Consider the following 57,671-nt stretch of genomic DNA (forward strand, 5'->3'; position numbering starts at 1 on the left):
CATCCCCCCCGAATATGAGGTTCTGGATTCGCCTCAGGTGCACTTCAAATTTCGCTGCGTATACATCTCCCAATCCATTATTGTTGTTGGGGTTATGGTATTTTCCTGCTGCATCAGACCAACTATTCGTAGGCGTCTTGTATTTCAAGATAGTTTTCAGCGCCACATCACCATTGCTTGTCGGTTCGCCAAGCGTTTCTACCGAATCAACCTCATGCCTTCCAACCCAATACCAATTCACTTGAAATAGACCGACATCAAAATTTTCTATACCCATAGCCAATAGAGAGTTTGCATGAGCAATCATTTCTTCATATGTCAGAAAGTAAGTAGCCTTACCTTTACGGTTGATAACAAAAGGCCAAGGTAATGCAGACCCATCATTCATTTTGGTGTTTGTTTCAGTCAAAGCTAAACTAAAGACAACAGAACTAGGTACACCATATTTTTGTGCTAGCTGATGGTAATAAGGCGGGATCTGAAAATCAGAACCGCTTGCTAATGCGGCCTTACTAAACAAAATAAAAATGCTTAGCAAAATTGTTCTCATAGATTTCTGTCTCAGCTTTTTTCGTTAATTACTTTATGCCCCGACAGAAGGTATTTTTTTCAGGTTTTATGGTGCGCTTTCTGGCTTTAAAACTGCTCGGTACGATTTTCAATAAGGCATGAAAACTGATTGATAAAAAGACCGCATTTTCTCGCACAAAAGAGATGAAGTTTTATGCCGACAAGAGATTGTTTTAATCCTTCTTGAATTGCCTCTTCCACTCTCACTTTTTCATAAAAAGTTAGGTGTTGAGTTTTACGATGGTTTAACCTCGACATTTTTTCGATTTCGGAGTCACTTGGCTTGAACTCTTTGTAGAGAGTACGTTTTAGGCGCAATTGCTCTACGATTTTTGCTTGAATGTAGAATTCATGTTTCTTTCGGATCTCCGTGGTCTTTTTCACATTACCAAGTAATAACGGATGATGTTTTTTCAACAACTCATTGTTTGCTCTCAATGCAATTGCATCAAGAACCATTGAAAATTCGTCGAACTTGATCGATAGAGCTTTCTCAAACCCCTCTAAAGCACTTGGGCTTTTAAAAATACTGTTATCAGATGTCTGATGTATCGCACTGAGAGCTTCAGGAATTACATCTTCACTTCGTGGGTCAAAAAGTATTTCTGCGGTTTGTTCACTAAAACCCATTGCAACATACCCAGCCACAGAGGTACCTATTAGTTTTAATCTATCGATTTCAACAAAATCAACCGACACTTTTCTATCGAGATGGTTTTGGAAATTGAAAAAAGCAATCCTTTTCATGCGACCCTAACTCCATTCCTAGATTCAAATTGAACTTGATTCATTTCTTTGTGGATTTCTTGTAGAGCTGATGTCGCGTTTCCATTCTTGTGCAGCGATTCAGTTATTTTATAAAGATGCTCAAAGTCAAATGGTAAGCACGATAGATCAATATTTCGCTTTCTTACTTGAATTGACTGCAAACGGATTAGAGAGATCTCTGTCAAGTTTGCGTTAGACGGTAGATTAACCAAAACATGCCTCCATTTTTTATAACTACTTCGCGCACTAGATTTTGGTTGAGATTATTCCCTTTGGCTTGATTTATAAACCCCACAAATTGCATTACATCTATGTTGTCACATTTTTATGAGAACATTTTTACATGTATCGTCACACATTGTGTCTGAAACAAAAAAAACCGCTCTTTCGAGCGGCTATCTATTCGGTAAGGTGCTTAAGCAAGACCTTTTTCTTTCTTGTAGAGTGAGCTGAATAATTGGCGACGTTTTCGAATATCAAGTAAACCTTGCGCTTCATATTTTAATTTTGTGTTGTGCCCATAGTGTGGTTGTACATCTACGATTAGTAACACATCTTCACGATCTATCGTTTCTCGAACGCATTTTAGAGCAGCACGTAGTTTGTGATTTACGTAGGTTACGTTTTCTTTGTTCTCGCCATTTCTACCAAGTGAAGCGTGATTTGTGAATCGCCCGTCTTTACGAGCAATCGCGAAGTCCTTGTCGTAAATAATACCTTGGATTGAATTCAAGGGACGACCGATCAGCCATCCACGTTCAATATTATGTGGTAGTGTAAGTAAATCAGCCAATGCTTTTCGCGTAGGTAAGAACGTCTCACCAAGTTTATTGACCTTAATGCTTGATGCAATGGACTTCTGATCGATAGGGTAAATCTGATAAGGTTGCGAGCCTGATTCAATGAAGTCGCGGTACCATTGTAGCGATTCTGTACTTGCAAGTTGCGCTCGAGATAAAAGGAAGTAAAGCATCCCCATTGCTGTAAGAACTTGGAAAGTTGCCGTAAATTCGCTTCCTAAATTGAGCTCATCCTGTACCAACGCACGAGTTAGATCTTGAGAAACCTCTAAAGTCACACCTTGAGTAATTGGTCCACCCTTACATTGGAAAACATTTAAAAATTTATGGGATACAGCGGAATTCAAGGCAAAAAGTTCAGCGACAGTTAAGGCTTCATTTTCGTGCATCTGATGATAGTCATTGTAAGAGAATGATACATCGACCTGAATAACCTCCTCGATAGGAGAGCCAATTGGCTGAGTTTTTTCCAGTTCGATTTGGTCTGCTTGAGCTTTTACGAAAACCGGAATCGTGAAGAACCCTTCTTTGTGTTCAATTAGATCTTGTGAAGTATAAGAACGAACGATATTAGCCATATTTTCCCCCTGTAGTTGATTAAAGATTTGGCTTGAGTGTTACTCTACACCGAATTTCTATCCCCGCAAGTCTGAAAACAGTTTTTTGGCTTATTTTTAGGGCTCAAATTAACTATAAATAAAAAATCCTCGCAAGTGCGAGGATTTTTTTTTAAGAAGATTTAAGCAAGTTCTTCCCAACGCTGGATATGTTCTGGAAATGCGTCAATTCCAAGAGCTTTCCATGCGTCGTTCCAATCTACTCCACTCTCACCTTCAGGTATTTCTAAAGGAGGAAGAACTATGTAGACATTAACTCTTTCTGAGTCTAATCTCTCAGCGAGTTCAATCGCTTTTTCTTCACCCTTTTTGCTACGATCTTTGTCTGCAAAGATAATCACGGTATACGTCCCTAGACGACAGTCGTATTCACCCAAACCATTTGCGTCGATTGTACTATGCACTGGCATATCTAATGCTGTTCTAATCGTCAATGTCGTTTCTGGACCTTCAGCCACACCAATAACAGGTGCACCAACAGGGCCAAATAAACAAGCAGATCCAGTTGCCGAGTTTAAAGGGTCTGCCGACATACGCTTTTTGATTGGTAAATCGAACTGGGGGTCGAAGTCTAGTTTTCTACCATCATGAGTAATATAAATACGTTGTAAGGTTTTAGGTGAGTAATCCGAAGGACTACGCATCATAAACAACAAACAAGGATGATTACCCAAATCAAACCAGATGGTCTCATCATCTCGTTTAATCTCCCTTACGAAATAAGGGTGAGTTCGCAGGTAATTGCAAGTGTCATAGAAAAGTTGAGGGTTCTTCGCACTTTTTACAATGGTCGTTGAATACCGTACATTTGGATTCAAACGGACATTATCTGCAAGGTTGTGGTAATTGAAAATCCCACGGCCTTCAAAGTATAAGCGACCAGGTAAGCCCACCTCATGTTCAAGTGGAAATGCATTTCGCCAGAGATCATTGTTGGCTTTACGCACTCTATCACTTTCAGCCTTTTCTTGTTGTTTCTCTTCATCAGATTTTTCACGCTTCAAGTTGTATGTAGGTTTCACTACTTCAACTTTTCGAGATTTATCCTTGTAATGAACAACATCACTTCCTTCATAAATCCAAGGATGATCATCTCCATAAATCAGATCTTTAATACGCTTTACCGTACCAGAGAAATCTTCATTATTGTTGAACATTCCGATGACTTCAAAACCGTCCCAGTGCTCTCCACAGTTGTAACAGACGCAATGACCAGTTTCACTCCATCTTTTACCAAGTCGAAAGTCAGTGTTCTTTTTATGGCTAACCTTTGGGCATATATCACCATTGGTTGAGCCTGTTGACTTTAGCTTTGTTACCGCAGTAGTCAATGGTGTTAATGCACCAAGTACATTCTCCCAACCATAATTGACTATATCTTTTTTTAGTAACTCCAATTCTTTCTTGAAGTCTCTTTTTTTCATGTTTCTCATTATTTTTCCCCTATAACTAAGTAGTATGACGGCTAGGCCGTGGTGTTGCTTTCATAAAAATATCTTTATCGAAATATTTTTATGAAAGCCTCTCTACCATATGGTAGAGAGCACTTTTTACTTGGTTATAATATTGTTAGCTAAGTTAAGGATTTCAACAGGTAAATCTTCAAATGTTGGAACATGGATGTAGTCATCGCCATATTGAGTTTGCATAAACCGCTTATCAACGCCGGACCCAATTCCAATTCCTATCACTCTTATATCTTTCTGTTTCAATTCACTTATTTTAGTTTTACACGCATCTAAGTTGTCTGGTGCCCCGTCAGTAAGAACAATCAAGATTTTTTCTTTCTTAGGAGGACTAAACATAAAGCTACGTTCAGCACCTTCTAGTGCTGGATACAATGGAGTGCTGTGACCATTAGCAGAACACGCTTGTATACGCCCCGCTGCCAGTTTTACTGGCTCGTACCAATCTTTAACAATGGTAACTCCTGAGTGAGTACCTTGGTTAAAGCCTTTGGCAAGAACGGACCCAAACACATACCCCGAAGTGTCAACGCCTTGAATACCATTTAAGACATCAAACAACGTCCACGCCGAACGCTGAACATGACATAAGTTACTTCCAATTGAACCAGAGTCATCAATAAGAATGCATACTGAAGCTTGTGGTTTAAGCTTTGGTTGCGTCTTATTTATCATGACTGACAAGTTACCTCGAGGTACCTGCGTCATGTAACGTTTTGGAGAAATCTTTCTACCTTTTCGACCAATGTTTTTTTTGCATTGTGTTAAAGAGGCAATAATCGATTCAATCTTACGTTTTAAGCCACCAGTAGCAATTGCCGATTCACTGATCAGTTCTGCGGGGTCTACATCCGGTTGCACAGTAACTTCTGGTTCAAGAACGCATTCGTTCTTGTGCTGTAACTCAGACACCTTATCAATTGCATCTTTAGCCTGTAGAAATTTTTTGATGATGTCGCCTAGCTCACCTGAAGGTACGCTTTCATCGGTTTCGTCATCCAAATTCAAAATTTCCTCAATAGCTTTTTGGGTCTTCTCTTTTCTTGAGTTAACTGGTTGTTCAGATTCAGAATGCTCTTCATCATCATTACCGTTATTATCACTTTCAGACTTGGAGCCTGACCCTGCATTTGATTCGGTTCCCCCATCTTGCGAGCTTTTACCCGAGGTTCCCTCATCAGATCCGTCACCATCCTGAGACTCTGAGGAATCTTTCGCTGAGCCTGTTGAAGCCCCGCTAGCTTTAGTTTCCTCATTTTGCGAACTCTTACCCGAGGTTCCCTCATCAGTTTCGTCACCATCCTGAGACTCTGAGGCATCTGTCGCTGAGCCTGTTGAAGTAACGCTTGATTCAGTTTCCTCACCTTGCGAACTCTTACCCGAGGTTCCCTCATCAGATTCTCCGTCTTTGTTTTCTGGATCAGGACTGGAATCGTTGTCTGAGGGGTGTTCATTATTTTCACTTCTAGGTTGTTGCTCAAGATCGATCTTCTCAGCACCTAGAAACTCCAATAATTCTTCAGAAAGGTCGAAGATTTCCTTAGATGAATCGCAGACGTTTGCTTTATCTAGTATTTCATTCAACTTTTGAACAAACTCTGAATCCAATGTTTCTGAATACTTCCAGCACTCTTCTACCTTTTCGCGCATAGCACGATAGTTACTCAAGTGTCCACGTACGTAGAAGTAAATATAACCATCAAGGGTTGTGATTGAGAGGCCGTTCTTATCGATGCTGTTCTTTACAAGAAACTTAGCTACTTCTTCGAAGTAAGCTCTGGTTCCTGAGAAATCGCAAAGAAATAGGCGTTCAATTCGTACATCTTCTAAGACGTTCCAGATCCATTTTGCAAAAGTTGGGTTTCGCCATTTTTTACAAAATCCCTCAATCGCTTTGAAGTTCGTTCTTTTGATATGAGATGACTCATGGCATAAGAAGCCAAGCGACAAATCGTAGAACTCCACGGTAGGATATGGCATGTAGATGAGCGAGCCATCTGTATAGATTCTATCTCCACCAAAGCGTAACTTAACACCAATAGAACTGGCGAAATGATTAGCTTTTATTGGAAATTGTTTAAGATCGAGCATAGCACCCATAATATTTTTCCCCTGTAATTAATTAATTCATTACCTTAGTAATATGTTTAAGATAGCATGTTGACAGATAATAAAAAACCACAAAGCAATACACTCTGTGGTTTTTGTTGGCATAGTTAGAATTTATCTAGGATGCTCAACGCATCAATACCTTTAGGTTTACTCGAATGACCTTCATTGTCGATTGGCTTACTAAATAAACCAAGCTCCAATGGGTTTTCCTTAGCGTATTGCTCGGCAGAATCAAGAAGTGTTGAACTGTCTTGTAGCATAGCTAACAAACCAATTAACTGCGACTTAGTCTGTGGACTCCAATGAGGAGTACGCGCCTTGGCATTTTTCAGTTTGATATTGTGAGTAAACTGATCAATCAAGACTTCCACATATTCTGCTCGCTTGTCAATTAAGGATACAGTGCTTACTCGCTCCCTGATAATTGAAAGCCGCTCTCGACCTTTATTGTCAGTGATAGCACGTAACGGGTTCTCAGCAATTGAATCACTCCATTCTTTTGCTTCGACTGCCACACGTTCAAGTGTGGACATTCGCGTCACGTCTCTAAAGTCACAATCAAATTCAACATTAAACTTCAGTTGGCCTTGAAGGTAATCTTTAGAGAAGCATTGTTTCTTCAAGCTTCCTGCAAAATCCTTAAGATGTTGAGTCATCTTTGGGTGGTTTTTGCAGTATTCCATGAACTCTTCAATCAGAGCGTCGTAGTTATCAAGCACAAACTTTTTATTGTGTTCAAATTCCTGCGACAGATTCTCAGCTAGCTCTCGAACATTATATTTTTCAATAAGGTTTTTATCGCATAGCCAATAAACATCCCCCAATCGAAAACCAACTTTCTCTAGCACACGAAGAAACCGTTGTATTGGCCCTCTAAACTTTGAGATTGTTGTTGAATCGATTAGTCGTTTTGACCCTGGTACAATTATGCCGTTGTCGTTAATTGACAGAATTTCTTGAGCCAACTTGCCATCAGTATTTGACAGTTTTTTAGTAAATGTCGACTTGTGCAACTCTGCTTTAACTAATACAAATCCGGCAGGTACCATCGAATGTACCTTATCATCGAAGGACTTCTTCATAATTTTTCACCTATAATCATTTGATAAAATCCGCTTCATGAAGAAGCGGATAAGTTTTTCTGTTTGTCGATCAAGAGAATGAAAATTTCTTTTCATGCTTGGTTGAGTAGAACTCAATCAAAGTCCTCTCAAATTCGACAGGTTGACCGTTAATGAAGTCAATTTTCAACGTTTCCAAAGCACTTTCATAGAAGGTGCGAACAACACTACTAGCATCACTGGATTTATTTTCATTTTGAAGCGTAAAAATGCCCCAATAGATCTCGGTAATGGCCGATTCTAACCATGAAATCAGTTTTCGGGTTGAGATAGAGAATGGCAAGCCGCCGGAACTATCCCCACCAGTTTCAGACTTCATATGCGACTCACGGATGTCATGTGCATAGTCAAGGATTGATGGAATAAGGGTGTTTTGAAAAGTATCAATTGGACCTTTTACTCCAATATATTGACAGTGTTCTTTCATGACATCTATTAGGATACGTTCTTCTTCCTCTCGGGCTAAATAGTCCATTTTTACGAAAAAGAAACGGTCCCCTACCGATGAGTCACCAGCAGCCAAGTTGCCATAACTACCTGAGTGATCTCCACAGTTATTTGTGTTTGCCGTAACAACTAAACGAAAGTCTTTATGTGCCTTTAGCGGTGTGCCGCATGGAAGAGTAATTGTATCGTTCTCCCAAAGGTCATTCAGACGTTTCTGCTCTAGAGCTGGCATAAGGTCGAACTCATTGATTAAGACCCAATGACCTTTGCGCATAGCTTCAACTAAGATAGCTTCTGTGTGCTCAAGACCATTTTTACCAGCAACAACACGAACAAGCCAATCATTGGCTTCCATCTGTTCTCCGGCATATTCCTCACGTAGATGTCTACCTAGTCGCGCTGCTATTTGCTTAACGAGGCTAGTTTTACCAGTTCCCTTATGACCATAAATAAAGGGCTTTTGACCTTTACCGTGTTGTAAGTAGTAAAGTACCTTACGAAAACCAATGTCATAATGAAATACGTGCTTAGGGTCGATCTTTGGCACTGTAATCGGTCTTACATTGTAAGTTCTTACAGGCATTTCATCTAACAGCGGAGTGCCTTTAAAGCCATTAAAAATCTCAGAAACTTGTTTCTTTGTTTCATAAGTTTTTATTACTTTTTTTTCTGAACGCGAATCAGTCATGGAATTTATCCCCTATAGTCAATTGAATTAAAACGTCGTAGACGATTTGATATGATTAAATCACATTTTATTGGTTATTGCACAGTAAAATGCTCTTCCAATGAGTGGATGTGTGAGTTGTCTGAGATAAAAAAGGAACCAATAACCGGTTCCTTTTATGTCATGTTTCTATAGCTTACAAGGAGCTACAGTGTGAATTTTAGTTCCATGTCGATGACAAAGAACGCCAAGACTTTGCGAAAAGAACAAAGTTGTCTTTTGATTTCCTGTTTTGACGCAGTTTTGTGCAAGAGTCTTAAGCAGAGGAAGTAAAAATGCTGTATGAATAGGACCTTTCACTTCCGATAGTTCCACTTCTACAACGGCTTCTTTTCCGCCCTCTTTGATGATCACTTTTAATACATCCCCCTCAACTAGTAGCTCCGCCTTTTGTGTAGTAAGTTGCGTAAATGCGTCTAACTGGGCCAGTGCATCATTGAAGTCAATGGTATTAAATGTAATCGAATCCCTAAAAACTTGGGAGTTAAGAACAACTCGAAAGTCAGGAAACTTTGAGCTATCTAGTACCTTAGTTATCATGCACTCCCCTCCATAGTAGAACTCTACCTTGGTATGAGTAAGTTTCACGCGAACAGGTACACCAGTGCGAAGGTTTTGAATCAAATGGCCTACGGCATGACGTGATGGAATCACAGCGCTCCCATTCCCCTTGAAGTCAGCAAGTTCAAGTTTTGTAGAGAGACATTGGCGAGATTCGAGCGCCGTTACATACAAATGTTTTGTCTCTTCATCAACTAAGAGCTGTACTCCATTAAGACAATGGTTTGGGTTGTTAGTAGGAGCAACCTTCTGTGCATCGGATAACATTGATGCAAGTTCCCCCCCATCCATCGAGAACTCAGCTAGATCGTCTGATGGTAAATGAGCAATCTTCACCGGTATTTCTTTTGGATCTTTCATATCGATTGCAAATTTTGATCGCCCTGCCTTCAAATGAACCTGTGAGTTCACTTTCGGGTCGTAAGTAATCTTTACTTCTTTGCTTTTGATAGCAGAAATGATTTTAAGGAAGTGAGCCAGTTCTAAACCAATAGTACCTTCACACTTCACTTCAACCGTTTCTGGCTCCGTGGCAATTTCAATGGTTCCATTAGCGGCATTTACAACTAATGAATTTGCACTTTTGTTTGATGTTAATACGATATACTTATTTGTGTTATCACAAGCACTATTAACTTTACGAAGTTTATGCGCGATTTTTCGCGGATCGCAGATAATCTCGAACATATTTGTCCCCTATAATCAATTGAATTAACTTTTGAGATTTCTCAAAGTAAGGTAATCTTAAGTCCTCAAATCTCGTTTTTCAATTACTATCCGCATAAATTGCAGCATCCAACAAAGCTTTTCTTCAGTTCTTCTACAGTTAGTTTTTTGCCACATACGCAATAACCAAAGGTACCTTCCTTGATTTTTGTTTTCGCTTGCTCAAGTTCTGACAAGTAAGAGGACCAGTTTTTTAAGTCGTCACTTTTTGCTTCGGGTGTTTCATATTCGTGTTCGCCATCCACGATCTGTGCAATATTAAGCGTAGCTGACGCGATAAGTGAATTTATGGTTTGGGTTTGCACTTCAGTATTCATCTCATAATCCTTTCATTGGCAACCGGAATGTATCACCATGAAACCTGTTTGTTTTATCTATGATGTCTCAAATTTTGCTTTTACTCTGCTTCTAGCACGAAATAAAATCCCCGCAGATGTTGCGGGGATTTTGTAGAGGTGGATGTTAGTGCGTCATTTGCAATCCGCTTAGATTCTTGAATGAATCCGCAATAAACTGCGCATTAGCATCATATCCAGCCCGTTCCTTATCAGCAAAATATACCCGAGTTGATTGTTTGCCTACTTTATAGAAGGTCGATTCAAGACTTTTCACTTTATCTTCACCAAGTTCAGCTATCGCCATTGCTTTGTAGTCAACTTGTGTTCTACAGCTACGGCTAACAATTAGATTGTTTAGTTGATACTTAACAAAACCTTCAGTTTCTTCTTCAAATCGTTTAGTTATCTCTTCTTTTTGAGCATTCAATTCTTTCATTCGAGCTGTAAGCTGCATTAGCTCAGTAGTAATGACATGCAACTGATTTGCGTCACGTTGCCAGTCTTCATCACTGTCTACTTCTACAACAAATGTATCTAAGTCCAGATCCATTTCAGGTTCTTCGCAATTAACTACCATTGCCCAAAATTCATCAATAAGAGCTAAAAGCTCAATGATCATTTTTTCGTCCCGTTCTACTTTGAAAATCTTCATTTCAGGTTTACTAGAGTCTTGGTTGTAAAAAGCTAAGTATCCATATGGTGCATTGGTTAAAGCAATTTGATATTGGACTTGCCATTGATAGTAAAGATAGTCTTCCGAATTCCTTAAGTTGTTAAGAACATCGTCAAAACCATTTCTACATGGGCATTTGATTTCAAATGGTACGTAGTAGTAACCGTCGAAACCAAATCCATCCAAAGATACGCGACGGTGTGGGTTATCTATGTCTTCGAAGCAAACTGGAAGTATCTCTGTATTGAACTTGTGAGCTAATATATTTCTAGCGACAGGCTCTAAGAGGTTCCCTTTCTTGACATGAGGTAAATGAGAAATTGAAACAGGTCTTTCTAACCCCTTCTTCTCAGCCCATAACCGACGACGTGACTTTTTGAACTTTTTCCCCAGTCCTTTAACAATAGGCGCTTCTGAACCACCTATGCCATTGGACCGCCAACTATGCCACTCTTTAGAACCTTGAACTAATCCCAGTTGCCTAACACTTAACTCCATTTTGGCACCCCCCAACCTTTACTCTGAGGTGGAATATAAACAAACTGATCATTTTCAAGTTTGTCCAATTCGCGGTCCCACAAGCATACTTGTTCGGGTTTACATACATTACCTATATGACAAACTTCTGTCGAAACACCAAGTCTGCAAGCTATATGAGCATAAAGGTGATGCATTTTTGTGCTATCAATTTGTTCTTTTACTGGGCTCTCGCCGTCAGACAAATTGACTCCTTCGTAAACACTTAAGCGTTTTAATCGAAGGTGAAGTCTTTCGCGCTCCTGTCGCATTTTTCTATTAACAGGGATGGCTCTCGGCATACGGTTTGGGCTCGCTTCTGCACTAGCTCCACAAGATTGGCAATAATAACGGTTGTCTTGTGGGACATAAGTGCAAACACCTTCGCAGGTACCACATTCTAATTGAGTGCCCTTAAATTCATTACTAAAGCAATCATTCTTGTAGTCCAAGAATAGGCTTAGTGTGTATTTAAGGATGTCCTTTTCAGATTGAAGGTCAATGTCTTCACTAAAGTTTTCAACAGACATAGTTAACTGTTTGTCGTTAACATCTTCTAGGTATTTGATACCCATAATCTGGCAAAGGTAGTAAATAATCGAAGCATATGGTCGATATTCACCTTGATTGAATGTAGGAAGTCCAGACTCTTCTAGTTGTTTCTTTGGAATTTGTCGCCATGTATTTAGCGTGATTTTTCGAGTTTTCTCGAGCTCTCGCATTGGAATCATATATTTGTCCCCTATAGTCATTTGAATGATCAGATATTAAACTGACCTTTTGATATTACGTGGCTAATTGAATAATTTCAATCCTTTCTCTAGAATCACCTACCCTTTCCCTTCTTGTCATCATACATTCTATCATCTAGAGCTTGGTAAACTTTGTTGATTGAAGTTTTCTTGAAACTATCGACTCCAATTGACAAACCAAAGTTCACTTTGGAGACGCCTAGCCTTGCACCAATAGCTTCGGCCTCAGTCTTTAACTTCCTAGTTAATATTTCAATTTTTTCTGGCGGGATCGTGTCGTAAGTAACAACTAGGAACTCATCTCCTCCTAATCGATAAACTTTATCGTGCCTTCGAAATGCGCCAAGGATCATAAATGAAACTTCTTCTATCAAGGAGTCCCCTAGTTTATGACCAAATTGGTCGTTCACTTTTTTGAAGTTATTGTAGTCAATCAAGAATGCAGTAAATGCATTTAGGTTTTTGTGTTTGTCATAGTTAAATGTTCTCTTGCTGAGACATCCGCTATGTTCATCTACTAACCCTTCCTTGTATACAAAGTAAGATATAAGAGCTCCGCTTGCCGCAACAAGAAATGAAAGGAATATAACCAATGGAGACCAGTCTAGGTTTCGTTCAACATTTAACATTGACTTCAAAATCTCGCCATCAATACCAACACCATCTCTTACTAGAAGGATGTACGTAAAGGGGGAGACAGCATTGATACTTTTCGCATTATTGAAAGCCAATTGGTTATTTTCGTACAGGCTTGCATATGTGGTTAAGTTAAATTGATTCGCCTCAAATAGACGGTAGGCTTTCTCTTGATCCATACAAAGATTTGAACGGAAGTCGACTGTACAAAGACCAGCGCTTTGTAAACTGCCATTTGACATAACAACTAGGCTATTTGACACATCTATGTCATATACTGCATAGCTTTCTGGAAGTTTTGCGATCTGGTTACTTGGGATCAAAGCCACATCAAAATTTGTTAATTTTGCAGTCGACCAATCTACAAATTCAAGGTTATCAACTTGCACTTTACGTAGTGCTTTAGGGAAAACGCCCCCTTCTATATTTTTTCCAAACAACGACATGCACATTAACCCATCTACTTCACATGAGTATTGGATTGGAGCGGCTGATGCCGTGTTAGATGCAAACAAAAATAACAACAAAGGAACTAGACAAAGGCGCATTAGTGACCTATCGATGGGCTAAAAGCAACTGTGAACAAGTATTTGCCCGTTCGTGAGCAACATACAAATGGCTTATAGATTTTCATGGCGAGTGAACCTTCCTTAACTTCACTCTCAAACTCATGGCTTCGTTTGTCTATCTCTGAAGAAGAATACTTAAAAACCTTGCAGGTATTTGTGTTTTCGGGAAACGTTTCACGAAACTTTAAATGGTCAAGATTTTGTTTGGTTTGATAGTAACGATAATCTCCTTTCCTTGTTAGTGACCCCATAGAATACTCACTAGCAGGCATCACGACATGTAGTCCTGTTAACCCCGAATACATGGAATCAGTTTCATTTACTATACTTGCTGCTCTTGCTGCCGCCGTCAAAGAGGCCGCATATTTGTTGTTTGTGTCTATTATACCCATTCTAGGAAAGAGTGATGTTCCTGTTCCACCAAGAGTGTTCCAAGAAAGTTCTTCGAGTGTATGCGTTGCCAACAAACCAGCTTCAGTTGTTGCAAGTAAACGCCAACTCAATTGATCTAAACCTGAATGATAGTAAGGTACATAAGGTGCACTATTCCCACTACAATACCCAGGCATTGATGACCATATTGAAGGGGCTAGTGGTTTAGATGGATTACCAATGACCATAGCTTCACGCCATATTTGTGCATCAGTTGATTCAATCAAGCTAGATTGGTTTGCTTGAACTTGAGACTCAACTGCTTTGCCCTTCAAACCACCAGTGAAATCTAACAACCGTGTTAAGTATGCTCCGGTCCACTGCACTGTTCCACCGGAGAACATATCTGAAGGGGCATAAGAGGAGTTTCCAAAAAAAGGTTCATCTGGGGTGTTAATTCTTGAAGATACTTCAACCTGCTGATCTGCTACATAATTCTGACCAACACTTCTTACACGAATTTTCGGTATCCAGCTCGTCTTTAGCTGATAGCAATTGCCCAAAAACATATATTCAATGCACGAGTAAGTTATGTCTGATGACACCATTGACATCCAATCTTCCGCTATGTTTGTCGGCTTTTTCTGGTCGGGCCTTAACTCATTTACTCCTGCTGAAATTGCTGAAACAACCGTAGATTCTTCAAACGGCATTTCTGGCAACTCTGCCATGCCTACATATTCGATAGCGGGACCTAATATGTACGCAGCTAAAGAGCTCGCATTGCTGAGATCCTTAATTGAATTGATAATGTTCATTGGGTTGAGTTGCTGAATTTTATTAGTAAGCTCAACTAATTTATTAATCTGTTGAAGACCATTTGTGATGTCACCAAACATACTAGCTGAAACTGGACCTGTTATAGCTGCCGTCATAATAGCTAGACTCAATGCTGATCTTTTAAGCTTCATTTGACCAAGGCCTCGTAACGTTTAATCGCATCCGAAATACTAAGCCCGTATAGTACAAAATTATCGTTTATTACTATTGCGGGGACTTTATCAACACCCAAAAGATTCGCGAGGCTGTATCCAGTGGCCGAATGCATCATAAGCATATTGTTTCTTTCAGCAAACGGTTTACTAAAGGCTGATACATAACGAACCATCTGTTGCTCACTCATACCTTTTAATTCTTCAAGAGGTAAATCAGCATTAAGCTTGTCAACTAACTTTTGGTTATGGTCAACGACAAAAACTTCGATTTCGTAGGGCTTGTCACCTTTATTTACATCTATGAATTTGTCGGAGTCCTTCATTTGAACAAAAGCTTTCACATTAAAAATCGGCTCATAGCTCGCCCAGTTTTCATCCAAAGCGGCAAGAGAACTTGATGCCCAAGAGAGCAAGCTGACCACTAATAGCTTTCTTAACATTACTTGTATAATGGTTCCGTCAAGGTGTTCGAACGAATAATAATTTCGACTCTTCGATTGCAATCGCGACCAATTTTGGTTTCATTTGTGCAACGTGGCATTTCATATGATTCAGCCACAGTCTTAATTCGGTCCCGATTAACTCGATTTAAAACCAACTCATGCTCAACACTGTTAGCTCGAGCCTGAGCTAGTTTAAGGTTATACGGGTAATTGCCTTGTGAGTCAGTGTGCCCATGAATCCAGATAGACGTTTCTTTATAATCTTTAAGCGTTCTGCTCAAAGTTGCCAAGCGATTTCTCATATCACGATTTAGTGTTGATTTCGCCACTGCAAACCCATAACTACTTGGTACCGTAATTTTTATCTCTTGCGGTCCAACTCGAACAACATCAAAGTCTGAAAATAAGTTCTTATAAATTATATATTGATCGTCAAAGTAGTTAGCGACTCGTGCATCAGCACTATAAACCACATTTTTATATACAATTGGCGTCTCTTCTGGTTGAGTAGTACAACCAGTTGAAAGTAATACTGTACCAATAAGCACTGAAAAGTGTAATTTACTCTTATTTAATGTTTTGCTCACCGAGTTACCCTTCGATTTTTTTGAAAATTGATATGTGCTTGGGTGTGATTAGGGCTCCCAAGCTATTTCCCAAACTTTCAATCACTTCTGCTTGATTGTTGTGATTGATTAAATAATTTTTCACATTAGTTATTAAAAGCCAATTGCTTGAGCTAAGTACCTGCTCATTAATTAACCCATTTTGTTTAATGACAAGAATGTGACAACCAAGCTTAACCACACCTATTAAATAATCCAAATACTGAACCAACAAAGCATTTGACCATAGATGTTCATTGACTTCTATTTTGAAAACATGTCTTGATCCTAAAGTGTTAATTCTTAGACATTTATTAATTAAATCGTAGAGATTAGATAGGGCCAGTAAATCAGAACTTACGCCTTTAATTAAGGTCTCACCATTTAGGCTTTCTATGGGTACCGAGAAATCTTTTGTATCCAATGAATTCTCGAAGAACGTTAAGGGAACTTGCATTGATTCATGACTCTCAACGTCTAAAACCAACGACACTTCGTAATCTATCAATTCATGGTTTATATACTGATCATCATCTAAAACTAGAATTGAACCCTCATTAGGGTTCACACCTATACGATGTCCATATTGAGAAGTTAGTTCTAGTAATGTTTGACCTGTCGTTATTGTTGAAGGTCTTACTAAAAAGCTCAATTTTGCTATATGCTGAACATACATTTCACGTTGATAACAGCCAATTACATCTCTAGTAGGTTTAAAGGCCAGCGGTGAGTGGATGACATATGACCTTAGTGATAACCCATCATGGTTATCCTTAAGTATCGATATTCTATGCCTAGCTAGCAAGGTGATAACTTTCTTTTGTTCTAGATCAACTGCTTCTTGTGAGGTCTCCTTTATATAAACACCACCAGAGGACAATAGACGTTCATCATTTTCAAAAAGTTTGGAAAAAACTATTGTTCTTGTAAAAACAGAGTTCGGCGAAACCTCTTCAATGGCATTTGCTAGCTTTTTGAACGTTCGATGTTTGTAGGGCACCGGTGAAACAAACTGGCATTCGTTAGGTGACTTTTTAAGTCCTCCAAACCGTAAAAATCGGTGATAATCACTGCCTACTTTCCATGAGTTACTTTCAATATCCATTTCGCTATCTTGTAAATGAATTAGATCTGTTATTTCATCATCGATAAGTTCAGATGAAATTCCATCAGAGATCTTCGGTATCACATTGTGAAACCTACATAACCAGTTGACGATAGTAGTGAAATTATCTTCGATTACTAAAAATCCACCTTTTTCTAAACCTGCTTTAATTTCATTTGCCACTCCGTTTAAATCAATAGCTGAATCAAATTTCTCATCAAAAGAGTTTTTCTCAGTGATGCGGCGAGAAATAATCAGCTTGGCTTTCTTTACTAAATAATTACCATCCGACTCTGTATAAAGGTATTCCTGAATAACGTATGGACTTTCATCTAGTGTTAGAATTGGAACGGTTGAGTATGCCTGCTCGATATAATCGGTAATTTCTGGCTGATTTCCAATGTAAGGAGATTCAACTGTAAGAACTTTACCACGACTAATAGCATCTTCTAGGATAACTGTAGTTGTAGACTCATCAAAAGCTAGCAATGGAGACATATCTCTCAACGGTATTTTGTCATCGTTAAAATCAGCCGCAGTATCATTAAAGATAGCTTTCAACTTATCAATGAATGATTTCAAGTTCATGGGTAAAACCTCGAGCCTTATCGATTTTTCTAGCTACGTAATATGCTGCCGTTGCCTCGTCGCAACTCATCTCGTCCATAAATTGAGCTCTCTCTGCTTTTTCATGACCTTCTGTCATTGCTAAAGCCAAGAACAAAGATGGTGGACATGACCTAAATAACGTTTTGTATTTTGGAGAGATCAATACTCCCTCTGTATAGCAGCGACTTTGTTTTCTTGTTGTTTGAAGCATGTGAGTATCTTGATCTGAAAGACCTTTGACGGCTTGAATTCCCAATGCTTCTTCCCTAGGTGTATTAAGAGCAAAATACCACTCCATCATTGAAAGTAGCTTTCTACTGCCACCAGCCATATCGTCAACATTCTGAGTCGCAAAGACCGGCCATGTCGCTAGCTTACGAAAACACTTAACCATTTTTACAAGGTAGGGCCCAATCAGCGGGTTAGAGCACACTAAGTGACACTCATCAACTAAAAACAGTGTGTGTCTACCAGAATGTTGGTGCTGTTCCGCCAGATAGTTCACTTGTTGCAACAATGCAGTAAATGCTACAGCTAATTTATCTTTGTTTGCATCTTTAGCCAGTTCAGCCAAGTCAATAATTGTCACATCGGCGTCAGGGAATGCTTTACCGGATCGATTAAACAACTTTGCATTGAATCCATTGGTGAACATTCTCAAGGTTGTTGCCATGTCAGATAACACATTTTTCTGAGAATCTGTGTACCCGAGACTGTCATCATCGTACTTACCCTCACAAACCATCATCATTGTATCAATGATGTCACTAGTAATAGTTGGCTTTGGTATTACTCGCTCGTTCCCATACTCATCTAGCTCCGGTTTGCCAGTTTCTTCATTAAATTTCGGCTTACCCAGTTCTCGATTTCGTTGTGCGGTTTTTACGATTACATCTCGAACTAGTTGTCGATCGGCACGAGAATATTTGTTGTACTCACGCTCTTCACCACCAGTGATCATCAAAAATGTGATTAATTCAATCTCACCTAAGTAGTCACGTTCCTCATCGTCTGTAGCAGCAGCAACATCTTGTTCATCAAAATCGCCTTCAAACTCCCAATCTTCGAACGTATTTGTATCAACTCCGTCATTTAAGACATTGTCAATATCAGCATACGGTGCTAACGAAGGCGCTCGTTTCATATCTAGACGCATTTTATTCACAGAGAGCCCCTGTGATTTGAAATAGTCACCTAGTAATCCAAAACTGTTCCCGTACTCGATAATGAACATTCTTGGCCGGTAGATTGCCTGATTCATTACGGCCATTTGTGCAATGCTTACCGATTTACCTGAGCCTGGTGGACCTACGATAAACTGGAAAGCATTCATCAATCTTTCGTCTGAATTCAAAGGGTCATGGAAGACAGGGGCACCACCTCTGTTGAAGAAAAACAAAGCCGGATTTCCACTGCCCTCACCGCGACCAAACATGAATGATAGGTTCGCGGCATGATCGAACTTCATTAAACGCATATAGCGATTTGATTTGTCTGAAAGAGGTTTAAAGTTCATCGGCAAATGATGTATAAACCCATCAAGACTCAAACCGTCTTCACTATCTTTTAGAAGTTTTATCTTGTTATTGGTGAAAGTCGCTATAATTTTACGTTGCTTAGTATCAAGTTCATCTAGAGTATTTGCCGAAACATAAACACCCATAGTGCATCTTGTAGATTTAGGGCTGTCTATAAAATCATTTCTCGTTGACTTTAGAATTCGTCTTGCTCGTTCCGAATCGTTTGAGTTGGTTCGACTAGCTTTTTCAAGCTTAATCATTTTGTCTTCTAGGTCTGACTTAGCAACGAAGACGACTGTTTTAGCCATCATGCAACCATCTGGGATTGAGTCAATGGCATTTTGTACAGTTGCAGAAGCTCCAACGCCTGTTACGACTTCACCAGTTAATTGACCAATCCTCGGGGGTTCTGATAGTTCAGCAAAACGTAGAAATCGCATTTTCTGGTCATCAAATGTCCAACAATTTTCTTCTACGCTTGAAACGGGTCTGTTATTGACAAGGGTTTCTCGTAACTCTGGTCCTATGTCTCCTTCGCCTTCTACGTCAGTCATTAGGTCATAAAACTCTTCGACTTCCATGCCACAATCAGGTGAAGGGTTGAAGAATCTATAAAGCCAAAATAATACGTCTTTCTTGTTATCACGCTTATAAGTAATACCGACTTGGTCAAAGCAAACTTGTATGTTCTCAATCACTTCATTGAGTTCAAGTGCGGGGTTAAATTTTCCCGATTCTACTTTAGATATTTCTTCGTCCGTGATTCTTCGGTATAGCACAAATTTTGTACGGGGAATTTTCAGGCCCCATTGTTCGCGGGTAACTTCTTTGTCTTTAAAAATCCCACCATCTTGTGCCATGCCACGGAGGTGATGCTCAGTAACTCGTAAATATTCTTCAGTTAATTGTGTTCCTTTCGCGTGTGGTTGTACGTAATTTCGAATCTTCTCCATTACTTGAGAGATACGGTTATCGTTATACGTAAACTCTTGTAGTACCCATTGGCCTAATGCCGGAGTTTTCGCTTCGAAAACCGAATAAATTCGCTCCACGCCATTTCTATATTCAACCAATTCTTCTGTGGTTTTGCCTACAGTTGAAATTGGTGAGATCGTGAACACTGCGGCACGACTGTAACCGTCCTCAAGAACAAAAGTGTCAGTTTCTTCATCGAATGACTTATAAGGCAAAATATCAACGAATGACTTCGCTTCACGCTTGTAAAGTTCTTGTTCTTTTGATTGGCTGTATACACCTTTCTCAAAGAAGTATTTCTTTAGGTAGTCTGAAACCTTTGAAAAATCTTTAAGTGCACCCATAGATTACAGGCCTTCCATTGGGAATTGACCGTCTGTCAGTGACTCTTCACCTGGTAGTGCATACTCATCGCGGTCGTACATGCTAAATTCAGTCATCCACGCAGGCCGTGGCATTCTGTCTTCTTTCGTTAAACTCGGCATAAAGAAAATTGTGATTGTTGGATTCGCCAGTTTTTTAAAATTCGATTGTCCGGTTTGATTTACTACATAAGGGTTAATACGGGTTTCTTCCCATGTTGCAGGTCTTTTATTGACGTATCTGCCATCGGCTCGTTCGAGGTACCCAACATTGTTATTGTCTATTCCTCGACTTTGATAGATTTCTTTCATCGTTTTTTCGGATAAAGGAATAGGTGATTCAGCGTAGAGTTCTGCCTCCGTTTTTGGTTCAGGTTTGCTTGAGCAGCCGAAAAGACTTAATACTGCGATAGAGAAAAGAAGCTTTCTGATCATTGCAGGAATTCCTCAATATTGTCTTCATGGACAAGACGTCGACCTTTAGTGTCATAGTCGATGTCAATTTGTTTTTCGATATTGATAACGACCTTTTTACCCGCACCAATGAATACTGCATCAAACGCATCTTCCATGCGCTCATCTATCTGGTCTTTTAGTTTTTGCGATGTTTCTTCTAAGGCTGTTCCGCCAGCGTATGACAGTACATCACCAGTAATTGATGTCTGAACACCATCGGCTGATTCAAACTTAGTTGTTTGTGACTCTGCAATTGCACTGCCTAAGGTAGATAGAGCTGTAACGCTACCCGCTTGAGCTAAGTAATCTTTGAAGTTAGAGATATATAGACCTGGTATACAACTATTACCCCATTGGTCCGATATATAGCCAAAAAATTCGCCCTCTACTGTATGCACCGTCCCATCAGAAAATGTGTAGGTAAGAGAATCAACATCACCTCGGGCACATTCCAAGACAAAATCACCTTGTGCAGTTCCACTAGCAACAACGTCAACAAGATTCGGAATATACAACCCATTTGTAGCAAGGTTTTCTGGACCTAGAATTACTTTAAATCTGAATGGATTATTTACTTTTCCACCAATGGGAACGCGCCCTATGATTGAATTCATTGCTATTGCATCAAGCAGCGTTGAGTTTGCAGGGATTGTGTAAATTGGGTGAGACGTAACTTTTTCCACTACATCTGCAATTGAGTTACCTTCTCCTCCTTGTTCCTCTTCATTTTTCGCGCCTACTGACTTCTGTTGTGGATTGAGATTGTTCTTTATTTGCTCCTCTGAGAAAGGAAAAGTCTCAACAGGTTCAGCATTAGGATCTCGTGGGTCCTTTTTAATTGTTAAGTCATCTGGACGTGACCATATTATTCCGTCACTCAATGCAGGTCTTGATACGTTTCCTGATGCAGAAAGTCCAATAGAACCATCATCATTAGGTGTTGTAACAGGTCGCTTTAAAGATGGGATTTTCCCATGTAAAGACTCAGGAATAACATTCTCTAGGCCCAATGAAGGAGTAACAGAACTAGTAGTGTTAGTTGTTGTATTAGTTTGTTTAGGTGGATTAAGTTTAAGTTCAGTGACTTTTTTATTCGCTTCTCCAAGTTCGTGTTTTAGTTCACGAGTTTCTGTTTCCATAGCCTTGATACGCTCCTCGAGAGCTCGCATTTCGCCGAGATCTCTTTCACTTATCCCAGACTTAACTCTCTCAAGTTCATCCTTCAATAATTTATTGTTACGTTCACCAGCTTCCATTTGGGCTAGCAAGGTACGTAACGACTCATTCATGTTGTCGCCCACTTCTGGGTTTTCTTTTGGCTTTGCAGCCTCAAATGAAGATTTAACAGGCCCTTCGTTGGATTCTGTATCTGGTTCTTTGTCACCAGAGAGCATCATGAAGCCAAAGAGAAGTGCACAAGAAATTACACCGACAGCTTTAATATTCATTTACGTTACTCTTCTCTATCAGTGAAGGACTATAAACCGCATACTCAGATAGAGGCTTTTTAGTTACTACTAATAAGACTGTTTCGTCATAAACCGTTCCCGCAGGACCAACCACTAAATGGTGTACAGAAGCAGCAATCATTGATGGATATAAGTCTGTGTATTTTATTTCTCTTGGCTTACTAGATTTATTTGTGAGAAGTATCGCTGTAACCGTATAAGATTGGGTTCTATATTGTTTGAATGCGTTTAGCTCAAACAAGCCGGCAGAGCGACCTCCAAACAAAAGATCAAGTCTAAGCGGCTTTTTTATGTACGATTCGGCAACATTTATTTTTGGTTTAAGTCTTGGAACACCAAACAAATCTATGTGTGCATATTGCAAGATTTCTTTAACAGTTAGACCTTTTCGCTCTTGAGGCTCAAGCCCATATACCTTAGAGGTTTTTTCCATATCTGCTTTACGGATAACCTTTAAATCTTCAAGAGGCTCACCGGTACCTTCTGTCGCAAAAACATCGAGGAATATTCGCTCCCCAGACTCAGTCACCAAATGAAAACGAGTCTTTTGAAAAGGCTTTTTTGGAGTAAGGTATAAAGTACCTGCTGCGTTATAGTCACGGATTAGAGGTCTAATGTTTTCTGGAATTCCCAGATCAACATTTGATGGCAAATGAATTAGCCTTTCTGTTCCGACCTCTAGTCGTACTTGAATTGGTGTTTTATCCCAAACAGCAATTTCAGTAGAAAAGGCATTTAAGCTGACAACAGCCAAAACCATACCTAGAACATTCACCAATGTTTGAAAATTAATCTTGTTAATCATTTAATTGCTCTTACTTTTCAATACGGTAAGGTTCTTGCGCATAGCCAACAATTCTTATCCCGAGTGGGTTGTATTCAATATTGGAGTCAAATCGCTCTACGAGAAGTGGGTACCGAATTACAGTCTCTTTAACCACTTTTCCTAGGTATGTTTCCTCAGTAGCCATATCGATATATACGGTCCATGTTTGGTTGCTTGTCTTAACTACCCTCTCGTCAAATTCACTTAGCATTTTTCCTACATACCATGAACGTTTTTTACGTTTAAGGAACCCGCCGAATTTAAGTTCTCTGTATTCTTCAGCTAATTGAGCAAGAAAGTCGGGAGAGAAAAAATATTGCCAGCGGTGAAGATTATCTTTGGTGTCTTCAACACCATTTTTTTCCCAAGTGTTCATTGCGGTCCAAAGGTATGCAACATCACTTAAAATTGAAGCTTTGGGGAAGTCATTCGGTGATAGAACTGCACCATTAGTTATGTCTGGTGGAATACGAATTCTTAGTTGTTTGGGTGCTTGAGAGTTACTGTAAATTGACATTCCAAGCGCAATACTTAGACCGAAAATAATCGAACGAAGAGTTGCAATATGGCTATCGTGCTCTTTAAATCGAGCTACCATTCTTTTTGGTAGCTTTCCTTTTTGGAAAATTTCTGACTGGTTTTCATCAGTCTTCTCAGGTGACTTGAGTAGCGTATTGATGGCGTCTGTGTTAGCCGAATCAGCCGATGTTGCCTTCGAAAGCTGCGCATCATCAGATTTTTTTTTACTTTTAAAAAACATACTTATTTCGACTTTTTCTTCTGGGGATTACTTGGCTTGGTGTTGTCCCAAACTTGATTAGCTATCAAGTTAAAGTTGTATCTCGCTCCGAAGATCCCTTCATCTTGAATTTTGCGCATAAGGTCAATCCAAAGCATGTACGAAGGACGACCTTTCTTTAGGATTTCTGCACGCTTCGCCAGATAAATCGTTAGTGGTAATGCTAGGGCAAAAGAAACAACTGCTGCGTATATTCCCGCCCCATCGTAAATACTAGAAACTAAAGGAACCAAAAGAAGAGCTATGCCAACCGTTGATCCGAAAAAACAAAGACCAAACTCTGCGTTAGTAAAACCACCTATAGAGCATGGTGAAAAATCGAGCTGATCCAAAGGTACTTTTGATGTTTTCTCTTTCTCGATTGATGACATAGCTTTTAACCTTAACTAACTGCGTCGCCTTGGTTTAACAACCAGAAAACGAAGACCATTACTGCGGCACCAACACCAGTAACTAGGAATAGATCACTCCAATCTTTCTTACCTTTTTGAACTTGGATAAATGTCCAAACAATAGCTGCTGCGATGACAAAAAAAGTTACGACCGATGCGACAATTGAAAACAGGTCATAACCTTTCAAAAACTGAAGTTTGAACCAGCCCATGTAATCACCGTTCTGAACAGTATCAGCCACAGGTGTTGGTAAAGCTGCATTGGAACTTGTTGTAACCAAACCCGCCCCCACTACCGCTGCAAATCGTTGACCGGCTAAGGTGTAGTTGCTTCCTAGCCGCTTGATTGTATTTATCATTTCGTATCTCTCTTTTTATGCATTAACAAAAGCTATCGCTGCGATTAGAATCATCAGAAGACGCCATGCGTAAATCATCAGATCAGTCATCGTAATTTTTCCGTTCACAATACAGGCCTGATACAAGCCGAGGACAATCCACGCTACAACTAAAAATACTGTTGCAATTGGCACCATCCGAAGTACGTACGACCATGTATCAAAGCTTCCCGCGCCCAAAATGGTGTCCCAAAGGACTTGGTTTGATGCATTAGGGTTTGGTGCATACACAACAGCATTGGCAGTCGTTGACGCACATAGCGTTAAAAGTAACGCCTTAGCCTTTAATTTCTTGCTCACGTTTCTCATACTCCACTCTGAAGTTTCGATATGGTTGTGTCGGAGCGTCCAAGTAATGCCTCACGCGAAGCATTAGTTCATTTCCATCACGACGTAGCGCATCGTATTGGAGCTTGACTCGACGGTTTGGGTCTGCGCTTACTTCAGCTTCATCCAAAAGCTCTTGAAGCTTTTCAAAGTGGTCTAGATAGCGTTCTAATGATTCACGCTCTTCCCATACGTCGCAGAACGCAGGACCACTAATAAAACCCAGCGTACAAGCGAGGACACAGAATATTTTCTTCATAAACATTTATCGTCACAGATTATGGTTAGGGTTATACCTTAATTAATGCCCTGATGCAGAAGGAATTTGCATCATTTATGGTGCTAGGTTTGGCGAAAAAAAAACCTCGATTTTCTCAACGAAAATTCGAGGTTTTTTTGCGAGTATTGTCTTGGTTTTACCAATAAACTTTGAAGTTTTTAGCTAACGAACGAACAACGATGGCAGTTACGATAGCTGATGGCAAAAAGAAGTATGATGGTTGTAGCTCATGTGGCATAACAAAATATAGGTAGATGACCGTCAAAGACGCCACCCTAAATTTTCTGTAATAGAACTCTAATTTGTCCGAAGAGTCTGGATCACCGCGATACATTCTCAACTTTCGCTCAACCAACCCATTAACTAAGCCGGCGAAACCAAATAAAAAATAAAGCGGAAGATAGCTAAGTAATATCAATAGCTTTAAGAACCACGCTAATGTGACTAGTAGCCAAATAGTACCAAGTTCTTGGAGGATACTTATACTCTCGGAAACTGGTCTTACTCCTCCTAGCTCAAGATTGGTGTAGTGATTTACAGCGCCATCAATAAGGTTTTCTGTCTTTACACCAAGATCAACTCCTTTGACAATAGACTCGAACCATTCTAAACGTCCCTGCACCCAAATGACCGAGTCTGTGTAGATTTTTTTCACATGAAACCACTCCCCAACATGCACTGTGGCGTCATAAGCAGTTTCATAGCCGTTTGCAGCTCTCCCTACAGTTCTCACCCCGTGATACCAGTCGTAAGCGTAAAGGCTGAAATAAAGCATTAAACATAGAAAGCCTGCCGACGATAAAATCCCAAGATACTTAAGGGTGAACTTAAGCGTAGGAGTAATTATCGGTATTGATTGGGCTTTCTTTTTAGACTTCTCTTCACGATTATTGTTTGAGGAATTGTTTTCATCAGCCATTTGGCTTGCCTGTCTTGAGTTTCATTGACTCTTCCAAACCAATGATTGCTTCAGCAGTCATCCGTGGGCCGATGTTGTTTATTTTATTGCCTTTGTAATATATCGATGGTGTCCCAGGGACTCCTAAAGTCAAAGCTGCTTGTTGATGCACTAGCATCTGAGTGCTAGGTTTATCGGCTGTAGGCAAATATCCTGTTTCCATTGCACGTTGCAAAGCGCCATACTGATCAAGCTCATTGTAAATGCTAGACATTTGCAGATAAGGGGATGCTTGAGGTCCATTTCTGGATACCAAAATAAATTCAACTGTAATTCCATAATTGAGGAATTCATCAACTTTACTATGAAAGTTTCTACAGGCTGGACAGCTTATGTCAGTAAAAACCTGTATTTTGGCTTGTTCATTTTCAGCTTTTGCTACGATTTTGAAAGGTATTGACCTCAAGAAATCATCAATTACATAAGCGGATTCTGATAAAAGAGATATCCTACCGTTAGATTCATCCTTTTGAAGCGTAAATAGCTCTCCGTTGCTTATAATTAAGTTCTCTTTTCTGTTTACGTATAATAATCCAGCACTGGTAAATATAGCCTCCAAACCTGTGGCCTTCATCTCCTGAGTCTGCGATGTCCTTAAAATATCAACATCATGATCAAGTAAATATTGATCTAAGTAATCAGCATTAACACAGAAACTAACGAGAGTGCTTAATAAAACTAGTTTTCTATTCATTGTTATGTCCTTTAGACTTTAGGGGTAGTTATACGTTACCCCTAAATCTGTCAACAAATAATTTTTATCTCTAAACACTAATTATGAGATTTTATAGCCACATTCGCGCCAGTCAGAACATCCACGCTCTATAGTGCCCTTCTTTGGTCCTTTCTTGATGACGTAATTTCTTAATGGCTTTTCACAATCAGGACATAGGCCAAAGACAGGTTCCCCTTTCCAATCATCAATCCAACCGCATGAACCTTGACACATCCAATTTTGACCAGCTCTTTTAACAGTTGATGATTTACACTTAGGACAAGTTCTTTCCTCAACCATCTTTGGAGTACCGTTGTTATCTAACAAATACTCTTTACAACCTTCAGATTGACATTGCCACGCAATCCCTTTTTTACCAATAAACTGCTTTGCCGTTCCTAACGTACATTTTGGACATGGTGCATGTTTTGGGATAAAGATCTTACCTTTGTATGAGTTGAAGTTGTTTTGACACATTTCGCAATGGTAATACTCACCTGTCTTACCTTGGCGACTTTTGGCAACACCGTTACAACCTTCTGTTGGACAATTATCTTCTTTTATTTCATGGATTAAACTTGAAGGTATGTTTATTCCCTTTTTGATTTCTTCAACTTGGATTGCGACAAATTCATGAATATCATTCAAAAATTCATTTGCACTTAGCTCACCGTTCTCAATTTTCTTTTGTTGGTGAGCCCAGATAGCAGTCTGTTCAGGAGTTGTGATGATTGGAGGCAAGGCACCTTCAATTACTTGCCCATCTAAGGTTGAGCGAAGTTTACCTTGCTTTACACATATAAATTTCTTCTTAAATAAATCCATGAAAATTGGAGTTCTGGTAGCAGCAGTACCAATCCCGCCGCTTTCGTCCGAATCTGCATCCTTTTCAAGCAGCATTTGACGAACTGTTTCATCCTTTACATATTTCGCTGTATGTGCAAGATCTGGAATAAATGTTGCCGTTGTATAATACGGCGGTGGGGTGGTTTTTTGAGGTTTTACTCTTGAAGCAACGCAGTCGAAAAGGCAACCTTCATTTATGTTAGAGATATCTAAAACATCACCTTGTACTTCTTCTTCTTCAGAAGATAGTGCTTCATCTTGATCTAGGTCTTTGTCAAAAAGAACAGACCATCCCTTTTGTTTAACGGCAGTGTACGTAGATGAAAATAGATTTCCGTTGGCGCTAAACTTAAATTTACTCTCTTGGACTACCTTTGGTGGTAAAAATTGAGCAATATAATTTCTTGCTATTAGCTCATAGATATTGAATTCATCATCAGAAAAATCCCCTACTTTGGAGATGTTAATTGTAGGTATGATGGCGTGATGAGCAGTCACTTTTTTTGTATTAAAGGCCCTTGTTTTACGGCTTGGATCTGTATGTGAAATGACTAGCTCGAATTCTTCGATATTTGCCAATGTACCTAGCAACAAATCTGCATTCTCATGTGCTTCATTAGTAAGGTATCTTGAATCCGTACGGTTATACGTGATTGCCTTTTTTGACCTTAATGACTGGGTAATCTTCATCACCTTATCTGGCATATACCCATACTTCCTAGATGCTTCTGCTTGTAATGAGCCTAAGTCAAAAGGTAGAGGTGGATTATCATTACGGTCTCGATTGTTAAACTCAACTAACTCAAACTGTTGATTTTTTATTGTTGAAGACAGTTCTTCAGCAAATGACTTGTTTACAATTCTTCCCGCTTCATCTATCGGGTCAGTATCAGAGGCAATGTAGCGGACATTTTTAAGGCATATGTCCCCCATCATTAAATCAACGGTTATATTGAAATAATCCGAAGGCTTGAAGTTCGCGATAGTTCTCTCACGTAGGATTATTAGTGCTAACATTACTGTTTGAACACGACCGCAAGTAAGAGTCTTTTGATAACCTTGAGATTGTCCTTGGCAAGTTAATGCTCTTGTTAAGTTATAGCCGAAAATTTGATCCGCAGCTTTTCGCGCAATTTCTGCCATTGCAGCAGGATAGAACTCTTTGCCATCCCGAAGGTCATTCCACGATTTCGCAATTAGGTTGTTGTCTGTTATCAACACTCTCATAACTGGTGCAGTAAGGTTTAGATTTTGGTAAACCTCCCAAAATATCGCTTCCCCACTACTGTCGATATCACATGCATTCACAATCGAGTCACAGTTCGCCATTTGACGCTTTATCGTATTAAGTAATGCTTTTTTTCCATCACCAGGTTTAAATTCAAGAGGCCAACGCATTGGTAGGTCCTCTAACTTCCAGACAGAATATCGGTCATCAAATTCTTCAGGGTCTTTTAGTGAATACATCCCACCCACACACCACGTAATAACCATATTGATGTCAGAGCATTCAATATAATCACCGTGGTTAGTGTAATTTGAGCTTAACGTAGATGCTATATCCGCGCCTAATTCGGGCTTTTCGGCAATAACTCCAACTCTCATAAAATCCTCATAGCATAATGTGCACCACCTATATCGTCACACATTTTTTTGCTTTGATCTATAAAAAAGCCCCCCGAATTGGGAGGCTTTTGTTTAGAGTAAGTCATTAAGGGTTCGATTCAAAATTCTCACAATTTTTTGAGAGTTTTTACTTGTTCTCTTTCGATGAATACTCAGCGATTTGTGGATTATGTTATAAGCCATGTCGTAAGCTTGCTCTTTATCTATGCCAATGGCTTTAAAGCAAGCTAAAAAGGAGAAGTCGTGCTCAGATTTATCAAATATCCATTCTAGATACTCAATCACTCGGTTTGCACTTAATTGCGAGTGAGTCATATTCGAGTAAAAGTCATCTCGAATTGAGTCCTGCAAAGCGCTGACATCTTTCACATTTGGTTCTAGCGGTATTTCTGCCTCAAAATAGAAAGGACAAACGCTGTATTGGTGTATTGTCGGAATCTCAACTTTACTCCCCCCTCTTCGGTTAGGATAAATTGTTGAGTTAAACTCCATTACACCCCTCCATGCTTGACGAATTACATAAACCTTTGAGGATTTTTCCTACTTGCCCCCATTCATTTGTACACGTTTCGCGAAGTTCATCTATTTTTGTTGGGTTACGAATTGCCCAGCGCTCAATAGAGACAATAATATCTTGCGTACTACCAAAATCAGGAGTGCTTTCGGTTAACTTATGCGCCTGACATAAAACCCAAAAAGCCACTTCTCGCGGTTGGTTACTAAGTTGTTGACGAGCCTCAGACCCAAAGTCACGAGCCTCTTGCATGATTTTTAACATTGGTTTTCCCCTATAATTTATTAAATGGACTCCCCTAACGTACTGTTAGAGGAGTAGTCTTCCTAAAAATCTAGGAATTTATATCCTGTCGAAAATTCGACATGTTGTTTGAACAGTTTAACGGCATCCTGACCATGATTTTGTTTTATCTTGGCAAGAACTTGAGTTGCGATGCTTGTTTCAAATTGATTTAACTCAATTGCAGTAACTACTGAATTGTATCCATCAACAAGGGCACCAGGCAAAGCTGGAAGCTCTGACTCACATTTCTGTGATTCCTGATTGTCGATTAATTCTGCATCTTCAATTTCTTGCTTTTCATCGATATTCGAATTAAGCACATCAAATTCAACTTCCTCAAAATCGAGTTGGCTTGTTCCCGAAGCCTTCAGGTTTTGATCATCTGATTCAAAAACTTCGCCTTGAAGAATTTCCTCTTCCGACTCAGAAGCTTCGCCTTGAAGAATTTCTTCTTCCGACTCAGGAGCTTCACCTTGAAGAATTTCTTCTTCTGACTCAGGAGCTTCACCTTGAAGAACTTCCTCTTCCGACTCAGGAGCTTCGCCTTGAAGAATTTCCTCTTCCGACTCAGGAGCTTCGCCTTGAAGAATTTCCTCTTCCAACTCAGGAGCTTCGCCTTGAAGAATTTCCTCTTCCGACTCAGGAGCTTCGCCTTGAAGAATTTCCTCTTCCGACTCAGCAACTACGTCTTGCAGAATTTCCTCTTCTGACTCGGCAACTACGTCTTGCAGAATTTCTTCTTTTGACTTTGTTGGTTCATCTTGAAGACCTTCTTCCCCTGACCCAGTGTTTTCCCGATGGTCTGTTTCATTCACCGCTTCTGAAGCTTCTAAACTCTTCACTTCTTCTTCCGGCATTGAAGCTACATCAGGATTTTGGTCGGAAGACGTAGATTCTTTAATTTCAACCGAACCTTCGCTCTTGCCTTTTGATTTCTCTTTGTCGATAGTAATTTCAACTGGAACATAGCTGTCCCACACGCTACTAGTGACTTTTTCAAGAACCGGCAATGCAACCGTCTGCTCTTGTTTCTTAAATGCCATTCGACAAACTGCACCAAATGCTACGCGAGGTAAACGACGTTTAGCAGGCAGGAATGTCATATCAGTTGTATCACCGACGATATCATCGAGATATTCTCTATGAGAATATTTTAATGAATCAACGGTAATAGTGCATGTTACCCACTCAGGCCCACGTACAGTTTCCCCTGCAAATTCGATCTCTACATTGTTCTCTGCATATTCGAATGTGTATTCATACCCTTGGGCAATTTTTAGCCAACCATCATATCCAATTCGAGTTGACTCAATTGAGCGTTCTCCATTGGTTACGAGTATTGGGTAAATTTCACCTTTAAATGGGTTCAAATCGTACTCTTCAGCACGAGCGAGTAAGACTGCTACAGCTTTCGGAGTGCAAACGGTAAATTTGAATGTGTGCGCCATTAGCGCTTCAACTAGTTCTTTGTCTGAACTAAAACCGTACTTTTCTACAAACTTGTTAAAATTTTCCATATTTTTCCCCTTTGATTAATTAAAGTTATTGCAAGTGCAATAAGTATGAGTTGGCCCATAATTATTGAACTTGTCACTAAAATGGGCCTCAAAGGCCCAAATTAGTATAATTGCAAATATCTTATGCACGAGGTGTTGCTAAAACACCTTCAAAGTTTTTAAAACGTTCAGCAAAAGCTTTACGATCTCCTTTGTCGTGCGAGCGACCAAAAAGACCGCCACTTACAAGAGCATCAGCTTTACGCTGTTCTTCAGCTTGCGCCAATTCTTGATTAGCGCGTCGTGTAGCTTGTCTCTTAGCTGTAGTCGCATTTTTCTTAGCTTGTTCTGCCTTTTCTGACAGATATTCAGCAAGCCTTGCGTCACATTCTTCTTCAGAAAAATAAGATGCAGGGATGCCAGCTCGAATGAATGCAGGCGAAGATAAATCTTCTTCCTCCTTAATCATTGATGATACGACTTCAATTCCAGCTTCATCGTTAACCTCTTTAATAGTCGAAGTGTTTGGAGACCAAACGTCAGAACTAGAAGCGCCAGATGTAGCTAAAACAGGTTTTGGACCAGCAAAACTCTTAAAGATTTTCGCTGTTTCAAGACCTGATTCGATTACTGCTTTAATGAACATCGCAATAGCTCGAGGCAAACCAATAATGATTTGTTTCAAGCAGCTACCTATAAAAGTAACGCTTGCGCTAAGTGCAAATGAACATACAGCAATAGTAAGACAGATGATTACAATTTCTGAATCTAACATGGATTTTCCCCTATGATTATTTAATGAAAGGCTTAAGCCTTTAAGTTAAAGCACTAAGTGCAATACCTATGATGTGTCATAGGTATTGTACCTAAAAGAATCATCGAGTTTTCAAACTCAATGATTCCTTACTTTAGATTTTTTTGAATTTTTTCCGACTAATCAACCACAATGGTAATTTGTTGAATAGTAAGTCAATTAGATTTCGGCAAACCCAAAACAATGTAACCGCAAAGATAAGGTTTCTTTCAAGGACGGAAGCATTGATAGCCGCATAGTTGATGCCACAACTAACAACCACCAAGAGCACGAGACCATGTATGAACCCAAGTCGAAATGGAAAGAGTATGTTAATCATTCTAAACCTCCTCTCCTTATCGAAATTACTTTTGCGTAAAACTCGATACCAAGGTCTTTTGCAGAGTTACCTAAAGGTGCTAAAGAGTCAAGAACGGGAACCACTGTATCGTTCAAATTACCTCCTGTAGCATAAGTAAAGACTACAATAAACCCGATCAACGTAAAGCCAGTCAAGACTAACCCTTTCAAAATGCGAAAAAGCCAAGAAAACAGAAACATCTACTCTCCTCCCTTGTTGGTACTAAACAGTGCTTTAATGCCTTTGATATAATCATCGGCTAACATGTTTGGACCAGCTCTAACAGAGATGAAAGGACATTCTTCTGGATGCACCGTGTAACCTCGAAAAGCATATGTGCCTGTTCCAGTCATTATTGGGTGTATCTCGCGAAGATTGAACCCAGCCTCAGCAATTCTGCGTAACCGTTCTTGTGAATCATAAGTATTTGCTTCTGCAAGCTTAGTGATTTCATCAATCAACTGTTTGGCTGTAAATTGGATAGTGTTTTCTAGTCTTGCCTTTCTGATAAGGTATTCTTGTGATGCACTTTTCATTAGGCGCTCTTCCTCTTATTAAGAAGGAGAAGCTTTCCTCGTACAACAAAAGGCATTTGTCGTTTGAAGATAGATTTAGTCTTCATATAATTTATCCCCTATAGTTATTTAATGTATTCAGATGAACACTGTTACTTTACGCCATTTTTAAGTTTAATGGAATACCACAGAGTTCAAAGTACGTGCATGTTTTTGAAGATACCAAGAACCTAATGTATCAATTACACCCATGATGTTTGCGTGCGACGTGTCTTGAACCACCCACCCGTTAAAGCCACTATAGCCCTCATCGTAATACACATTTTGATGTTGTAAATACTCATCGAGAAGTGGATCATAAGGTATGTCAGTATTTTTTTTCCGAAAAAGTAATGTTGAATCACCTACTGAAAACTCGATCATTACGCCTATGTTACTTGCGTTAAGATTTGAGCAAATTACTGATAGATCATTGTTTGAATAGACCACCATTATTTATCCCCTTTAATCATTTGAATGCGTGTATGTACACCACTTAAATTTACTATTATTTTTGCGGTTTAGGCAACTTCTAATTCTTTTTGTACCATTATTTTTCTTAGGACATCGTCATTAGTTTTGCTCCAATGGAGTTGCTTTCCTTCCCTCACAAATCCAACTGAAGTATTGTATCCTTTACCGTTTTTGACCGTGAAAATAGTTCTCGGCTTCTTGATGTGTTGGCTTAGTTCGGCAGCAAAGTCGTACACAGACCGTACATTTGCTGGCATTTCGGTTTCTGTGAAAAATTCAAAAAACTTTTGATCTACTGATGGTTCGCGGCCAAAGGTTAAAAATTCGGATAATATGTGATGTTCTTTTACATTGACATCTTCGCGAGCATCATGCCCTCTAAAGACTACTTGAATTACCAAGTTTGAGTTGTACCGATTCACTTTAACTTCTACATCCGTTGGGCATTGAACTTCAATTTCATCCCTGAACTTTTTCTTTGGAAAACTATTCACTAAGGTGCGTAATGAATAGATAGCGGCTCTGTTCTTCTTGTATGAAAGCCCACAAAATTCACATTCAGTATCGTAAAGGTTGTGTGCCATACCACAAGTTTGACACCTCTCAATGTAACTGTCGTACACATATAGCCCATCTATGCTTAAGTCCAAGCGATCTGCACGACCATGATAGTGAGTATTCGGTGTATAATCAGCTAGGTAGCATTCTTTTTTAGCGTCAGCTAACCCAAGATTGTGCGGCCTCATCCCTCGACCACATAGTTGCTCCCAACGTCCACGACTCTTAGTTGGCTTAAGGTTTATGATGAGATCAATTTTAGTTTCATCAAACCCAGTAATTAATGCTTCGCATGAAATTAATACTTTAAGTCTATTTGTAGAGTATCGACGAAGAATCTCAACTTTTTCATCATCTGGTACCTCACTAGAGTATACTTCAACAGAGTATTTTTTATTCTTCAGGTATTGATAGACTTCTTCGCAGTGTTCTAATGTGGTGCAATAAATCTTCCATTTTTTGAGCTTGTACTCCTTACCAATACGAATAGCATCATCTAAGAAAGCTTTTGTGCCTCCCTCTTCCATCATCCTTTGACCGGCTTGTACTTGGTTCCAATCTCCATTTGTAGACGATACGTGTTGCATGTCCCGCATTAAGGTGTCTGTGTTCACATACCTAATTGGGACCAGGTATCCTTCGGATAGAAGTTCTGCTAATTTGATTTCTGCTGCAATAGCTGTAAATAAACGTCCTTCTCCTTCTGTCAATTTCCCACTTGATAATCGATAATCTGTAGCAGTAAGCCCAACAACACGAACTTTTGGGTTTAGTGCCTGCTGATTACTTATAAATGTCTTGTACATCCCGTCGCCCTTCTTAGGAATGTAGTGGCATTCATCTACCAATATGAGGTCGAAGGTTCCAATATCATCTCTTTTATAAATGCTCTGTATTGCCGCAAATATTACTTGGTTACTAGTGTCTCTTCGCTTTAAAGATGCACAATTTAATCCTGCATCAATCTCACAGTTTTTGTCATATAGTTTAAATTTTGCGTAGTTTTGACTGACTAGCGTAGTGTTATGTGTAACGATTGCTATACGAATCGCATGTTGCGATTTGAATGCTAAGGCTTCCGTGATAATTTGAGCGAGGATTATTGTTTTACCACTACCAGTAGGGGCTTTAAGTAATGGGTGGCCTATCTGATTTCTTCGAAACCAGTTCCACAATGCTTTTATAACCCTAATTTGGTACGAACGTAAAACCAACATATTCCATTGCTTGCGTATAATTTAAAAGAGAATGAAAATGCCGTTCATTGCACCAAAAACATTAGATGCGATCTGCTCGACATTGAATGTCACACCAAAAATTAGCATAGACACATACAACTTCACATCTTTTTGTGATTTAGAAGAGTACATCGTCACATCTAAACGCGAGTATAGAGTTGAGTTCTTCATTAAGATTGGAAGTCGTGAAATTAAAACTTTCTATTTTACTAGACAATTTTCAATTACCACGGACCAATCACTTGTGCCTGATTTTAAGGGGCTTATCGAAGAATGGCGCTCTGACTGTCAACTTAGAGACTTAGACTGTATCTTAGCTTAAACCCCCTCTTTCTAGCTAAGAACTAAACAATGGGCCACATTCGAATTCGAGTTGTGGCCTTTTTCATGCTTCAACTCAACCATTCATGATAAGATTTATAGTAAATGAAAGAATCTTTCGAATGAATGGTATGTTTTTCATGTTACTCTTAGAGTGTTAGTGGCTGTAGTCAATTTCATTCATGTGATTATGATGGAGATTTACGGCTAAAATTTAGTGTCAAGGCACTCTATCTGAGACTCTTAATGCCATTCATTACTACCAAAACATTAGATGTCGTCTGCAATGCTCTAGAAATTTCACCCACTCTAAAAATTGATTCACTTAGCTTTAAGTCGTTTGAATCAATTGAAGAGTACATTCTCTCTATGAGAACTGAATCAAGAGTTGAGTTTATTGTTGTTTCGAAAGAAAAAGTAGCTTCAACGTTCTACTTCGTAAGACAGAAGAAAATTACCACCGACCCCACGCTTGCCCCAGAATTCAAAGAGATAGTTGAAGATTGGAGAGCCCAATCTCAAATTCTCGGTTTGAACTGCTTTCTTGCTTAAATCTATTTTCTTATGTAAATACCCAGCTCTGGTATGTAGCTTTCCAAGTTTGAATTATGTTTTCGTCTTGGTTGCTTCCTTTGTTTCAGGGGCGGGTATTTATCCAAAGGAGTAAACTTCACTTGTTCGTTGTTTGCTCTCGCCACGATGATCGGTGTTGAGGTGTTGAAAAGGACTCTCTCATACTTACCACAATCTAATTTACGGTAACAGGTAATCGTTGGATGGACTTTAACATCTAGATTACGATAGAGCTTTATACCTTTACTTTTTGCATCCTCCAACAAGTAGTTTACTCGCTGCGATGATTCAAACTCATCGGTTGAGCTCATCAATGAGTTGATATCTTCGATATTAAGTAATACCGGTGCTTTCTGATTATTGGTCCATGATATGGAAATACTATCTGTGAGTGAGCTCGCTATTGGTATATCTCGATAAATAGTAGAAGTGACCATTCCCTCTTGAAGATTTTGGAAGAACCTTCTCCTTTCGTGTCTTTTAGGGAATAACTTCAGTGCGCCATATTTTATGATGGCTTTCTTATGGTTAATTTCATCTACTTTTGATCGAAATGTAACTAGCTTGCTTTCTGGAATCTGAATGTAACCAACCTTTTTAACTGGGACTGTTATGTCCCCTTCTGCGAATGCAATTTTATAGCTGTTGAGTAGCTTTTTTGAGTCTAAATTGTATGGCTCAATTACTGAGTAATTTGTACCTCTTTTGATTGGGATGTATGACTGCCCCTCAATATGCAAAGCGCTACATTTTAAGAGCTCTATGATTGAATTAGTCTTTGTAACTACAAACTCGAAGCTTTCTTCTAACGAGCGAAAGTCAAGACTTTTCAATTCTTCCTTAATGTCCTTTTTTTTAAACATATTACACCGACTGTTTTTTTGTACAGTATGGCACATGATGTTTTTTTGAACAATCTCCAGTCATATTTTAACGATTTTGGTATATTAATTTTGTTCTTACATTCAATGGATGAGAGTGCCCCTTATGTATTATGCCGTAGTGACCAAAGAACTAAGTAAAGTCGTATCTTCATGGAAGTCTGTTCTTAAAGTTAAGGAGAAGAGTGAAGGCAATGTTACCTTTCGTAAGCTTGACTCATATGAACTTGCAAGTGAATGGCTACTAGATAACGGTTACAGTCATTTAAAGGGGTTAAAAGACCCTTTGCTCGACAGTACCATTGAGTTTTGTATTGATGAATCAAATAAAATTGCATTGATTTCTCTTGATGAGTTCATTTTGGTTAGGAGGATCTTTAATGATTCTGAAAAGATTGATGGGTTTATCAAGGCATTAGAACTTGCAGAAGAACGTGGGATTACTCAACTTATAACAAACGCAAAATTCCTAGCCAATGTGGCAGCTAATTATGCATTTATATGGAAATTAAATGGTTGGAGAAAGAAGGGGGACAAACCAATTCATAATCTAGAAGATATGAAACGGATACATTATTCTTATTGTAAATGTGGTGTTGATATTTCAATTGATGAGACACTAAATATTGACGCCAAAATATTGCCACACCCTATCCCAACTAAGTGGCAAGTTATTCAGTCATCACCATTAACAAAAATTTTGTTGTCAGTTTCATTATCTGCGACTGGCCGTCTCAATAAAAAAGCTCAGTTCCATAAAGTTTGCCGAATAGAGTGCTATGGATCTCATTCCAACGACCAAATCTTCTCATTTTCCTACAATTTGTTAAATGTTCGTAAAGAATTTGACCACGGTATATTTGCAATTTCACCTGATGCTTTTGTGGAGATCTTGAGCACATTTATTCAAAATAATAGTTTTTTACCGACTGAATTACAGGTTAATGACATTGATATGTTCAATATGTTGCTCAGTAACCAATTGAATTCACGCGCAAACATTAAGTTCTTAAGCTCAATCCCATTAAAACAAACAGCAATGTAACAATCACGCAACCACCATGAAACATGCATTGATTCAGAGCATGTTTCACACACATTTTATAGACCATTTTGTTGCCAATTTATCCACTTGACGGTATCCTGCCCGTCGTAACATTAAATATGTGTGACGAGCTAGATTCGCATACATGATAATAATAGACAAAAAACAACGTTCAGATGAAGAGGATGGATTGATGAACTTATTGGTGGAATTGGAAAAGCGCTTTCAGATAAGATTCATTTCAGAGTCTATTTTTGGCACTACAACATTGCGAGTTGACGATAAGCGCTGCTTGTTTATTTCGGAAGTAGATGGTGTAAACACTGTGTTTTTGGACCCTACACCTATTCCTGATCTAGTTAAACAATTCGACCATATGTTGCTTGATAAGCGTTTGGTCGAGTTTAAGGGCGGGAGAAAGTGCGTTTCACGTAAAATTGCTGTAGCTGAACTTACTAATTGCGATGAGGAGCGAATTGAGTTCGTATCTACACTTTTTAACTCTCTACTTTTCCAATTGACTTCAACTTCTCGCTGTAAAAAACAAGAGACCCGTAAGTTTAAAGGTCTATCGTTACCAGAAATCACTGAATCAATGCGCTTGGACCTTTTCCAATGTGGCGTAGACGATGTGTCTGACTTTTTTGAACTTTCAAATCCTCAGATCCATGACGTTTTATCTCCACTAAAACGCAAGTATCTGAAAGAGGAAGAAAAGCTTAGCAAGGCATCTGAGCGATATGCGGATGTTCTGCATGTTGTAACTGCTCATGTACGTGCTCATAGACGTTGCATCTCTCCTTTCCAGAATGTCGAAGTAGAGCGCAAGGGAGAATTGTTTAGCCTAAGCGCATACGCTCAATGGCGTCACGCTTAGGTTCATCTCTAAGCCGCCGTTAAAACTGCTTCTAATATCTTTTCTGCCATTAACGGCGGCACAGCATTACCTATAAGTTGTTTTGCTTTTACTTTAGATTTCGGCCAGATGTAGTTTTCGTCAAATGATTGAGCTTTTGCTAACTCTGAAACGGACAATGGCCGAATAAGATCTCCAATAACCAAATAGTGCTTGTTTGCGCATAGTACACTACCTAGCGGCTTATTTATCGAACGACCGGTTTTGGCGCTACCATAGGCAGCATCTAGTAGAACAAAACCGAAATCCCTCCGTCCTTGTTCTATTCTTGCTCTTGTATTTGCCACTTTATTTTCGACAAGATCCCATTTGTAATCATTGATATTCATATCTACGAACGATGATGCAGGAACATGACTTGTATAATATTTAGTAAAATCAATTTGAATCGGATGTTTGGTCCGTGTACAAACAATAAAGATTCTCAATCGGCTTTGAGGTACCCCAAAATCACAAGCATTCAGGATGTTGATAGAAATGGAGTACCCTAGCTGTTTCAATGCCAACTCCCATGCTGGATATAATTTCCATTCTAGAAATTCACTTACGTTTTCGATTATTGCAATTTTGCTTTTATGAACCTCTAAGGCACTTATAATTGCCCACGCAGTGCTCCTACTAATATCAGCCTTGATCGTTTTTTTCTTTGCTCCTGCTGCGTTTGAATGCCCCTGACAACATGGACTTCCCCATAACAAATCGTGCTTGGGAACAAGTGAAAAATCAGCTTGATGCAGATCTTGGCAAACCACGTCAGGTGTATGGGGGTTGTTTAACTTGTATGTCTCAACGGCAACTGGATTGTGATTTGCAGCCCAAAGAGTTCTAACACCTAGTTTGTTAGCCCCTTCCGTCGTCCCTCCCCCACCCGCAAATAGGTCTACTAGGGTTACTCCTGAGAATGGTAATCGCCTTGTACTTTGTGTCTTTGGAAAATTAATGATGCCCATATTTGAATGCCGATAATTAATAATGGGTTCAATAATCTCTTAGGTTTTTAGTTACGCAATAAGCATATGTAAAAAAAGCTCCCAGATTTTTCTGGGAGCTCTCGATATTATGGCGTAGGTTCGAGTGTCAACTTAAACTTGAATGCTAAGTTATCATTTTGGTGAGAGTCTATTGGTGCTACTTCTGTGACAAACGTGCCTACGTATTCTGTCGATGATTGACGGTCTAACTTTCCTGTTAGATCAAACTCAATTTCTGATGAACCTGATAAGTCCTCACAGACGCCTGTCGATACTTCTGCTACATCGTTGATAGAAATCGTCGAGGTTGAACCATACATGGCTGAGAATTCGGTACAAGTAATGTCTTCGTTACTTAAAGATAGTTTATTGCTTGAGAATGATATGTTGAAGTCAACATACTTAGGCCCATCTTTTAAATAAAGTTCTTTCGAATAAGTAGTAACCTGGTTTTCTACTAACTCTGTGCTAAACATTTCATTTGCATCGATGATAGAGCCAAAGAGCATTGAACCCTGTTGTTTTGATGATTCGCTCTCTGGTCCATACAGAGTAAAGTAGGTGTAATCACGGATACCTTCGCGGGATGTACGATATACCCATTGTTCCACAACACCATTTTCTTGATTATCGATGTTCCAATCAACAATTACATTTCCTTCATAATCAATATGATACGTCCCAGTATGTGGGATTTCGTTTAGACTGTAATCACATGTTGTTATTGGTAGATCAATATTCATTGTTGAGTAAACATTCAAGTTTTTGAAGACAATTGAGTCACATCTTACTTGTCCACTCGTAGAATCTGATTTAATCAAATACCATTGCCTATTTTCCAGTTCACTCTTCTCTCTGTCTATTGGGTATACAGTAACTTGTAATGTTAATGGTAATTCAGAATTCGATGATTCATTATCTATCGCATATATTTCATAGTTATATGTCCCTTCGTTTAAAGGTATCCCAGAAACCATACCTGAGTTATCAATCATTAAACCATTAAGGTGATTATCCTTTTCTTTTAAGACGTAATTCACAACCGAACCATCATCATCACTAAATTTATTTGAAGTTTGAATAGCTATAATTGAAGTGCCTTCAGTTGCATATATTTTTTGTAGATTTCCAACTTTGTAAGGTGGTTTGTTGCTACGGTTCTCTGAACGAACCTCAAATATAATAGGTAAATAATTAGATTCAGCATTATTTGAATCTTTTGCGTACAGGTTGTATCTGAAGTCACCCGTCCAATTCGGCGATCCGACTAAATAGCCTTCTGGACTCACTGATAACCCAAGTGCATATCCACTTATGTTCTCTAACCTAACGCTTTTAATTTGAATCCCATCACCGTCAAAATCATCATCTTTAAAATATTTTTTCAGATCGAGCTGATCACTGTTTACGTTAACTGTTAATGCCGTGTCTTGACTTGTTGGTTTGCTATTCGCGTATGGCGGGTTGTTTGAAGAAGCGTGGACTACATGAATATAAATCTTTAGCGGTTCAGAAACTGCACCTTCGGAATCTAAAGCCTTGACTTCAAGGTGCATAGTGCCTTGTTTAGAAGGTTCACCTTTTAGATGATTATCAAGGAGAACTAAGCCAGAATTAGAGTAATCCGTTAGGTCATACTTTACAATCTTAGAGTCATCATCCTTAAAATAATCACTCAAATCAATAGGCGTTATTTCATTGCCGTTAGTTACAGTCTGGTTTATTTCACTTACAACTGAGTAAGGTGGTTGATTTGTACCTTCAGCAGTTACTTCAAACTGAAGCGAAACTGCATTAGACAGTGACCCCATTTCATCGACAGCAATTAGTTCATATTCAAATTTACCTGCTGTTTTTGGAGTACCGGTAAATTCCCCAGACAAACTATTGAATTTGACTCCACTTATTTCCTGACCTTTTGAGGTAAGTTTGTAATGAGTAATTTCGTTATCTATATCGCTAAATGCATGGGTGATACTAGTCGGATACATTTCCGAATTTTGCAACATAGTCAGTTTAACTACGTCTTCAAGCACTGTAGGGGCGTAATTATCCATTACAACTAATGTTCCATCCGCGCTCAAACTTAGTACAGGTCTATAGTTTTCAATACTATGCCCCTTTGCTAGTTGGTTGTAGGTATGGGAACTAACTTTTTGTATCGCTTCCAATGAGCGCTGAGTAGGAAAGTCCGTATTGTCAAATAGTACCTCCGCAGTAACTTGTACTATTCTTGATTTAGTTCGATCTTCTAAGGCCAGAAAATCACCAAATACGTCCCCTTCAGATAATTGAAGTTGAGGGTCGAATTTTGACATTACTTCTTTTATTGCTTTAGATTCAACTACACCTGCATCAACCAACTTCGCCACAAGTTCAGTTATCGGGCTAATAATGATAGCCTTACCTTCAGAACTCTCCATCGGTCTTAGCTTCATTGAATTGGTGATAATCCCCCGTTCAATGTCCGTAGAAACACCACTCAAAAGCGATGCGCATAATGATTTTGTTACGTAGGCTGTCGGAATGCTAACAGAGCCCTTTTCGTCAGTTTTGGCTACTTCTGATGAAACATCCATTACATTGTTAATACAACCAGAACCACCAACCGTAATATCATCACTAAATTGGATTATTGCGTCTTTAATGTAACCATCGACTACTTTTACCTCAAAGCTGCTTTCTTTATGGGACGTTTCCCCGCCACCACCACAACCATTTAATGCAAATGCTATGCTAGTTAGTAATGTCAATTTTTTAATCATTAATTTCTTCCACTATAAAAATCATCAGGGTCATAGCTATCGTAATAACCTTCCTGCACATCGCTGTAAGACGACCAATCACGTTCGTCATCTAAGTCGAATTCGTTAAACATTTCCTCAATTTCTCGTTCGATGTCTGAATATGCATCACCAAATTTGACAGAGTACCCTGACGCCATAGCTTTAATCGCCGCTTCAAAAGCTGGGTCATTTCTTGAATCGATTCTTGCTAAGAGGTCATTTTCTAGTTCATCTAAATGAGTCAGTGATTCGTTCTTTATTTGATCACGTTTCAGCCCCTTAAGGCCGTTATTAAATGTTCTCTGCATTGTAGTAATTAGTTGATTTATTCCAGAACCAACACCACCAGCCATCACCGAGTTAACTGCCCTTCCTCCAATGTATTGAAGAGCCACATTCCAAACCAATACACAAGTTGGAGGTATGATGGTGAGAAGAACAATTACGTGCTCTAACTGTGCAAGCCTTTTGATTGTTTCTAACGGATTTTTTAATGAGTACCACCAGAATGTATCTAAGTACGCACCTGTAAGGTTTATATCAAGTGATACGGCCAAGATGTTATTTGCGAGTACGAATGAGAGTTCATAAACGTAAATTGACATACCTATACCGAAATAAGTTAATAAGATTCGGTATACGATAATTGGTTTGTATCCAGACAAAATAATAGTTAGTGGCCCTAACATCATTAAAATGCCCATAGCTAAGTACATTAAAGGTTGAACTAGTGTTGCTTGTAGGTAAGTCTCGACCAATTTTGATACCATCATCTTGGACATAGCTAACACTTGAGCTGTGTCTAATGCAGCCCCTTTAACTAAACCTTTCATCATCTCTTCCCAAGACTCATCCATTTTTGCTTGGTAAAGTTTTTTATCTTTTGGTCTAAAAGACCCCATTTGAACGAGCGTTTCTATATATTCCTTTTCATCAGCCGATTTATAGTACGAGTCATTTTCTACATATATCAAGTTTGCTGTATTGGCATAATAAGAGCCTATGGCTTCTTTAAGAGCCGTTAATCTGTCAATCACAGGTTCAACGATTTCGGGATTTCCGTTCTCATCATGCCCTGTATATCGACCATACAACTCCTGATAAGCTACACTGTAACTGTTGAATTTTGAGTCTTTTTGAACCTTGTTACTAATCCAATTAAAAAGCACACCACTCATTGTTGAACAAGACTGACGAGTATTAGTTAGAGAAGTGTTTGACCAGAATGAGCCAACTTCCATCTCAATTGGATCTTTATTTGGACCAACCGACGAAGGCTCTGCATCGTAATAGCTATTCATCGCTTTGGACCAGAAGCTCAACCTTGCTGAACTTGTTTCTGGAAATGTTCTAGCACTAGATGATTGAAAACCGTGCCCACTCTGTTCTGCATTAATATGATATCCATAACCTGGTATAAAGCACTCTGCGTGAAATTGACCGATAGCCTGCCTTATGTCTCTTTCTTCGGCATGAACACTTGATAAATAATTAGTAACTTCTGGAAAGTTCGCGCCTTGAATACACTTACCGCCGTTGTCTTCACCACAAGGGATTTGTGCTATTAAGGCGTTGGATAAACCAGTAACCAATTCATGCAGTACACCAAAAGCCAATGGTACGCTTACAATGTCATAAGTCTCTGGTGAGCTGCTGTTTGGTCTCAAGCTAGTAACGTCATTTACACCTTCGATAAAACTCGGCATTGAACCTGTAGAGAACTGACGATATTCAAAAGAAGGATTTAGAATACCGGCTGGCATAACGCACAAAAATAAAATCGCGAATTTTGTTATAAATTCCTTTTCGATTAATTTGAGCGCCATTATTTGTATTGGCCCCTCATCCGCTCCTTGCCTTCTTGCAATCATCACTGATGTTAATGTTGCAAGAAAGAAGGGTACAAACAGTAAACCGATCTCGTTAGCTAAGTTGAAGATCTTTAAGCCCATACTCGTAAAAAAAGGGTATGTAAAAAGCGCCGTTGGTTCAGCTACTACCATATCTAAACCTTCAACTCAGATGCATACTGTTTTAATCTGTCCTCAGCCCGTTGTGACATTTGGGAGATTCTTTCTTTGATTGCTTCTTTTGAATTCTCACCATTCCCACCCGTGTTCTTTAGAACTGAGTTTTGGGATACTCTTTGAATATCATTCATTTTTGAGTTGAGCATCATATTCGCACCTTGTCCGGCACCAGTAGAAGCACTGTTTGCAGTATCCATCATGCCTACGATACGAACGCCCAACATTTGAAATAACGTTAGCCAGCCTGTGCATAGGAAAATAATTGATAGAGTACCTGCGTAGTCGACAATTTGACTCGCTGTAGAGGTTTCAATTGGTAGTAACTGACCTTTAGATTCAACCAATCCACTAAGTATTGTTTCCACCATTAATCCGAAATTTATCCAAAATGGAATTAAAGATATTGCAAAGTATGCCAAACAAATTTGCATAAGGATTTTGGGTGAAAAACCAGATAGAAACATCACAATGGGCATCATTGCCAAAATGATTCCTTGAACAACCGAAATTAGCGCAGGGGCCAACCGAATATATGTTGCTTGCTCGACAGTTTTTATCAAATTTCCCCATGCCGAACCGAAATACACCAGTGAGTTAATCTCATTGTTTCTATCTTTTGCTTCTTTCGCAGCTCTCGCTTGGTCAACTACATATCCATTGTAAGTGTTATAAACTTCGGTAGGCTTACCTAGTGCAGAGTGGTTGTAATAACCTCGACCTGAAGCAATTTTGTTATACGTTTCTGCTGTTGATTGCGAATTAGCTTGTGTTACTTTTTGCTGTTCAGATGGGTTTTGTTTAGTACCTGAAATGATATTTGTATAAGTCGCACCTAACAATTCTTGTTGTGCTTCTGCAAAACTAACGTTCGTGGTCATGTCTACAGAATTTAATAGAGACTGAATATCCCCCACCCATTCATCATATGGCTGGTTATTCGGTTGTTCTTTACCTAGTGTTAATTTTAAGGTTTGTTCTACCTCATTTGCTGCTTGTTGACATGAAATTGAGCTCGTACCGTTAGTGTACGTGTTCATTTCTTTATCCCATTGTGGAGGCTTGTCAAAAAGAAGTTGTGGTTGACGAGTAGGGCGCAATGTACCATCGTATGAAGACTTCATTATTAATGAATTGAAGTAGGCATCTCCCCGATCGTTTATCTTTGTAACGAGAGTATTTGTTCTTGCTGCATCATCAACCTCATCTGCTGCTCGTTGATAACATTGTGCATCAAACTCTAGTACAGCCTTTGAAATCGCTCTGCTCTTTACGTTGGCATTCAGTAATGACTCACCGACTTCATACCTATTTATGCCTTGCTCACAAAATAGTTTACCTATTAGTAAACCATTAAATGCCGTTGAACCTTGATGTACCAGCCCCATAATCAAACTCATATTGTTAGAGCCGTATTGAGTCGCCATAACAGAGTTTGGCTTTAGGTTCGCAATGGTTTCTGCATTTTCTATCAGGGCAGGGGTATTAGCGCATGAATACGCCTTGTAACTTACAACCGGACTTACACTTGTTCGGGCAGGCATCACGGCAAAGAACAGAACAAACGCCATCGGGAGCCATTCAGCTTCAATCATTTTTAAGCACATAATCTGTGCCTCTCCCTCGTCTTGACCTAAAGCTCGTGACTTCACGACTGATTTGACCATCGCAAAAAAGAATGGAACAAATAGCAGACCTGATTCATTTAATAGGTCAAATGCATTTTGACCTAGCGTTACCATGAAAGGGATCGTAAATAATGCTGTTGGCTCAGATACTACGTAATCTAACATTTACTTACCCTTACCTGATAACTTAGAACCCATTTCCCTTACGCCCTTTAAAGCTCCTGCCGCCGGAAAAACTGCTGATAGTGCTGTTTCTAAGATGCTTATTAACCTCATAACTAATCCCATGCCATAAGATGCGATGTTATTTGAAGCCGTTTGAATCATCTGAGAGAACATAGGGATAACAAGAATACCTAGCATGGCACCTAGCATGGACCAGACACCCAATATAGTAGGGATAACAGTGCTTAATAAGAGGGATTTGAGATTAAAATCTGCGTCTCCGCTTAGTGTTGATAAGGCACTTACTCCTTGCTCTAGTAGAACTGTTTCTACATATAATCCAATCTCAAATACATACTGAGTCCCGATTAGAAAACATAATAAATAAACAATCATTAGGGCTACTGTAGTGTTATACCCGCTGATAACGATTAGTAACGGCCCAGTAGCAAGTGCAAGTGATATTAATAGAGAGATTAATATCGGCCCTAGTAATCCATAGGCTTGGTTTGCGATTCCTTTTTCTATTGTCGTGAGAAAAGTCGCTACGTACACGCCGGCTTCGCCGATTGCACTGTTATCAGCCTTAATGGTTTTAACCGGAGACGCACCTTGAACTGTGTTAAACATCGATTTAGTGTCCAAGGCAACATCAAACATTAGTTGGTTTACAAGTCTATCTTCTACTTCTTGCTTTGCTGTTCCAAGAGTAAGAAATGTTGTACCGTCACGATCTGGATACATCATGGTTGTTTTGGCGTTTGGTAATACTTCATCGCCATAGTTTTTATTTATATGTGTTATTCCTGCGCTTGCTATATCTTGCGCCATGAATGTACAGCTAACTTCTTCTTTGGTTGGGTCTGATACAGTTGCAACTCCATTAGGATTAAATACCCATTGGTTCACATCTACGGTTGCAGTTAGGGGATCATAAAAGTTGCCCGTTTGAGGGTTTATTACTGCACCACCATAACCTTTCATCATTACTGCTGATGTAAATCTAGTTTCTTTTTCTGTTAGTGGCGTGTAGTTATTGAAAGTACCTCTGTCTATTGCAGTATTAATATTGTTTAGTGCAACGGTGTAACAAGTCTTATAGAAAAGCTCCATTGAATATTGAATTTTAGAATCTTTTTCTGATGACATGACTTGCGTTCTGCCTTGGTTAATCCTGCTAATCGAGTTTGTATCGCAAGGTATCTTCGCAATCATTGTATTTGTGAATCCCTGAATACCTTGGTTCGCTAAACCGAGCATCATTGGCAAACCCATGTCGTAACCGTTGAAATTTGTGAGCCTCGGATTAACTCTATCTGTAGGTGCGATAATTGACGACCTTCCTGCGTTACACGAGAAGGCTCGAAAATTTATCGGCTCATGAGGGTCAGAAGTAATTGTTGTTGGTACTGATTGGTTGTGGAGGTTTACCGGCATCACAAATGTGAACAGTATTGTGAACATTGCGATGAATTTGCCTTCAATTAGTTTGAGCGCCATGATCTGGGGAGAGCCTTCATCTCTCCCCATTGCTCGAGCTTTATTGACGCTCTGAAGTATCACAAGGAAAAAGGGTATAAAAATAATCCCAATTTCATTCATGAAGTTCCATATGACATTGGAAAAATGAATTCCTAGTGGGATTGTAAATACCCCTGTAGCCTCAGATACATTAATCATTTTTGACGTTCCATCCAATCAGCCAATGCGTCTAAGTTTCCTTCGAAACTTGTAACTGCCGACAGTCCTCGGATGTACTGCCCAGGTTTGAATGGTTGCATTCTAATGTTTTCTCGGAACTCATTTAGTTGAGATTTCGCATCATCTCTTAATGTCCCATAAATATCTTGTCGCTTGTATTTGTTTGCTAGTTCGTCCTTAGTCATGTGCGAAAATGAATCTATATAGAACTGTCCTATCCATAATGTTCTAGCGTACGCAACATCCATTGATAAACCGTTGATAAATTTCTCTTGCAACTCTTTATCTCTGCGTAAGAGATCCAGTCCTTTAATGTGTGATAACTGGATCATTATTCCGTTTGGTGCGCTTATACTTTTTAATTGTTCCGAGGTTACTTGTGCGACAGGAGCTGAGTAAGTAAGTATTGTTTCTAATGTATGTGCAATTTCAGCTCTCTGTTCAGTAAAGTGGGTGTACAAGCCTTTACCTGAAATGGTCGTGGATGAGCATGTATCACAATCTAGTACAGCTATTTCTCCATATAATTCGAATGCGAGATCCATGATTTTTTTCAGTTTTTCAGTTTCACTTACGCTTTTATTTCCGAAGTAAAACTCGAACATTGGGTCTTTAGAAATGTCCCATGAGTTAGCACCCGTTGGAGCAGCAACGCTGTTTACGTTACAGCTTTGTGCTGGAATCCCTCTGAGGATACAGTACCCCTTCATTGATGCTGTTCTTATTATGTTCCAAGGTTCGTCACCTGGTTCAGAGCCACCAATACCATCAACAATATCTCCATCTCTGTTGTAGAATCTAACCCCATCATCAGATATATCAGCCATTGTATTTCCGACGCCTACAGAGCCTTTCGGATCGCTACTGAAGAATTGTGTTATATCAATTCTATCCCATTCAATCTTTGAGTCTTTGATTGCATTGTCTAACTTTGTCATCTGAGAGTTCTCATCATAATGACTTGGAATAAACGAGCTTGCAGATCTAAGCATTGACTCACAATCACCAACAGCCGCAAAAAAATCGTCCAATCCAATGTTGATTCCATTGGTCAGCAAACTATAAAGACCTGGGTTGCTTTTCTGGATATACAAACTAGATAGATATATCGCACCACCAGATGACATCATTGCATCTAGCACATCTTGAAATCTTTCATAGATTTGTTTCAAACGACCATCTGAAAATATGTTTTGGATTGTATAGCTAATGTTTCCGTCGCATGTGTCTAAACCATTTACCCGACCACCAATTACAGGGTAGAAGGGTTGCGAACGCTCTCTTGGGCCTAAAGTAATTTCAGAGGCTTGAAAGTATGATTTAAGTAACTCTCTATTTGCTTGTTCACTCATAGAAAGTTTTGAAGTGGTACCAGTTACAGAGCTAGCATCTGCGGTGAAACTAAATAAGCCAAGTGATATACAAGCTGTGAGCGGTAATAGCTTAATTTTTTTGAGGTTCACTGTATTCTCCAATTGGGAACAAACACTGTGTTTGAGGTGTAGAAAACAAAGATTAAGCCTTACTTTTCAATGACTTATGAAGTTTTCAGGGCGGGAGAGGTTTTGTGTTTGGTCATTTTATTCTTGATTCATCTAACTAACACAAAACATGGTTGGCAAAGGTCCATACCAAATGCATTCTCCATCAGATTTATCTCCAATAATCTCGTCCTTCATGGGTAGAATCTGTGACGATAGAGATTAATAAGCATTCTACGAACTGTTATGCCTTTATTCTACGGTTTCAGGTTTTATCGCCTGACTTAGCCCCTAATATTTATGTACTTAGATTAAAAACAACAAAAATCCCGCAGTTCGTTATGTGGTGTTTATCTTTGTTATTTCGTGTTTTTCATTGTTACCTGATGTCTTTCTTTGTCATTTGGTGTGCGAGAGCGATAAATGAAGGACTTTGAGCGTGTTGTTTAGTGTTAATCCTTGTTTTTTTATATTCTATTTTTGACTTGCCAACTCTTTTTTATTGCATTGTTGTTGTTTTAAGTTGTACTATGTTTTTCAGTGTTAAACATCGGACATTGTTGGAGAGAAAGGATGAAACGATTAAATAGTGAATACGCAGTATGTGATAACGGTTCTGACGGCATAAAAGCTCGATCGGGTAGTGTTGAGGTTCAATTTGACTCCCTTGTAGTTGAAGGAGCTCGTTTCAACTCAACATCTTCGTACGATTCAGGTTCATACTCTATCGGTGATCATAAATACACAGTTGTAACAACTTGCGAGTCGGGGGCTAATATCGCAACTAATAACGAGGGGTATCAGATTTCGAATGCAAACCTTGTACTCGTCGCCCATGCTTTTAAGAAGTTGGGACTTAAAGGCGGTAGCGTAAAAGTTGTAGTTACATTGCCAATATCAACGTTTTTCCTTAACCCAGAAAATCCAGAAGTTAATCTCGAATTGATTGGTGAGTTGAAAGAGCACCTTATGCAAGAAGTTCATTCTTTAGATGATTACGACTTACCTAAGGTTGTAGATGTATCAGTACAACCAGAAGGGATTGCTGCATTTGCTTATGCGACAAGCATCTTTGCCATTGAAGGAGAGCGTTTTGCCGTGGCCGATATTGGTGGTACAACAACCGATATCGCGATAATTACTAAAGAAGGTCAGATTCAGTGTTTTGTTTCTGCACCAATTGGAACAATTGAGATGTTCGATAACTTCGCTCAGGAAGTTTCTGAAGCGTATGCCTTGGGTGGGTTGCCGCCAAAACATCTAATTCTGAAAGCGTTTAGAGGCGAAAAGTTAGCAGGAATTGATGTGTCTGAGTTTGTTAGTAAATACAAACAGCGATTGGATAAAAATGTCCGAAATGCACTGAATCAACTTGCAAATGTAAACTTTCTTGATGCGACTATATTTTCCGGTGGGGGCTCTGAGTTTTTGAACTCTTTAAAAGCAAACGAATATAGAACTGATGAGCCTAGAAAGGATAATGTCAATGGTATGGCAGCTATCATTGAGGCGACCTTAGTCCACGAACGTACAGGTCGAAAAGAAATTGATTCTGAGGAAATACTCAGCAAGATTTAAGGTGCTCTATGTCTACGAGGGAAAGAACCGTCATAAGGCTGAACTTAGAAAATAAATTAGAGAGAGAATGTTACGCCTACATTAGTTCTACTAACAAAGTTACAAGAGGTCTAATAAAAGAAGGCTTTAAGCATATTGCTGAAATTGGCCCAGATTTTTTTCTTATGCGGGTTTGCCGGTCAAAAAAAGCAAAATCTTTAGATTGCTATTTAGATCGTAAAGCTGAAGGTTTTGATGCGATTATTGAGGATATCCAGTCTTCCGACTCAAAATCATCAAGAGTAACAGAACTATTGCTTTTTGGTTTTTATGTGACTTTTTACATGAAACATCAAGCAGTAACAACACGTCAAGCGGATGAGCAAAATGAAACCTTAGAGGTATCAATTCCCGAACAAAAACCTATTGTATCTGAATGCAAGAAAGTAGATAAGAATTTGTCGAAGGATGCATCAATTTCACAGCACTTTGCAAAGTTTAACTATATGACATAAAAGTAGGGGAGCCGTAATGGCTCCCTTTATGCGCTTAATCTTTTCATTTCGTTGAGATGACGTTGCCATTGAGTATCTAGCATGGCTTTGTAAGAGTCTGAAAAGATCATCTCAGCCCCACAAATGTAGTCTTGTTGAATTGTGGATGCTAATGCATCAAAAAAGTTTTGGTCATTTAGAGCTTCATTGCCCGTAAACTCTACCGAGACGAACTCCCATCCGCAAAGCGTCAATATGAAGTTATCTGTATTCAAAACAATGGTAGAGTTACATAAGACTTCATTATTGAATGTTGCATCATTCGACTCCGAAATTTTCTTTCCTGATTTTCCCAGTATTGTAACTACACTTTCGTATATAGAGTGCGGTGTGTCTATGATGGACATTGCACCATAAGAAACTGAAATTAGATTCGGACCAGTTACATCGATACTTAGTGTCAGAGAATTTCCGTCGCTTAGTTTTACGTATGCCTCATTTGGTACGGTTCCAGACAAGACCAACTCAGATAAATGAAAAGGGTCTAAAATAACTCCAAATTTTTTCGTCGTTGGATTAATTAATCGAATGCAATGGCCTTCAATCTTTTCACATACCGTGTTGAGGACGCTCAATAGATTATTTTCTTTAGTCATAGTTGTGTTCTACCTTCTATACGCGAGTATTTTATTCCTAAAGACGTTTCTCTGCCCTCATTTATACCGGAGTTTATTAATTTTGTGACATCTTAGACAATACCTGCACGCAGCGTAAATGCTACTCTATATCTATCGTCTCACTTTATATTTGAAAGTAATGAAACTACTTTTTTCAACTTTTGTATCAATTATTGCTGTTTCAGCGACAGCGAGCGAAACAGATTCTTTCGAAACGATTGCAGATCGAGTGGCCCATGAACAAAGTGTGGCTTCAATCCAACAAAAGGAAGGGTATTCAATAGGATATGATTTCGCATCTACATTGAAATCGACAATCGATAAGCAGTCGTCTGCTAGCGGGGTCGTTTTTGACTACAGTTCAGTTTTATTGGGGCTGACAGATGCGTTGACAGGTTCGGAATCTAGATTAAACGATCAAGAGAGAAAGAAAGTTCTTACCCAATTGGACTTTAAAATAAACAAAGGTATTCAGTCCAGAAAAGAAGAACTAAGACTAGCGAATTGTGCTATTGGGATGGAAACTCAAACTAGGGCTAAAGCTTTACCTAAAGCAGTTGTCCTTGACGATGGCGTAATACTTCGACCTGTAATAGAAAGCTCAGATGTTAAGGCTGAGTTTAGCTTAAAACCAAACGACATAGTTGTCTTAAACTATCGAGCATCATATGCCGGCGGAGGCGTTTTCGATGATACGAATGGAAGGAAACCGATGCGTTTAAAAGTAAAGAGCTTAATACCAGGTTTGCAAATTGCGGTTTCAAAAATGCAGGTGGGTGGGAAGTACGAAGTTGTTGTCCCACCAAAAGTAGGGTTTCAAGATTCTAAGGAAGGTCTAATCCCACCTTGCAGTACATTGTTATTTACTGTCGATCTTTTAGATGTTGTGTATGCAAAATCCGTAGTCAATGACTCACCAATAGAGCCAATTTTATTAAACTAAACTTGACCTTGCGTACGTTGTATCCCGTGATAACTTTCCTTTGTCCTTAATCAATGAGAGAGAAAAATGAAAGAACATACTCAAGCACTAAAAGATGTTGGTCAGTCACTAGCTGAGTTCCATAACAATTCGGACCCGAAACAATTGGAAGAGTTGATGACTGCTTATACTGGTCATCCATTAGCCCTTTTGATTGCTTCTTTTATCAAGAGAGTCGCGAAGCCTTCTCTTCAAAAAGGTGTCTTTGAAGCTACGGCTCAGATTCACACGTCTCGTTTCTCGGTAAGTCTATTTGAAGGGTATAGTCTTTATTATTACGCTGATTCATTAGAAGAAGCGCAAAGTATGATGGTTTCCGGCGAAGAGGGTGCAAACTCAACCGAAGCTGAGCGACTAGAGTGGGAGTCAGAGTGTACTCTCAATGTGATGTCTGTAAACGGCGAAGTTATTGCTTTCATGGATAATGAGCTGGACTTTATTGTAAACAATTCACTTAACATTGAATTTTTAAAAAGCCGATTGGATGTAGTAAACATTCAAGACAACTAACAAGGTGTCATTTTGAATAACAAAACTCTTGGGTGTGTAATATGCGCACCCATTTTTTTATACGGTTTCCTTTGTGGAGTTACAGTCAATTCGTATGATGCCAAGTTCGGTGAATTGATTAGCCTTTCCAAAAATCAAATTCCCGTTTCGAGTCACTTAATTGAAGATGGATATCTATCAAAGTCATACGAGATAGAAATTGATGGTATAAATTTCGTCCATGAGGTTAGTTCGTATTTTCCTTTTATGTTGGCAGGACAAGTTCATCATTCTAATTACAAAGTAGGCAGTTGGTTTTACAACCCAATCGGTGAAAGAGCTAATGGCAGTATGTCATTAAACTCGTTATCTCTAGGCAAGATAAATGCAAAAGGTCTCACTTTGAGCTTTGAGGTTGGAGATGAAGTTTCTGTAGAAATCGACATAGATAGCGCAGAACAGCAATTCACGTCTCCATCAGAGTCCGTAAAGGTGAAAGGGGCTCACTTTGCTTATGCAAAGAAAGGTATTGTGTCAGACTTTAGCGGATCAATTGAGCAAGTAGATTACCAATACGATTTGAATATGAAAAGTACATGGTCTCAGCTACACCTAGGGGGTATTAAAAGAATAACTGATAGGGACCAAAACTACTCCGATCTGATTTTTGACTTTAGCGTGACAGAAGGAATTACCAATTCAGACATTTCTGCAAGCGTAATTGTTGAACAAGCACGTTTAGTCGAACTTTTAGATGCTCTATCATCAAATAATATTGATGTGGCATTGCAAAAGTCTCTAAATGATGATTCGTCTGTTATCTTTTCTTCCCAAGCCCCAGAACTTTTTGACTTAAACGTAAGGCTTTGGGGGGAGGGGGAAGAGAGAATCTTTGCCTCAACAATGTCTGCAACCAGAACTTTCCCTATTACGTTATTCAAGATAAATCCGAAACTATCAGATGTTTTTGCTCGTTTACGTGGTTCCGGTGCGATAAACTTCAATTCCTCAACGAACAAATTCGAACATATTCTCATTAAGAAATTGAAGTCATCGAATGATTAGTAACTCAAAATTCTTACCACTTTTTCCACCCCATAAACTATCAAATACTGTTCCACTAGAGTTGCAGGAAGAACTAGTACCAATAGTTAACTTAATTCCAAGTGCCTCAGAGACATATGATCATGTTTTGGAGTTTTTACGGGAGCATTATAGAGCACCATCAGTATATGATTCTTACCGCTCAGAAATTGTCGTGTTCATAAACTACATATGGGCAAATGGTATAGATGTCATGGATGTTGACCGGAAGGTAATGCTTGATTTTTTGCATTTTTGCGAAAATCCACCTTCTGAACTCATCAGCTCGTATAGGCACCCAGCTTATCGAGTTGACAAAAAAACAGGTGAAGTTTCTTTAAATTACGATTGGAGACCATTTTGTAACACTAATCCACAGTCGGCTTATCAAAGAGCAGAGAACTCAACGCAAAAACAATTATCGGTCCTAAGTGCCCTTTATATCTTCCTTGAGGATATTCAGTATCTAAAAGGCAACCCACCATCAGTAATTATGCGGCGATATAAGAAATCAATAGATTTCGGAGTGCAGACGAAAAAGTATAAGTCTCTTTCAAAAATGCAGGTTTTGACTTTGTTTCAGGTCTTAGACGAATTGTGTGAAGAATGCGAAGAGGCAGACCGACTAAAATGGGAACGGTCAAGGATGCTAGCCAATCTTATGTTTCTTGCCTTTCCTCGAAGATCTGAGGTCAGTGCTAACGTATTTTACTCGCCTGTAATGAGTGACTTCAAAAGAGAAAGAGTCGGTGATAGTTTTCTTTGGGTCTTTTGCATTCGTAAAGCTAAAGGTAATAAATACAGAGAAGTCATTTGCTCAAAAGCCTTGATAGATGCCTTGACTAGATACAGACGCTTTTTAGGTCTTAGTGATTTACCAAAGCCAGATGAAAACGAGCCTCTATTTCGGAGATTACGACCTGCTGGGCATGGCCGAGAGGCAGGTATAGTTGATGCTAATATTGGTAGTGGTCAAGTTGCGAATTTAATGAAAGATTTATTCGAAAGATCAGCTCAAGCTTTGGACCAAATGGAGGAGTGGGAAGAGGCGAACTCTTTAAGAAAGCTGTCGACTCACTCGACTCGGCACACCGGTATCTCTCTCGCTTTAGCTAGTGGTAGAAAACCTGAATTATTGATGCACTGTACAGGGCATTCGACTATCTCAAGCTTGATGATTTATAACTCTGACCGATTAGACTTCAGAATAGGAGAGGTTGAACTAATAGATAACATGCTCAAGTTTGATTAGCATCAAAATCTTTCAATCGACATGATAAATGGATAATTACAGGCCTTTAACTTATATGTTAATCTGAATTCATAATTATTAGTAAGTTAAAGGTCAGTAGTGGCACAGTATCTATTCATTAACCTCTCATCAGCGCCCATAGATGATATTTCAGCTCGTATTTTTGAAGAGTACGAGGTTATAACACCGTCACAACATTCACTACCTCACCTTCACTGGGTGAGTCATGATAGTGTATATAAGCTGATCAATTCTTTATCCATAAACACTGATACAACCAATCCAGTTGTCATACTTGATAATAATGTCCCGTCTCACGTATTTCGTGTCTTTGAGCGTGTTTGCTGCACAATCCAAGAAAATGAAGTGTGCGACTTCTTTTCAATTATTCAAGGATTCGACCCATCGTTAAGTCCATTTCATCATGCATTGCTTCGACTAAGGTATTGTGAATCTTTTTCCGTGGATCGCTCTTTCTTTTTTCGACCACAACTGTTGAATGATAAAACCTCGTTATCTACTTTGATTTATGAAGACTTTGAACGTGTAGATAGTATGGTTACAAATGATTTGCCTCTTTCTTTCAGTCAATTTGGAACTATCCAGGTTGGTTTGGATACGTACTTTATTAACAATTTTCAGCCTTCATCTTGCTTTCGTTACCTGTATGAATTACTCATTGAGTATTCTCATATAACCACTGATTGATTAATTAAATGCAGCCTTTTGTACTCGACGAATCGACTTTTACTACCTTACGGTCTATTGACAGAAATTTGTTATCTGACATCTGTGTATTCATAGACGATAACGATAATGTACTTGAGCATGACGTGAGAGTTGCAGAGATCGTAGCTCGCACAGAAAGAGGTACTTTAGACCTCTTACAATC

General features: G+C 39.1%; 54 protein-coding genes (2 of these 54 running past the window's edge). 10 read left to right on the forward strand and 44 right to left on the reverse strand.

Going from position 1 to position 57,671, the window contains the following annotated elements:
- From J4N44_RS27870 to J4N44_RS28045, 36 genes are all read right to left on the reverse strand, one after another.
- Positions 1–550, reverse strand: partial view of a lysozyme family protein gene (locus J4N44_RS27870; RefSeq protein ID WP_069218447.1) — the 5' portion only. It extends 5 nt beyond the left edge of the window; 550 of the gene's 555 nt are visible here — the first part of the coding sequence; it begins with the start codon at positions 548–550; its stop codon lies beyond the left edge, outside the window.
- An 86-nt stretch (positions 551–636) separates the two neighbouring features.
- Positions 637–1,317 carry a hypothetical protein gene (locus tag J4N44_RS27875; protein WP_069218446.1) on the reverse strand — a complete coding sequence of 227 codons (681 nt, stop codon included), beginning with the start codon at positions 1,315–1,317 and terminating at the stop codon, positions 637–639.
- A gap of 436 nt (positions 1,318–1,753) precedes the next feature.
- Positions 1,754–2,716, reverse strand: coding sequence for a hypothetical protein (locus J4N44_RS27880; protein WP_069218444.1), 963 nt, complete (start codon positions 2,714–2,716; stop codon positions 1,754–1,756).
- 161 nt (positions 2,717–2,877) lie between these two features.
- The gene (locus J4N44_RS27885; RefSeq protein WP_081324161.1) at positions 2,878–4,188 is read right to left on the reverse strand and encodes a toprim domain-containing protein; all 1,311 of its coding nucleotides are present in this window, start codon (positions 4,186–4,188) and stop codon (positions 2,878–2,880) included.
- Between the two features lie 117 nt (positions 4,189–4,305).
- Positions 4,306–6,321, reverse strand: a complete 2,016-nt coding sequence (locus J4N44_RS27890; RefSeq protein ID WP_069218442.1) for a VWA domain-containing protein — start codon at positions 6,319–6,321, stop codon at positions 4,306–4,308.
- Between the two features lie 116 nt (positions 6,322–6,437).
- Positions 6,438–7,415 carry a DUF3150 domain-containing protein gene (locus J4N44_RS27895; protein WP_069218441.1) on the reverse strand — a complete coding sequence of 326 codons (978 nt, stop codon included), beginning with the start codon at positions 7,413–7,415 and terminating at the stop codon, positions 6,438–6,440.
- Between the two features lie 70 nt (positions 7,416–7,485).
- A complete protein-coding gene (locus tag J4N44_RS27900; protein WP_069218440.1) occupies positions 7,486–8,589 on the reverse strand; it encodes an AAA family ATPase in 1,104 nt (367 codons plus the stop codon).
- Between the two features lie 168 nt (positions 8,590–8,757).
- Entirely contained in the window at positions 8,758–9,876 is a 1,119-nt protein-coding gene (locus J4N44_RS27905; protein WP_069218439.1) for a beta clamp domain-containing protein, read from the reverse strand.
- 86 nt (positions 9,877–9,962) lie between these two features.
- Complete coding sequence (locus J4N44_RS27910) at positions 9,963–10,232, reverse strand: hypothetical protein (protein WP_069218438.1); 270 nt, start codon at positions 10,230–10,232, stop codon at positions 9,963–9,965.
- A gap of 145 nt (positions 10,233–10,377) precedes the next feature.
- Positions 10,378–11,424, reverse strand: a complete 1,047-nt coding sequence (locus tag J4N44_RS27915; RefSeq protein ID WP_069218437.1) for a lambda-exonuclease family protein — start codon at positions 11,422–11,424, stop codon at positions 10,378–10,380.
- The gene (locus J4N44_RS27920; RefSeq protein ID WP_252045830.1) at positions 11,415–12,173 is read right to left on the reverse strand and encodes a hypothetical protein; all 759 of its coding nucleotides are present in this window, start codon (positions 12,171–12,173) and stop codon (positions 11,415–11,417) included. The genes J4N44_RS27915 and J4N44_RS27920 overlap by 10 nt, the downstream gene beginning before the upstream one ends.
- Before the next feature lie 95 nt (positions 12,174–12,268).
- The gene (locus tag J4N44_RS27925; RefSeq protein WP_069218435.1) at positions 12,269–13,276 is read right to left on the reverse strand and encodes a GGDEF domain-containing protein; all 1,008 of its coding nucleotides are present in this window, start codon (positions 13,274–13,276) and stop codon (positions 12,269–12,271) included.
- Positions 13,277–13,377: 101 nt separating this feature from the next.
- Positions 13,378–14,742 carry a hypothetical protein gene (locus J4N44_RS27930; protein ID WP_252045831.1) on the reverse strand — a complete coding sequence of 455 codons (1,365 nt, stop codon included), beginning with the start codon at positions 14,740–14,742 and terminating at the stop codon, positions 13,378–13,380.
- Complete coding sequence (locus J4N44_RS27935; protein ID WP_252045832.1) at positions 14,739–15,206, reverse strand: DUF1525 domain-containing protein; 468 nt, start codon at positions 15,204–15,206, stop codon at positions 14,739–14,741. Before J4N44_RS27935 ends, J4N44_RS27930 begins: the two co-directional genes overlap by 4 nt.
- The gene (locus J4N44_RS27940; protein WP_069218729.1) at positions 15,206–15,796 is read right to left on the reverse strand and encodes an OmpA family protein; all 591 of its coding nucleotides are present in this window, start codon (positions 15,794–15,796) and stop codon (positions 15,206–15,208) included. Before J4N44_RS27940 ends, J4N44_RS27935 begins: the two co-directional genes overlap by 1 nt.
- 4 nt (positions 15,797–15,800) lie before the next feature.
- Positions 15,801–17,507: a TraC family protein gene (locus J4N44_RS27945; RefSeq protein WP_252045833.1), complete on the reverse strand. Its 1,707-nt coding sequence runs from the start codon at positions 17,505–17,507 to the stop codon at positions 15,801–15,803.
- Positions 17,485–20,367, reverse strand: coding sequence for a conjugative transfer ATPase (locus tag J4N44_RS27950; protein ID WP_252045834.1), 2,883 nt, complete (start codon positions 20,365–20,367; stop codon positions 17,485–17,487). The genes J4N44_RS27945 and J4N44_RS27950 overlap by 23 nt, the downstream gene beginning before the upstream one ends.
- 3 nt (positions 20,368–20,370) lie before the next feature.
- Positions 20,371–20,820: a hypothetical protein gene (locus J4N44_RS27955; RefSeq protein ID WP_069218726.1), complete on the reverse strand. Its 450-nt coding sequence runs from the start codon at positions 20,818–20,820 to the stop codon at positions 20,371–20,373.
- The gene (locus J4N44_RS27960; RefSeq protein WP_252045835.1) at positions 20,817–22,289 is read right to left on the reverse strand and encodes a TIGR03752 family integrating conjugative element protein; all 1,473 of its coding nucleotides are present in this window, start codon (positions 22,287–22,289) and stop codon (positions 20,817–20,819) included. The genes J4N44_RS27955 and J4N44_RS27960 overlap by 4 nt, the downstream gene beginning before the upstream one ends.
- Complete coding sequence (locus tag J4N44_RS27965; RefSeq protein WP_069218724.1) at positions 22,279–23,115, reverse strand: DUF3438 family protein; 837 nt, start codon at positions 23,113–23,115, stop codon at positions 22,279–22,281. Before J4N44_RS27965 ends, J4N44_RS27960 begins: the two co-directional genes overlap by 11 nt.
- Before the next feature lie 10 nt (positions 23,116–23,125).
- Complete coding sequence (locus tag J4N44_RS27970; RefSeq protein ID WP_069218723.1) at positions 23,126–23,896, reverse strand: PFL_4703 family integrating conjugative element protein; 771 nt, start codon at positions 23,894–23,896, stop codon at positions 23,126–23,128.
- 2 nt (positions 23,897–23,898) lie between these two features.
- A complete protein-coding gene (locus J4N44_RS27975) occupies positions 23,899–24,306 on the reverse strand; it encodes a DUF3487 family protein (protein ID WP_069218722.1) in 408 nt (135 codons plus the stop codon).
- A gap of 11 nt (positions 24,307–24,317) precedes the next feature.
- Positions 24,318–24,686 (reverse strand): DUF2976 domain-containing protein, encoded by a 369-nt coding sequence (locus J4N44_RS27980; RefSeq protein ID WP_081324173.1) that lies wholly within the window; start codon positions 24,684–24,686, stop codon positions 24,318–24,320.
- A 15-nt stretch (positions 24,687–24,701) separates the two neighbouring features.
- Positions 24,702–25,034 (reverse strand): hypothetical protein, encoded by a 333-nt coding sequence (locus J4N44_RS27985; protein WP_069218721.1) that lies wholly within the window; start codon positions 25,032–25,034, stop codon positions 24,702–24,704.
- Positions 25,003–25,311 (reverse strand): RAQPRD family integrative conjugative element protein, encoded by a 309-nt coding sequence (locus J4N44_RS27990; protein ID WP_171904774.1) that lies wholly within the window; start codon positions 25,309–25,311, stop codon positions 25,003–25,005. Before J4N44_RS27990 ends, J4N44_RS27985 begins: the two co-directional genes overlap by 32 nt.
- 157 nt (positions 25,312–25,468) lie before the next feature.
- Positions 25,469–26,251: an IncC plasmid conjugative DNA transfer DtrJ family protein gene (locus J4N44_RS27995; protein WP_252045836.1), complete on the reverse strand. Its 783-nt coding sequence runs from the start codon at positions 26,249–26,251 to the stop codon at positions 25,469–25,471.
- On the reverse strand, positions 26,244–26,984 hold the full coding sequence (locus J4N44_RS28000; RefSeq protein ID WP_069218719.1) for a thioredoxin fold domain-containing protein: 741 nt from the start codon (positions 26,982–26,984) through the stop codon (positions 26,244–26,246). Before J4N44_RS28000 ends, J4N44_RS27995 begins: the two co-directional genes overlap by 8 nt.
- A gap of 81 nt (positions 26,985–27,065) precedes the next feature.
- Positions 27,066–29,456 (reverse strand): DNA topoisomerase, encoded by a 2,391-nt coding sequence (locus J4N44_RS28005; protein ID WP_252045837.1) that lies wholly within the window; start codon positions 29,454–29,456, stop codon positions 27,066–27,068.
- A 93-nt stretch (positions 29,457–29,549) separates the two neighbouring features.
- Positions 29,550–29,969, reverse strand: a complete 420-nt coding sequence (locus J4N44_RS28010) for a hypothetical protein (RefSeq protein ID WP_252045838.1) — start codon at positions 29,967–29,969, stop codon at positions 29,550–29,552.
- Positions 29,959–30,255 (reverse strand): hypothetical protein, encoded by a 297-nt coding sequence (locus tag J4N44_RS28015; protein WP_069218716.1) that lies wholly within the window; start codon positions 30,253–30,255, stop codon positions 29,959–29,961. The genes J4N44_RS28010 and J4N44_RS28015 overlap by 11 nt, the downstream gene beginning before the upstream one ends.
- Before the next feature lie 62 nt (positions 30,256–30,317).
- Positions 30,318–31,793 (reverse strand): recombinase RecT, encoded by a 1,476-nt coding sequence (locus J4N44_RS28020; RefSeq protein WP_252045839.1) that lies wholly within the window; start codon positions 31,791–31,793, stop codon positions 30,318–30,320.
- A 121-nt stretch (positions 31,794–31,914) separates the two neighbouring features.
- Positions 31,915–32,547, reverse strand: coding sequence for a hypothetical protein (locus tag J4N44_RS28025; protein ID WP_069218714.1), 633 nt, complete (start codon positions 32,545–32,547; stop codon positions 31,915–31,917).
- 354 nt (positions 32,548–32,901) lie between these two features.
- Entirely contained in the window at positions 32,902–33,126 is a 225-nt protein-coding gene (locus J4N44_RS28030; protein ID WP_069218712.1) for a hypothetical protein, read from the reverse strand.
- A complete protein-coding gene (locus J4N44_RS28035) occupies positions 33,127–33,462 on the reverse strand; it encodes a hypothetical protein (RefSeq protein ID WP_069218711.1) in 336 nt (111 codons plus the stop codon).
- Between the two features lie 539 nt (positions 33,463–34,001).
- Positions 34,002–35,729: a DEAD/DEAH box helicase gene (locus tag J4N44_RS28040; RefSeq protein ID WP_069218709.1), complete on the reverse strand. Its 1,728-nt coding sequence runs from the start codon at positions 35,727–35,729 to the stop codon at positions 34,002–34,004.
- A 21-nt stretch (positions 35,730–35,750) separates the two neighbouring features.
- Complete coding sequence (locus J4N44_RS28045) at positions 35,751–35,921, reverse strand: hypothetical protein (RefSeq protein WP_171904773.1); 171 nt, start codon at positions 35,919–35,921, stop codon at positions 35,751–35,753.
- A gap of 396 nt (positions 35,922–36,317) precedes the next feature.
- Between J4N44_RS28045 and J4N44_RS28050 the strand changes: the two genes are divergently transcribed.
- Positions 36,318–36,623, forward strand: a complete 306-nt coding sequence (locus J4N44_RS28050) for a hypothetical protein (protein WP_069218708.1) — start codon at positions 36,318–36,320, stop codon at positions 36,621–36,623.
- 2 nt (positions 36,624–36,625) lie between these two features.
- Here the strand turns inward: J4N44_RS28050 and J4N44_RS28055 are convergent, their stop codons facing one another.
- Positions 36,626–37,507: a DNA replication terminus site-binding protein gene (locus J4N44_RS28055; RefSeq protein WP_069218707.1), complete on the reverse strand. Its 882-nt coding sequence runs from the start codon at positions 37,505–37,507 to the stop codon at positions 36,626–36,628.
- Positions 37,508–37,631: 124 nt separating this feature from the next.
- On the opposite strand from J4N44_RS28055, the gene J4N44_RS28060 reads away from it, so the two are divergent.
- Both J4N44_RS28060 and J4N44_RS28065 read left to right on the forward strand, forming a co-directional pair.
- Positions 37,632–38,570: a ribonuclease H family protein gene (locus J4N44_RS28060; protein WP_252045840.1), complete on the forward strand. Its 939-nt coding sequence runs from the start codon at positions 37,632–37,634 to the stop codon at positions 38,568–38,570.
- A gap of 145 nt (positions 38,571–38,715) precedes the next feature.
- On the forward strand, positions 38,716–39,447 hold the full coding sequence (locus J4N44_RS28065; RefSeq protein ID WP_252045841.1) for a hypothetical protein: 732 nt from the start codon (positions 38,716–38,718) through the stop codon (positions 39,445–39,447).
- Between the two features lie 8 nt (positions 39,448–39,455).
- On the opposite strand, the gene J4N44_RS28070 is transcribed toward J4N44_RS28065, so the two are convergent.
- The 6 genes from J4N44_RS28070 to J4N44_RS28095 all read right to left on the reverse strand — a co-directional run bounded on the left by J4N44_RS28070 (position 39,456) and on the right by J4N44_RS28095 (position 50,227).
- Positions 39,456–40,436 carry a DNA cytosine methyltransferase gene (locus J4N44_RS28070; protein WP_252045842.1) on the reverse strand — a complete coding sequence of 327 codons (981 nt, stop codon included), beginning with the start codon at positions 40,434–40,436 and terminating at the stop codon, positions 39,456–39,458.
- Positions 40,437–40,543: 107 nt separating this feature from the next.
- Complete coding sequence (locus J4N44_RS28075; protein WP_252045843.1) at positions 40,544–43,222, reverse strand: putative Ig domain-containing protein; 2,679 nt, start codon at positions 43,220–43,222, stop codon at positions 40,544–40,546.
- Entirely contained in the window at positions 43,222–45,246 is a 2,025-nt protein-coding gene (locus J4N44_RS28080; RefSeq protein WP_252045844.1) for a hypothetical protein, read from the reverse strand. Before J4N44_RS28080 ends, J4N44_RS28075 begins: the two co-directional genes overlap by 1 nt.
- Before the next feature lie 2 nt (positions 45,247–45,248).
- On the reverse strand, positions 45,249–47,063 hold the full coding sequence (locus tag J4N44_RS28085) for a hypothetical protein (RefSeq protein ID WP_252045845.1): 1,815 nt from the start codon (positions 47,061–47,063) through the stop codon (positions 45,249–45,251).
- Positions 47,064–48,743: a hypothetical protein gene (locus J4N44_RS28090; protein ID WP_252045846.1), complete on the reverse strand. Its 1,680-nt coding sequence runs from the start codon at positions 48,741–48,743 to the stop codon at positions 47,064–47,066.
- Positions 48,740–50,227, reverse strand: a complete 1,488-nt coding sequence (locus J4N44_RS28095) for a hypothetical protein (protein ID WP_252045847.1) — start codon at positions 50,225–50,227, stop codon at positions 48,740–48,742. Before J4N44_RS28095 ends, J4N44_RS28090 begins: the two co-directional genes overlap by 4 nt.
- Positions 50,228–50,818: 591 nt before the next feature.
- Here J4N44_RS28095 and parM point away from each other — a divergent pair.
- Entirely contained in the window at positions 50,819–51,823 is a 1,005-nt protein-coding gene (parM, locus tag J4N44_RS28100; RefSeq protein WP_252045848.1) for a ParM/StbA family protein, read from the forward strand.
- Between the two features lie 8 nt (positions 51,824–51,831).
- Positions 51,832–52,317 (forward strand): hypothetical protein, encoded by a 486-nt coding sequence (locus J4N44_RS28105; protein ID WP_252045849.1) that lies wholly within the window; start codon positions 51,832–51,834, stop codon positions 52,315–52,317.
- A gap of 26 nt (positions 52,318–52,343) precedes the next feature.
- On the opposite strand, the gene J4N44_RS28110 is transcribed toward J4N44_RS28105, so the two are convergent.
- Positions 52,344–52,952, reverse strand: coding sequence for a hypothetical protein (locus tag J4N44_RS28110; RefSeq protein WP_252045850.1), 609 nt, complete (start codon positions 52,950–52,952; stop codon positions 52,344–52,346).
- 160 nt (positions 52,953–53,112) lie between these two features.
- On the opposite strand from J4N44_RS28110, the gene J4N44_RS28115 reads away from it, so the two are divergent.
- The 5 genes from J4N44_RS28115 to J4N44_RS28135 all read left to right on the forward strand — a co-directional run.
- Positions 53,113–53,916: an FKBP-type peptidyl-prolyl cis-trans isomerase gene (locus tag J4N44_RS28115; RefSeq protein ID WP_252045851.1), complete on the forward strand. Its 804-nt coding sequence runs from the start codon at positions 53,113–53,115 to the stop codon at positions 53,914–53,916.
- 66 nt (positions 53,917–53,982) lie between these two features.
- A complete protein-coding gene (locus tag J4N44_RS28120) occupies positions 53,983–54,465 on the forward strand; it encodes a hypothetical protein (protein WP_252045852.1) in 483 nt (160 codons plus the stop codon).
- Between the two features lie 12 nt (positions 54,466–54,477).
- Positions 54,478–55,509, forward strand: coding sequence for a hypothetical protein (locus tag J4N44_RS28125; protein ID WP_252045853.1), 1,032 nt, complete (start codon positions 54,478–54,480; stop codon positions 55,507–55,509).
- Positions 55,502–56,779 carry a tyrosine-type recombinase/integrase gene (locus tag J4N44_RS28130; protein ID WP_252045854.1) on the forward strand — a complete coding sequence of 426 codons (1,278 nt, stop codon included), beginning with the start codon at positions 55,502–55,504 and terminating at the stop codon, positions 56,777–56,779. Before J4N44_RS28125 ends, J4N44_RS28130 begins: the two co-directional genes overlap by 8 nt.
- Positions 56,780–57,612: 833 nt before the next feature.
- On the forward strand, positions 57,613–57,671 hold the start of the coding sequence (locus tag J4N44_RS28135; protein WP_252045855.1) for a hypothetical protein. It continues 1,426 nt past the right edge of the window; the window shows 59 of its 1,485 coding nt (coding positions 1–59); its start codon is at positions 57,613–57,615; the stop codon falls past the right edge of the window.

This window comes from Vibrio sp. SCSIO 43155, assembly GCF_023716605.1.
GTDB classification, from domain to species: Bacteria; Pseudomonadota; Gammaproteobacteria; order Enterobacterales; family Vibrionaceae; genus Vibrio; species Vibrio harveyi.

What these genes read in the sequence shown, in the direction of transcription:
- J4N44_RS28045 (WP_171904773.1), bottom strand. Translation starts at nt 35,921, where the DNA reads ATGAAGAACTCAACTCTATACTCGCGTTTAGATGTGACGATGTACTCT.
- J4N44_RS27920 (WP_252045830.1), bottom strand. Translation starts at nt 12,173, where the DNA reads ATGATTCCAATGCGAGAGCTCGAGAAAACTCGAAAAATCACGCTAAAT.
- J4N44_RS27930 (WP_252045831.1), bottom strand. Translation starts at nt 14,742, where the DNA reads ATGAAGCTTAAAAGATCAGCATTGAGTCTAGCTATTATGACGGCAGCT.
- J4N44_RS28020 (WP_252045839.1), bottom strand. Translation starts at nt 31,793, where the DNA reads ATGGAAAATTTTAACAAGTTTGTAGAAAAGTACGGTTTTAGTTCAGAC.
- J4N44_RS27925 (WP_069218435.1), bottom strand. Translation starts at nt 13,276, where the DNA reads ATGTCGTTGTTTGGAAAAAATATAGAAGGGGGCGTTTTCCCTAAAGCA.
- J4N44_RS28030 (WP_069218712.1), bottom strand. Translation starts at nt 33,126, where the DNA reads ATGTTTCTGTTTTCTTGGCTTTTTCGCATTTTGAAAGGGTTAGTCTTG.
- J4N44_RS27890 (WP_069218442.1), bottom strand. Translation starts at nt 6,321, where the DNA reads ATGGGTGCTATGCTCGATCTTAAACAATTTCCAATAAAAGCTAATCAT.
- J4N44_RS27915 (WP_069218437.1), bottom strand. Translation starts at nt 11,424, where the DNA reads ATGGAGTTAAGTGTTAGGCAACTGGGATTAGTTCAAGGTTCTAAAGAG.
- J4N44_RS28035 (WP_069218711.1), bottom strand. Translation starts at nt 33,462, where the DNA reads ATGAAAAGTGCATCACAAGAATACCTTATCAGAAAGGCAAGACTAGAA.
- J4N44_RS28055 (WP_069218707.1), bottom strand. Translation starts at nt 37,507, where the DNA reads ATGTTTAAAAAAAAGGACATTAAGGAAGAATTGAAAAGTCTTGACTTT.
- J4N44_RS27965 (WP_069218724.1), bottom strand. Translation starts at nt 23,115, where the DNA reads ATGATTAACAAGATTAATTTTCAAACATTGGTGAATGTTCTAGGTATG.
- J4N44_RS28025 (WP_069218714.1), bottom strand. Translation starts at nt 32,547, where the DNA reads ATGTTAGATTCAGAAATTGTAATCATCTGTCTTACTATTGCTGTATGT.
- J4N44_RS28075 (WP_252045843.1), bottom strand. Translation starts at nt 43,222, where the DNA reads ATGATTAAAAAATTGACATTACTAACTAGCATAGCATTTGCATTAAAT.
- J4N44_RS28110 (WP_252045850.1), bottom strand. Translation starts at nt 52,952, where the DNA reads ATGACTAAAGAAAATAATCTATTGAGCGTCCTCAACACGGTATGTGAA.
- J4N44_RS27985 (WP_069218721.1), bottom strand. Translation starts at nt 25,034, where the DNA reads ATGAGAAACGTGAGCAAGAAATTAAAGGCTAAGGCGTTACTTTTAACG.
- J4N44_RS27975 (WP_069218722.1), bottom strand. Translation starts at nt 24,306, where the DNA reads ATGTCATCAATCGAGAAAGAGAAAACATCAAAAGTACCTTTGGATCAG.
- J4N44_RS27970 (WP_069218723.1), bottom strand. Translation starts at nt 23,896, where the DNA reads ATGTTTTTTAAAAGTAAAAAAAAATCTGATGATGCGCAGCTTTCGAAG.
- J4N44_RS28060 (WP_252045840.1), top strand. Translation starts at nt 37,632, where the DNA reads ATGTATTATGCCGTAGTGACCAAAGAACTAAGTAAAGTCGTATCTTCA.
- J4N44_RS28115 (WP_252045851.1), top strand. Translation starts at nt 53,113, where the DNA reads ATGAAACTACTTTTTTCAACTTTTGTATCAATTATTGCTGTTTCAGCG.
- J4N44_RS27950 (WP_252045834.1), bottom strand. Translation starts at nt 20,367, where the DNA reads ATGGGTGCACTTAAAGATTTTTCAAAGGTTTCAGACTACCTAAAGAAA.
- J4N44_RS28005 (WP_252045837.1), bottom strand. Translation starts at nt 29,456, where the DNA reads ATGAGAGTTGGAGTTATTGCCGAAAAGCCCGAATTAGGCGCGGATATA.
- J4N44_RS27960 (WP_252045835.1), bottom strand. Translation starts at nt 22,289, where the DNA reads ATGAATATTAAAGCTGTCGGTGTAATTTCTTGTGCACTTCTCTTTGGC.
- J4N44_RS27995 (WP_252045836.1), bottom strand. Translation starts at nt 26,251, where the DNA reads ATGGCTGATGAAAACAATTCCTCAAACAATAATCGTGAAGAGAAGTCT.
- J4N44_RS27900 (WP_069218440.1), bottom strand. Translation starts at nt 8,589, where the DNA reads ATGACTGATTCGCGTTCAGAAAAAAAAGTAATAAAAACTTATGAAACA.
- parM (WP_252045848.1), top strand. Translation starts at nt 50,819, where the DNA reads ATGAAACGATTAAATAGTGAATACGCAGTATGTGATAACGGTTCTGAC.
- J4N44_RS27880 (WP_069218444.1), bottom strand. Translation starts at nt 2,716, where the DNA reads ATGGCTAATATCGTTCGTTCTTATACTTCACAAGATCTAATTGAACAC.
- J4N44_RS28130 (WP_252045854.1), top strand. Translation starts at nt 55,502, where the DNA reads ATGATTAGTAACTCAAAATTCTTACCACTTTTTCCACCCCATAAACTA.
- J4N44_RS28000 (WP_069218719.1), bottom strand. Translation starts at nt 26,984, where the DNA reads ATGAATAGAAAACTAGTTTTATTAAGCACTCTCGTTAGTTTCTGTGTT.
- J4N44_RS28085 (WP_252045845.1), bottom strand. Translation starts at nt 47,063, where the DNA reads ATGTTAGATTACGTAGTATCTGAGCCAACAGCATTATTTACGATCCCT.
- J4N44_RS28050 (WP_069218708.1), top strand. Translation starts at nt 36,318, where the DNA reads ATGCCATTCATTACTACCAAAACATTAGATGTCGTCTGCAATGCTCTA.
- J4N44_RS27885 (WP_081324161.1), bottom strand. Translation starts at nt 4,188, where the DNA reads ATGAGAAACATGAAAAAAAGAGACTTCAAGAAAGAATTGGAGTTACTA.
- J4N44_RS28040 (WP_069218709.1), bottom strand. Translation starts at nt 35,729, where the DNA reads ATGTTGGTTTTACGTTCGTACCAAATTAGGGTTATAAAAGCATTGTGG.
- J4N44_RS27875 (WP_069218446.1), bottom strand. Translation starts at nt 1,317, where the DNA reads ATGAAAAGGATTGCTTTTTTCAATTTCCAAAACCATCTCGATAGAAAA.
- J4N44_RS28120 (WP_252045852.1), top strand. Translation starts at nt 53,983, where the DNA reads ATGAAAGAACATACTCAAGCACTAAAAGATGTTGGTCAGTCACTAGCT.
- J4N44_RS28080 (WP_252045844.1), bottom strand. Translation starts at nt 45,246, where the DNA reads ATGGTAGTAGCTGAACCAACGGCGCTTTTTACATACCCTTTTTTTACG.
- J4N44_RS27945 (WP_252045833.1), bottom strand. Translation starts at nt 17,507, where the DNA reads ATGAACTTGAAATCATTCATTGATAAGTTGAAAGCTATCTTTAATGAT.
- J4N44_RS27910 (WP_069218438.1), bottom strand. Translation starts at nt 10,232, where the DNA reads ATGAATACTGAAGTGCAAACCCAAACCATAAATTCACTTATCGCGTCA.
- J4N44_RS28010 (WP_252045838.1), bottom strand. Translation starts at nt 29,969, where the DNA reads ATGGAGTTTAACTCAACAATTTATCCTAACCGAAGAGGGGGGAGTAAA.
- J4N44_RS27935 (WP_252045832.1), bottom strand. Translation starts at nt 15,206, where the DNA reads ATGTTAAGAAAGCTATTAGTGGTCAGCTTGCTCTCTTGGGCATCAAGT.
- J4N44_RS28090 (WP_252045846.1), bottom strand. Translation starts at nt 48,743, where the DNA reads ATGATTAATGTATCTGAGGCTACAGGGGTATTTACAATCCCACTAGGA.
- J4N44_RS27980 (WP_081324173.1), bottom strand. Translation starts at nt 24,686, where the DNA reads ATGATAAATACAATCAAGCGGCTAGGAAGCAACTACACCTTAGCCGGT.
- J4N44_RS27895 (WP_069218441.1), bottom strand. Translation starts at nt 7,415, where the DNA reads ATGAAGAAGTCCTTCGATGATAAGGTACATTCGATGGTACCTGCCGGA.
- J4N44_RS27905 (WP_069218439.1), bottom strand. Translation starts at nt 9,876, where the DNA reads ATGTTCGAGATTATCTGCGATCCGCGAAAAATCGCGCATAAACTTCGT.
- J4N44_RS27955 (WP_069218726.1), bottom strand. Translation starts at nt 20,820, where the DNA reads ATGATCAGAAAGCTTCTTTTCTCTATCGCAGTATTAAGTCTTTTCGGC.
- J4N44_RS28015 (WP_069218716.1), bottom strand. Translation starts at nt 30,255, where the DNA reads ATGTTAAAAATCATGCAAGAGGCTCGTGACTTTGGGTCTGAGGCTCGT.
- J4N44_RS28070 (WP_252045842.1), bottom strand. Translation starts at nt 40,436, where the DNA reads ATGGGCATCATTAATTTTCCAAAGACACAAAGTACAAGGCGATTACCA.
- J4N44_RS27990 (WP_171904774.1), bottom strand. Translation starts at nt 25,311, where the DNA reads ATGAAGAAAATATTCTGTGTCCTCGCTTGTACGCTGGGTTTTATTAGT.
- J4N44_RS28065 (WP_252045841.1), top strand. Translation starts at nt 38,716, where the DNA reads ATGATAATAATAGACAAAAAACAACGTTCAGATGAAGAGGATGGATTG.
- J4N44_RS28105 (WP_252045849.1), top strand. Translation starts at nt 51,832, where the DNA reads ATGTCTACGAGGGAAAGAACCGTCATAAGGCTGAACTTAGAAAATAAA.